Source organism: Ectothiorhodospira shaposhnikovii (assembly GCF_016584105.1).
Taxonomy (GTDB): domain Bacteria; phylum Pseudomonadota; class Gammaproteobacteria; order Ectothiorhodospirales; family Ectothiorhodospiraceae; genus Ectothiorhodospira; species Ectothiorhodospira shaposhnikovii.
On sequence record NZ_NRSM01000023.1, the window covers coordinates 1 to 56,468 of the forward strand.

Annotated in this window: 47 protein-coding genes and 1 tRNA gene; 25 read left to right on the plus strand and 23 right to left on the minus strand. The window is 62.8% G+C overall.

Annotated features, from left to right (window positions below):
- The 3 genes from selA to selD form a co-directional block, all read left to right on the plus strand.
- A partial coding sequence (gene selA, locus CKO35_RS12645; RefSeq protein ID WP_200176507.1) for an L-seryl-tRNA(Sec) selenium transferase occupies positions 1–1,251 on the plus strand: 1,251 nt, incomplete at its 5' end.
- Complete coding sequence (selB, locus tag CKO35_RS12650; protein ID WP_200176508.1) at positions 1,248–3,164, plus strand: selenocysteine-specific translation elongation factor; 1,917 nt, start codon at positions 1,248–1,250, stop codon at positions 3,162–3,164. The genes selA and selB, both read left to right, overlap by 4 nt.
- 45 nt (positions 3,165–3,209) lie before the next feature.
- Positions 3,210–4,259, plus strand: coding sequence for a selenide, water dikinase SelD (gene selD / locus CKO35_RS12655; protein ID WP_200176509.1), 1,050 nt, complete (start codon positions 3,210–3,212; stop codon positions 4,257–4,259).
- Between the two features lie 38 nt (positions 4,260–4,297).
- Here selD and CKO35_RS12660 read toward each other — a convergent pair.
- Positions 4,298–4,393: transfer RNA gene (locus CKO35_RS12660), tRNA-Sec, on the minus strand.
- 138 nt (positions 4,394–4,531) lie between these two features.
- Positions 4,532–6,097: a penicillin-binding protein activator gene (locus CKO35_RS12665; RefSeq protein WP_200176510.1), complete on the minus strand. Its 1,566-nt coding sequence runs from the start codon at positions 6,095–6,097 to the stop codon at positions 4,532–4,534.
- Positions 6,098–6,529: 432 nt separating this feature from the next.
- Here CKO35_RS12665 and CKO35_RS12670 point away from each other — a divergent pair, with 432 nt between their 5' ends.
- From CKO35_RS12670 to CKO35_RS12685, 4 genes are all read left to right on the plus strand, one after another.
- On the plus strand, positions 6,530–7,108 hold the full coding sequence (locus CKO35_RS12670) for an LPP20 family lipoprotein (protein ID WP_200176511.1): 579 nt from the start codon (positions 6,530–6,532) through the stop codon (positions 7,106–7,108).
- A gap of 14 nt (positions 7,109–7,122) precedes the next feature.
- Positions 7,123–8,010, plus strand: a complete 888-nt coding sequence (locus CKO35_RS18370; RefSeq protein ID WP_200176512.1) for a flagella assembly protein FlgT middle domain-containing protein — start codon at positions 7,123–7,125, stop codon at positions 8,008–8,010.
- A gap of 261 nt (positions 8,011–8,271) precedes the next feature.
- Entirely contained in the window at positions 8,272–9,885 is a 1,614-nt protein-coding gene (locus CKO35_RS12680; protein ID WP_200176513.1) for an ABC-F family ATP-binding cassette domain-containing protein, read from the plus strand.
- A gap of 511 nt (positions 9,886–10,396) precedes the next feature.
- Entirely contained in the window at positions 10,397–11,650 is a 1,254-nt protein-coding gene (locus CKO35_RS12685) for an MFS transporter (protein WP_200176514.1), read from the plus strand.
- An 18-nt stretch (positions 11,651–11,668) separates the two neighbouring features.
- On the opposite strand, the gene CKO35_RS12690 is transcribed toward CKO35_RS12685, so the two are convergent.
- The 4 genes from CKO35_RS12690 to ahpC form a co-directional block, all read right to left on the minus strand.
- Positions 11,669–14,431 (minus strand): hypothetical protein, encoded by a 2,763-nt coding sequence (locus tag CKO35_RS12690; protein ID WP_200176515.1) that lies wholly within the window; start codon positions 14,429–14,431, stop codon positions 11,669–11,671.
- A 318-nt stretch (positions 14,432–14,749) separates the two neighbouring features.
- Positions 14,750–15,130 (minus strand): hypothetical protein, encoded by a 381-nt coding sequence (locus CKO35_RS12695; protein WP_200176516.1) that lies wholly within the window; start codon positions 15,128–15,130, stop codon positions 14,750–14,752.
- Positions 15,131–15,403: 273 nt separating this feature from the next.
- On the minus strand, positions 15,404–16,960 hold the full coding sequence (gene ahpF, locus CKO35_RS12700; RefSeq protein ID WP_200176517.1) for an alkyl hydroperoxide reductase subunit F: 1,557 nt from the start codon (positions 16,958–16,960) through the stop codon (positions 15,404–15,406).
- Between the two features lie 89 nt (positions 16,961–17,049).
- The gene (gene ahpC, locus CKO35_RS12705) at positions 17,050–17,613 is read right to left on the minus strand and encodes an alkyl hydroperoxide reductase subunit C (RefSeq protein ID WP_200176518.1); all 564 of its coding nucleotides are present in this window, start codon (positions 17,611–17,613) and stop codon (positions 17,050–17,052) included.
- Positions 17,614–17,843: 230 nt separating this feature from the next.
- On the opposite strand from ahpC, the gene CKO35_RS12710 reads away from it, so the two are divergent.
- Positions 17,844–19,610: an SLC13 family permease gene (locus CKO35_RS12710; RefSeq protein ID WP_200176519.1), complete on the plus strand. Its 1,767-nt coding sequence runs from the start codon at positions 17,844–17,846 to the stop codon at positions 19,608–19,610.
- Between the two features lie 8 nt (positions 19,611–19,618).
- On the opposite strand, the gene CKO35_RS12715 is transcribed toward CKO35_RS12710, so the two are convergent.
- Positions 19,619–21,745 carry a SulP family inorganic anion transporter gene (locus CKO35_RS12715; RefSeq protein ID WP_200176520.1) on the minus strand — a complete coding sequence of 709 codons (2,127 nt, stop codon included), beginning with the start codon at positions 21,743–21,745 and terminating at the stop codon, positions 19,619–19,621.
- Between the two features lie 429 nt (positions 21,746–22,174).
- Here CKO35_RS12715 and CKO35_RS12720 point away from each other — a divergent pair, with 429 nt between their 5' ends.
- The 5 genes from CKO35_RS12720 to CKO35_RS12740 all read left to right on the plus strand — a co-directional run bounded on the left by CKO35_RS12720 (position 22,175) and on the right by CKO35_RS12740 (position 28,018).
- A complete protein-coding gene (locus CKO35_RS12720; RefSeq protein WP_200176521.1) occupies positions 22,175–23,596 on the plus strand; it encodes a form I ribulose bisphosphate carboxylase large subunit in 1,422 nt (473 codons plus the stop codon).
- A 64-nt stretch (positions 23,597–23,660) separates the two neighbouring features.
- Positions 23,661–23,993: a ribulose bisphosphate carboxylase small subunit gene (locus CKO35_RS12725; RefSeq protein WP_200176522.1), complete on the plus strand. Its 333-nt coding sequence runs from the start codon at positions 23,661–23,663 to the stop codon at positions 23,991–23,993.
- Between the two features lie 191 nt (positions 23,994–24,184).
- Complete coding sequence (locus CKO35_RS12730; protein ID WP_200176523.1) at positions 24,185–24,988, plus strand: CbbQ/NirQ/NorQ/GpvN family protein; 804 nt, start codon at positions 24,185–24,187, stop codon at positions 24,986–24,988.
- Positions 24,989–25,017: 29 nt separating this feature from the next.
- Positions 25,018–27,336, plus strand: a complete 2,319-nt coding sequence (locus tag CKO35_RS12735; RefSeq protein ID WP_200176524.1) for a nitric oxide reductase activation protein NorD — start codon at positions 25,018–25,020, stop codon at positions 27,334–27,336.
- A 16-nt stretch (positions 27,337–27,352) separates the two neighbouring features.
- The gene (locus tag CKO35_RS12740; RefSeq protein ID WP_200176525.1) at positions 27,353–28,018 is read left to right on the plus strand and encodes a trimeric intracellular cation channel family protein; all 666 of its coding nucleotides are present in this window, start codon (positions 27,353–27,355) and stop codon (positions 28,016–28,018) included.
- Here CKO35_RS12740 and CKO35_RS12745 read toward each other — a convergent pair.
- The 3 genes from CKO35_RS12745 to CKO35_RS12755 are packed head-to-tail and all read right to left on the minus strand — an operon-like array spanning position 28,015 to position 32,480.
- Positions 28,015–29,352: a replication-associated recombination protein A gene (locus tag CKO35_RS12745; RefSeq protein WP_200176526.1), complete on the minus strand. Its 1,338-nt coding sequence runs from the start codon at positions 29,350–29,352 to the stop codon at positions 28,015–28,017. The two genes, CKO35_RS12740 and CKO35_RS12745, sit on opposite strands and share 4 nt — an antisense overlap.
- A gap of 22 nt (positions 29,353–29,374) precedes the next feature.
- The gene (gene lolA / locus CKO35_RS12750; RefSeq protein ID WP_242467186.1) at positions 29,375–30,004 is read right to left on the minus strand and encodes an outer membrane lipoprotein periplasmic chaperone LolA; all 630 of its coding nucleotides are present in this window, start codon (positions 30,002–30,004) and stop codon (positions 29,375–29,377) included.
- A gap of 7 nt (positions 30,005–30,011) precedes the next feature.
- On the minus strand, positions 30,012–32,480 hold the full coding sequence (locus tag CKO35_RS12755; protein ID WP_200176527.1) for a DNA translocase FtsK: 2,469 nt from the start codon (positions 32,478–32,480) through the stop codon (positions 30,012–30,014).
- Between the two features lie 282 nt (positions 32,481–32,762).
- Here CKO35_RS12755 and trxB point away from each other — a divergent pair, with 282 nt between their 5' ends.
- From trxB to aat, 3 genes are all read left to right on the plus strand, one after another.
- Positions 32,763–33,710, plus strand: a complete 948-nt coding sequence (trxB, locus tag CKO35_RS12760; protein ID WP_200176528.1) for a thioredoxin-disulfide reductase — start codon at positions 32,763–32,765, stop codon at positions 33,708–33,710.
- A gap of 64 nt (positions 33,711–33,774) precedes the next feature.
- Positions 33,775–34,947: a GNAT family N-acetyltransferase gene (locus CKO35_RS12765; protein WP_200176529.1), complete on the plus strand. Its 1,173-nt coding sequence runs from the start codon at positions 33,775–33,777 to the stop codon at positions 34,945–34,947.
- Positions 34,948–34,982: 35 nt separating this feature from the next.
- Entirely contained in the window at positions 34,983–35,726 is a 744-nt protein-coding gene (gene aat / locus CKO35_RS12770; protein ID WP_200176530.1) for a leucyl/phenylalanyl-tRNA--protein transferase, read from the plus strand.
- 43 nt (positions 35,727–35,769) lie between these two features.
- Here the strand turns inward: aat and minE are convergent, their stop codons facing one another.
- From minE to minC, 3 genes are read right to left on the minus strand one after another with little or no spacing between them, the layout of a single operon-like run.
- On the minus strand, positions 35,770–36,042 hold the full coding sequence (gene minE, locus CKO35_RS12775; RefSeq protein ID WP_200176531.1) for a cell division topological specificity factor MinE: 273 nt from the start codon (positions 36,040–36,042) through the stop codon (positions 35,770–35,772).
- A complete protein-coding gene (gene minD / locus CKO35_RS12780; RefSeq protein WP_200176532.1) occupies positions 36,042–36,851 on the minus strand; it encodes a septum site-determining protein MinD in 810 nt (269 codons plus the stop codon). The genes minE and minD overlap by 1 nt, the downstream gene beginning before the upstream one ends.
- A 29-nt stretch (positions 36,852–36,880) precedes the next feature.
- On the minus strand, positions 36,881–37,639 hold the full coding sequence (minC, locus tag CKO35_RS12785; protein ID WP_200176533.1) for a septum site-determining protein MinC: 759 nt from the start codon (positions 37,637–37,639) through the stop codon (positions 36,881–36,883).
- 228 nt (positions 37,640–37,867) lie between these two features.
- Between minC and CKO35_RS12790 the strand changes: the two genes are divergently transcribed.
- The 4 genes from CKO35_RS12790 to CKO35_RS12805 all read left to right on the plus strand — a co-directional run bounded on the left by CKO35_RS12790 (position 37,868) and on the right by CKO35_RS12805 (position 41,542).
- Complete coding sequence (locus CKO35_RS12790; RefSeq protein WP_200176534.1) at positions 37,868–39,238, plus strand: NAD(P)/FAD-dependent oxidoreductase; 1,371 nt, start codon at positions 37,868–37,870, stop codon at positions 39,236–39,238.
- A 46-nt stretch (positions 39,239–39,284) separates the two neighbouring features.
- A complete protein-coding gene (locus CKO35_RS12795; protein WP_200176535.1) occupies positions 39,285–39,734 on the plus strand; it encodes a hypothetical protein in 450 nt (149 codons plus the stop codon).
- Positions 39,735–39,806: 72 nt separating this feature from the next.
- On the plus strand, positions 39,807–40,235 hold the full coding sequence (locus CKO35_RS12800; RefSeq protein WP_200176536.1) for a secondary thiamine-phosphate synthase enzyme YjbQ: 429 nt from the start codon (positions 39,807–39,809) through the stop codon (positions 40,233–40,235).
- Positions 40,236–40,240: 5 nt separating this feature from the next.
- Positions 40,241–41,542 (plus strand): RuBisCO large subunit C-terminal-like domain-containing protein, encoded by a 1,302-nt coding sequence (locus CKO35_RS12805; RefSeq protein WP_200176537.1) that lies wholly within the window; start codon positions 40,241–40,243, stop codon positions 41,540–41,542.
- Here the strand turns inward: CKO35_RS12805 and CKO35_RS12810 are convergent.
- The 10 genes from CKO35_RS12810 to CKO35_RS12855 all read right to left on the minus strand — a co-directional run bounded on the left by CKO35_RS12810 (position 41,527) and on the right by CKO35_RS12855 (position 51,400).
- On the minus strand, positions 41,527–43,119 hold the full coding sequence (locus CKO35_RS12810) for a methyl-accepting chemotaxis protein (protein ID WP_200176538.1): 1,593 nt from the start codon (positions 43,117–43,119) through the stop codon (positions 41,527–41,529). The two genes, CKO35_RS12805 and CKO35_RS12810, sit on opposite strands and share 16 nt — an antisense overlap.
- Positions 43,120–43,168: 49 nt before the next feature.
- Complete coding sequence (locus CKO35_RS12815) at positions 43,169–44,758, minus strand: methyl-accepting chemotaxis protein (RefSeq protein ID WP_200176539.1); 1,590 nt, start codon at positions 44,756–44,758, stop codon at positions 43,169–43,171.
- Positions 44,759–44,869: 111 nt separating this feature from the next.
- The gene (locus CKO35_RS12820; protein WP_200176540.1) at positions 44,870–45,445 is read right to left on the minus strand and encodes an NnrU family protein; all 576 of its coding nucleotides are present in this window, start codon (positions 45,443–45,445) and stop codon (positions 44,870–44,872) included.
- A 116-nt stretch (positions 45,446–45,561) separates the two neighbouring features.
- Positions 45,562–47,157, minus strand: a complete 1,596-nt coding sequence (locus CKO35_RS12825; RefSeq protein WP_200176541.1) for a FapA family protein — start codon at positions 47,155–47,157, stop codon at positions 45,562–45,564.
- A gap of 150 nt (positions 47,158–47,307) precedes the next feature.
- Positions 47,308–47,685: a CZB domain-containing protein gene (locus CKO35_RS12830; RefSeq protein WP_200176542.1), complete on the minus strand. Its 378-nt coding sequence runs from the start codon at positions 47,683–47,685 to the stop codon at positions 47,308–47,310.
- 40 nt (positions 47,686–47,725) lie between these two features.
- Positions 47,726–48,088 carry a roadblock/LC7 domain-containing protein gene (locus CKO35_RS12835; protein WP_200176543.1) on the minus strand — a complete coding sequence of 121 codons (363 nt, stop codon included), beginning with the start codon at positions 48,086–48,088 and terminating at the stop codon, positions 47,726–47,728.
- An 83-nt stretch (positions 48,089–48,171) separates the two neighbouring features.
- The gene (locus CKO35_RS12840) at positions 48,172–48,804 is read right to left on the minus strand and encodes a hypothetical protein (RefSeq protein ID WP_200176544.1); all 633 of its coding nucleotides are present in this window, start codon (positions 48,802–48,804) and stop codon (positions 48,172–48,174) included.
- A gap of 4 nt (positions 48,805–48,808) precedes the next feature.
- Positions 48,809–49,354, minus strand: coding sequence for a GTP-binding protein (locus CKO35_RS12845; RefSeq protein ID WP_200176545.1), 546 nt, complete (start codon positions 49,352–49,354; stop codon positions 48,809–48,811).
- Between the two features lie 40 nt (positions 49,355–49,394).
- Positions 49,395–50,525 carry a hypothetical protein gene (locus CKO35_RS12850; protein ID WP_200176546.1) on the minus strand — a complete coding sequence of 377 codons (1,131 nt, stop codon included), beginning with the start codon at positions 50,523–50,525 and terminating at the stop codon, positions 49,395–49,397.
- A gap of 119 nt (positions 50,526–50,644) precedes the next feature.
- Positions 50,645–51,400: a type IV pilus assembly protein FimV gene (locus CKO35_RS12855; protein ID WP_200176547.1), complete on the minus strand. Its 756-nt coding sequence runs from the start codon at positions 51,398–51,400 to the stop codon at positions 50,645–50,647.
- 543 nt (positions 51,401–51,943) lie between these two features.
- Between CKO35_RS12855 and CKO35_RS12860 the strand changes: the two genes are divergently transcribed.
- The 5 genes from CKO35_RS12860 to CKO35_RS12880 all read left to right on the plus strand — a co-directional run bounded on the left by CKO35_RS12860 (position 51,944) and on the right by CKO35_RS12880 (position 56,394).
- Positions 51,944–52,192 (plus strand): type II toxin-antitoxin system Phd/YefM family antitoxin, encoded by a 249-nt coding sequence (locus CKO35_RS12860; RefSeq protein WP_200176548.1) that lies wholly within the window; start codon positions 51,944–51,946, stop codon positions 52,190–52,192.
- Complete coding sequence (locus CKO35_RS12865; RefSeq protein WP_200176549.1) at positions 52,189–52,650, plus strand: type II toxin-antitoxin system VapC family toxin; 462 nt, start codon at positions 52,189–52,191, stop codon at positions 52,648–52,650. Before CKO35_RS12860 ends, CKO35_RS12865 begins: the two co-directional genes overlap by 4 nt.
- Before the next feature lie 409 nt (positions 52,651–53,059).
- Positions 53,060–54,343, plus strand: coding sequence for a tyrosine-type recombinase/integrase (locus CKO35_RS12870; protein WP_200176550.1), 1,284 nt, complete (start codon positions 53,060–53,062; stop codon positions 54,341–54,343).
- A gap of 244 nt (positions 54,344–54,587) precedes the next feature.
- Entirely contained in the window at positions 54,588–54,857 is a 270-nt protein-coding gene (locus CKO35_RS12875; RefSeq protein WP_200176553.1) for a helix-turn-helix transcriptional regulator, read from the plus strand.
- A 157-nt stretch (positions 54,858–55,014) separates the two neighbouring features.
- Entirely contained in the window at positions 55,015–56,394 is a 1,380-nt protein-coding gene (locus CKO35_RS12880; protein WP_200176551.1) for a phage NrS-1 polymerase family protein, read from the plus strand.
- Positions 56,395–56,468 lie beyond the last annotated feature (74 nt).

Here is a 56,468-nt window from a genome sequence, read left to right on the forward strand (position 1 = left end):
CCCTCACCCACCCCCGACCACTTCCTCGATCGTGCCGAAGCCGTGCTGGAGGCCGCCGCCACCCCGCACCTGCGCCCTGTGTTCAACCTCACGGGTACCGTCCTGCACACCAATCTGGGCCGCGCCCTGCTGCCGGAGGAGGCCATGACCGCCGTGATCCAGGCCGCCACCCGTCCCGGCAATCTGGAGTTCGACCTGGCCACCGGCAAGCGCGGCGACCGGGACAACCTCATTAACGGCCTGATCCGGGAACTCACCGGTGCCGAGGCCGCCACCGTGGTCAACAACAATGCCGCCGCCGTGCTGCTGGCCCTCAACACCCTGGCCCTGCGCAAGGAAGTGATCATCTCCCGGGGGGAACTGGTGGAGATCGGCGGCGCCTTCCGCATCCCCGAGGTGATGAGCCGGGCCGGTTGCAAGCTGGTGGAGGTGGGCGCCACCAACCGCACCCACGCCCGTGACTTCCAGCACGCCCTCACCGAACGCACCCGCCTCATCCTCAAGGCCCATACCAGCAACTATGCCATCGAGGGCTTCACCCACACGGTTCCCGAACCGGAACTGGCCGCCCTGGCCCACGCCCACGCACTGCCCTTCATGGTGGACCTGGGCAGCGGCACCCTCACCGACCTGAGTCGCCACGGGCTGCCCCGGGAACCCACGGTGCAGGACACCCTGGCCCATGGCGCCGACGTGGTCACCTTCAGCGGCGACAAGCTGTTGGGCGGTCCCCAGGCGGGGCTGATCGTGGGCCGGGCCGACCTCATCGACCGCATCAAGAAAAATCCCCTCAAGCGCGCCCTGCGGGTGGACAAGATGACCCTGGCCGCCCTGGAGGCCGTGCTTCGTCTCTACCGGGACCCGGACCGATTGGGAGAACGACTCACCACCCTGCGCCTGCTCAGCCGCCCCGTCGAACGGATCCGCACCCAGGCCGAACGCCTGCTGCCGGCCCTGCAGGCGGCCCTGGGGGACGGCATGACGGTCACCAGCCGTCCCTGCCGAAGCCAGATCGGCAGCGGCGCCCTGCCGGTGGACCGACTACCCAGCCAGGCCCTGGTCATCCAGCCCACCCAACGGGGACGGGGCGCCGGCACCGCCCTCAGAGGCCTGGAACAGCGGCTGCGGGACCTGCCCGTGCCGGTGATCGGCCGGCTGCACGACGGTGCCCTGTGGCTGGACCTTCGCTGCCTGGAGGATGAAGCTGATTTCGTGTCCCAGCTGCCTCGCCTGCGGGAGATCGCACCATGATCATCGGTACCGCCGGCCATATCGACCACGGCAAGACCGCCCTGGTGAAGGCCCTCACCGGTGTTGACGCCGACCGCTGGAAGGAGGAACAGGCACGGGGCATCACCCTGGACCTGGGCTATGCCTACCAGACCCTGGATGACGACCTCAGCCTGGGCTTCGTGGATGTGCCCGGGCATGAAAGGCTCATCCACAACATGCTGGCCGGGGCCACCGGCATCGACCATGTCCTGCTGGTGATTGCCGCCGACGACGGTCCCATGCCCCAGACCCTGGAACACCTGCAAATCCTCTCCCTGCTGGGACTGGAGCGGGGCACGGTGGCCCTGAACAAATGCGACCGGGTGGACGAGGACCGGCTGGCCCAGGTCACCGCCGGGACTCAGGCCCTGCTGCGGGATTCCGCCCTGGCCGATGCCCCTATCCTGCCGGTTTCCGCCATCACCGGCCAGGGTCTGGCGGCCCTCAAGGATCATCTGCACAGGCAGGCCCGCCTTCAGGGCGAACGGCGGCATGAGGGCCGTTTCCGGCTGGCGGTGGATCGCTGTTTCACCCTCGGCGGGACCGGCACCGTGGTCACCGGCACCGTCCACGCCGGACAGGTCAGGGTCGGCGATCACCTGTGCCTGAGTCCTTCCGGCCTGAACGTGCGGGTCCGCGGCCTGCATGCCCAGAACCAGCCGGCGGAACGGGGCCTGACCGGCCAGCGCTGCGCCCTCAACCTCACCGGCCCCCACCTGACCCGGGAGGCCGTCAGCCGGGGCGACTGGGTGGTGGACCCGGACCTTCACCACCCCGCCGTGCGCCTGGATGCCCGACTGCGGGTGCTGGCGGACGCGCCCGGCCCGCTGACCCACTGGACACCGGTCCACCTGCACCTGGGGGCCGCCCGGCTCATGGCCCGGGTGGCGGTCCTGGAGGGAGAGGCCATCCCACCGGGAGCCGACGGTCTGGTGCAACTGGTCCTGTCCCAGGAGACCCACGCCCTGCGGGGGGACCGTTTCGTGCTGCGGAACGTCTCCGCCCGCCGCAATCTGGGGGGCGGCCTGATCCTGGATCCCTGGGGACCCGCCCGGGGCAGGCGCACGGCCTCGCGTCTGGCCCTGCTGCGGGCCTGGGAACAGAACGATCCCCTGGCGGCATTACGCCAGGCCCTGCCCCAGGCGCCGGGCGGCCTGAATCTGGAAACACTGTCCCGCCAGTGGAACCTGGACCCGACCGAGCAGACACGACTGGCGGACACGCCGGATCTGCTGACCCTCGAAAGCCCGGCGGGTCCGGTGGCCTTTGATCCCGGAGTCTGGCAGGACCTGAAGACACGGACACTCAAGCAACTGGGGGAAGAGCATGCCCATCACCCCGACCGCCTGGGTCCCGACCGGGAACGTCTGCGGCGCCGGGTGGCCCCTGCCCTGGCCCGCCCCGTATTCGCCGCCCTGGTGGATGAACTGCTGGCGGCGGGTGCCGTACGGCAACAGGCCCCCTGGCTGCACCTGCCCGACCATTGTCTGCACCTGTCCCCGGATCAGGAAACACTCTGGCAGAACCAAATCCTGCCCCTGGTCCAGGCCGACCCCTTCAATCCCCCCCGGGTGCGGGACATTGCCCGCGCCCTGTCCCGGGATGAGACCCACATCCGGGCCCTGATGCAGCGGCTCACCGCCATGGGGCAGGTCTGCCGCATCGCCCATGATCACTATTTCCACCGGGAGGCAGTGGCCGAACTGGAAGCCATCGTCCGCGAGCTGTCCGACACCGAGGGGGCGGCCCTGGCGGCCCCGTTCCGGGACCGTATCGGCACCGGCCGCAAGGTGGCCATCCAGATCCTGGAGTATTTCGATCGCATCGGCTACTGCCGCCGGGTAGGCGATGAACACCGGGTATTCCGGGACTCCCTGTGGCGCATGCGCTGAACACCCGTTCCGTATCCATCGGCACCCTTTGCGAGGAATCCAATCATGTCCACCACCGACCACATCCCCCTCACCACCCTCTCCCACGGCGGCGGCTGCGGCTGCAAGATCGCCCCGGCCGTCCTTCAGGAGGCCCTGCGGGGACTGACCCAGGGGGTGTTTCAGCCGGACCTGCTGGTGGGCAATGCCGGCAGCGACGATGCCGCCGTCTACCGGCTCAACGACCAGCAGGCCCTGGTGGCCACCACCGATTTCTTCATGCCCATCGTGGATGATCCCTTCGACTTCGGCCGCATCGCCGCCACCAACGCCCTGTCCGACGTCTATGCCATGGGCGCCACCCCCATCCTGGCCCTGGCCATCCTGGGCATGCCCCTGGACAAACTGCCGGTGTCCACCATCCGCCGGATCATGGCGGGGGGGGCGGCAATCTGCGCCGAGGCGGGCATCAACGTGGCGGGCGGTCATTCCATCGACAGTCCGGAACCCATCTATGGCCTCGCCGCCCTGGGGCTGGTCCACCCGGACAGGGTCAAACGCAACGATCGGGCCCGGGACGGAGACGTGCTGATCCTGGGCAAGCCCCTGGGCATCGGTGTGCTGAGCAGTGCCCTGAAGAAAGGCCTGCTGGAGGCCGCCGGCTACCAGGCCATGCTGAGCACTACCACCCGTCTCAATCGGGTGGGCATCCCCCTGGGGGAACTGCCCGGCGTCCATGCCATGACCGATGTCACGGGCTTCGGCCTGCTGGGGCACCTGCTGGAGATCTGTCGGGGATCGGGCCTCGCGGCCCGGGTGGAGTTCTCCCGGCTGCCCATCCTGGACGCGGCCCGTCCCCTGGCGGAACAGGGCCGGGGGCCGGGGGCCATGGAGCGCAACTGGGAGAGTTATGGGGCCGCGGTGAGGCTGGCGGACCATCTGCCGGACTGGGCCTGGCGCATCGGCACCGACCCGCAGACCAGTGGCGGCCTGCTGGTGGCCTGCGACGAACAGGCGGCGGCCACGGTCCTGGCCCTGTTCAGAAGTCATGGTTTTGAAGCAGCGGCAACCATCGGCAGGCTGGAGGCAGGCACCCCGACGGTGGATCTGGGCTGAACGCCACCCCCTTTGCGGCCAAGGGCCGCTACGGACAATGGCGGAAGGGCGTGGGAGTCGAACCCACCCGGGACCGCCTGACGGCCCCAACCGGTTTTGAAGACCGGCCGCACCACCGGGCACGAAGCCCTTCCCATGTCCTTTCCTTGGGAGAACACTCCCACCTCTGCCCCTGTTCGGGCCACCAGTAACATATCACCCGTCCAACACAACCGAAACCCATCTCTCCCAGGACTGCAAACCAGAGTCACCAAAAAACCGGGCCCGATCCCTCACTGCCGCCAGCCCGAAATCACCCGGGGGCTACCATCCACAAACCGGGCCCACTCCAACGTCCGGTGTACCCGCCCCTGATCATCCACGGTCAGGGTGCCCGTCAGGCCATGGAGACGCTCACCGCCCCCCTGCTGCAAGGTGCCCAGCCGCATCCCCAGCCGATAGGCGTCATAACCAAAGGCCGCCATGCGCGGCCAACGCTTCAGGGAGGCATCCAGCGATGTCTCCAGGCCGGCCCGGGGACCGGTCTGACCAAGCAGCCAGGGCATGTCGGCCACCAGCACACCCTCCATATCCCGGTCCACGCCGGGATCCATACGCCCGGAAAAGACATGGGAGGTGGCAAATACCGGCAGATCTCCCGCCTGATGGAGCCGCAGCTGGGACACGATCAGTCTTGCATGGCGGGGCTCACCGGAGATGAACACCATGTCCACATCCCGGCGCCCGCGCCCTTGTCCGCCCCCCATCACACCGACAGGGATCGCATCACCAAAGTCCGTGGCCTGGTGGGGAAAGGTCTGCACCGATCGCACTTCCCCCCCCAGGGCCTCGAACCGGGCACGAAAGGCAACCTGCAATCGCTCACCCAGAGCCGTGCGCGGCACTATCACCACCGCCCGGCGGTACCCCTGGGCAAAGGCTCGTTGGGCCACCTCGACCGCCTCATCCTCGGGATTGAGGCCGAAACGGAAAAAATGCGCCGGATAATGCCCGCCTCCTTCACTATGATTCAGGGCCAGTACCGGTACCGGCAGCGCACCGGGACGGGCGGCCAGCCGGTCCACGGCCTCCCGGGACAAGGGGCCGATGACCAGATCCGCCCCCTCGCGCACGGCTTCCTCGTAATGACGCAGTACATTACCGGCATCCTCACCCATGTCATGGAGACGCAACACGACGGACGAGGCGAGCCCGGCATCCTCGTGGGCCGCCTCGATCCCCTGCAGGATGCCGCGGGCAACACTGCCGTAACGTCCGGTCAGGGGCAGGATGACAGCAATACGGCGCGGCGGCGAAACCCTGCCCGCAACGCCCGTCCGCTGCAAAACCGATGTCCCCATATCGGCGACCGTGGCAGGCAAGGGCACGGCCGAAATCGGAACAGCCGGCCGTGCAGGTGCCACTGCCACCCGCGCCGCGGAGGGCGGCTCGATCCCCCGCAAGCGCAAGGCCTCATCCAGCCACTGTACCGTATCCGGGCTGGACGCACGGCTCCTCAAGGCCCGTAATTCAGCGGTACCCAGCCCCTCCAGCCAGCGCATCAGTTGCTGCCGTGCCCACGACCTTGAGGCGGCATCCTCCGCCAGGGCATGGGCGCGGTTCCAGGTGGTGATCGCATCCAGATGACGCCCCAGCGCCGCCTCGGCCTGGGCACGAATGTCCAATGACTGCAGCACCAGGGGTGGGGACAGTCGGTGGGATTCCAGCGGCAGATGACGCAATGCCTCCAGGGGATCATGCTGCTCCAGCGCCGTTCGGGCCGCCTGGAGCCGGTCATCATCACCGGCCAGCACCGGCATGACCGCCGGCAACAGCAACAGGCAAAGACCGAGGAGCAAACCATGCAACCCTGGCCGATGATCGCATCGCCCCGAAACAACGCCACTGCGCATCATGACCTGATCCTTCGATGATCGAGTTTCCATGGTGGACCCATGAGCGGATATCCCCCTGTGTCGGCTTCCCCCTCATTTCCTTGACCCCGCCATGGATGTCCCGAACCCGTCATTCCCGCGCAGGCGGGAATCCAGCCACGGAGCATCCCCGTGGGCTCCCGCCTTCGCGGGAACAACGGAAAGTACAGGTTCAGAATATTCCTAAAGAGTTCCATGCCACCGGCCGATACGTTCGAGCAAGGGGGAAAATTCAACGAATCTCCCACGAATTGCCCAGATACAGGCTGAGGCGTGGATAAAGCACGTCCATGCCGGCAGATCGATGGGACACTGCAGGAATGACTCAGGCTGGTCCCATCCCAAGGAGACAACATAATGAAAATGGTGAGTCTGCTGTTAATGGTGTTCATGCTCACGTTCGCCACTTCCGCCTGCGCCCAGAACCAGACCTATCCTGCCGTCGTCAACCAGGATAATTTTGAAACCCGGGTCATCCGGGTCAGTGGTTACGGGGCCGTGATACCCAACATTCATCAGACCCAGGCGCAGCTCAAGCTCCACGCCATGCGTGCCAGCCGACTGGATGCCTATCGCAACCTGGCCGAGAGCGTCTACGGCATCAATCTGGAAGGCAGTTCCACCGTCAGGGACATGGCGGCACGCCATGACCAGATCCTCGCCCATATCAACGCAAGGATCGCGGGTGCCCGGGTGATGGATGTCATTCTGGTGGATGACGACATCTACGAAACCATCCTGGAACTTACCGTCGACCGCCACTTCCATAGCTGCATCACCCAGCCGCAGACCTGCATGGCGCCGGTGGACGCACAGGTGGGAAACCCCGCGGGCTTGGCCAGCACCCAACAACCCAACTGGCAGCACTGCACCGGCCCAGACTGTGATTACGGTCCCGGCGGTTACAACGCGCCTTACCACTACTATCCCCGCTGATCAGGAGGTGCGCCGTGAAGGTGCTATTGCTGCTGGCCCTGCTCTGGTTGCCCGGCGTGGCGCTGGCTGATGTGATCTTTGCCGAGGGCATGGCGCCCACGGCCGGGAAATCGATCACCGAAGCCCGGCGTGATGCCCTTGAAGATGCCCTCTGGAACGCCTCCAGCCGCCTGGGCATCACAGTGAGGGGGATCTCCCGGGTAAGCGAGGCTGCGGTAACCCAGAATGAAATCCACCTGGAAACCGCAGCTCGCATCTCACGGTATGACATCGTCGGAGAATGGCAGGAAGGCGATATCTATCACATCCGCATCCGGGTGGATGCCGCACAGGCCTTGTGCGGCGACCCGGATGCCCGGATGGGCGCGGTCCACTTCCCGCTGTTGCAGCCCCATCAGCAACTCACCAGCAGTCTCAACGGCATCGAAGCGGGGATCCCCAATGAAATACTTCACCGCGTCTCGCTCAATGCGGGCACGCCATCACGGCGGGCGGAACACCGTCGGTTGCTGGAACCTCTGAACGGAATGCCCAACCCCCATGCGCCGGAAATTCGCGAGCGGGTACGACGTCTCGCCCAGGAGATGGAGGTCAACTACCTGCTGGCCGGGGTCATCATCGACATCGGCTATGAAAACATCGGTCTCATCCGCAACACCTACCTCCGCCGCAGTGAGGTGGAGATCTATGTGTTTGCCGGTGACACTGGTGAGCTGATCCTGCAACGCCGGGCGGCCCGTGAAGCCAGGGGCGATGTGCTCTACCCCACGCCGGTGGCCTTCGGCAGCAAACGCTTCTATGAATCACGCTACGGAGAAGCCTTCAGCTGGGTGCTGGACCGGCTCAGTCAGGAAATCAGCGGCCTGCTGGCCTGCCCGCCGGGAGATCGGGCTTTCCGCTGAAGGTATCCGCTTCAGCTCAAGATCCGGGGGTTCATCAGGTGCTCTCGGCGGCCCTATCCACCCACGCAATGCACCCGGATATGGAAAACCATGCCCGTAGCAGGTATGGTAAGTCGCTCCGGAAGGAATTCGCCTGCCGTCGCTCCTGATACATCAAAGAGGTATTCATCCCATGCGCCATTGATGCCGCCGTCTATCTGACGGCCAGTCTCCACCCGCCCCCGCAAGCAGGGGGAGTCCTTGGCATCCCTGGAATAAAGCATGATGAACCCCTATCTCGCGCTGGAAGGCGTGTCCTATGTTTTGCCTGACGGCAGAACACTTTTCACCGATATCAATGGAACCTTCGACCAGCGCCGCACCGGTCTGGTCGGACGCAACGGCGTGGGCAAATCCCTGCTGGCACGCATCCTGGCGGGACGGGTGCAACCCAGCATCGGCCGCTGCCTGCGCTCCGGCGGCGTGTATTACCTGGCCCAGCAGGTCGCTCCCCCCGCAAACGCCACGGTCGCCAGTCTGGCGGGCGTGCGGCAAACGCTGGATGCCCTGGCCCGCATAGAAGCAGGCAGCAGCGCTCCACAAGACTTCGATGCCGTGGGCGATCGCTGGGATATCCGGCAACAACTGCGGGGCGCACTGGAACACCATGGCCTGGGGCATCTCGACGCTGATACCCCCGCCGACAGGCTGAGCGGTGGTGAAGCGATGGGTGTGGCCCTGACCGGTGCCTTGCTGTCGGATGCCGACTTTCTGATCCTGGATGAACCCAGCAACCATCTGGACCGCCCTCATCGGCGGGCACTGATCGCCCAGTTGAAAAACTGGTCACGTGGTCTGTTGGTCGTCAGCCACGACCGGCAACTGCTGGAAGCCATGGAACATATCGTGGAATTGTCATCGCTTGGACTGCGCAGCTATGGCGGCAATTACACGTTCTACGCCACCAGCAAGACCCATGAACGACAAAACGCCCTCCAAGAATTCGAACGACGCAAGCTTGAACGACGGCGCGAAGAGCAAGCCATGGTCAAGCAACGGGAACGCCAGACACGCAGGCAAGCCCGTGGCAACCGGCGCGGCAAAGAAACCAACCAGGCCAAAATCCTGCTGGATCGTCAGAAGGAACGCAGCCAGGGATCGGTTGGCAGGCTGCATCAGCAGCAGGTCATCGCGCGGCAGCGGCTCGACCAACAGGTTCGGGAGGCGGCGCAGCACATGCAAAATGATGCGCCTATCACTTTACACAGCTTTTCCGTGGCACAGGCCGCCCAACGGCGCGTCGTGGAACTGGATGGAGTGGAACTGCCTTTCGTGCCGAAAGCAATGCGCCACATCAGCATCTGCCTGAACGGGCAGCAGCGCGTGGGCATGACCGGCCCCAACGGCTGCGGCAAATCCACACTGCTCAAGGTGCTGGCGGGCCGGCTTCATCCCCTGGCAGGGGTTTGCAAGATCATGGCGGAAGCCATCTATCTGGATCAGCGGCTGGCCAACCTGGCCCCGGAACGGACCGCGCTCGACCAGATGCAAACCGCCAATTCCACGGCAACCGAGGGCGATCTGCGCATGCGTCTGGCCCAATTGGACCTTGACGCACAGAAGATCACAATGCCCAGCGGCTCACTCAGTGGCGGCGAGCGCCTGAAGGCCGCACTGGCCTGCGTGCTCTATGCCGATCCACCTCCGCAACTGCTGTTGCTGGATGAGCCCAGCAACCATTTGGACTTGCCTTCGACGCAGGCACTGGAAGCCATGTTGCGCGGTTATCAAGGCACCCTGGTTGTGGTGTCCCATGACGATGTATTCATGGACAATCTGGGGTTGACGGAACGTCTTCTGGCCACCGGGCAGGGATGGTGCCTGGAACCCTGGTGATACATGTCGGATTGCAGGCGATGGGCATTGGAACAGACCCGGCACCCCGAAGCCAAAAAAGCCACCCCTGCGGAAACAGAAGCAGCTTCGGATGTTGGATGGTGCCCGAGGCCGGACTCGAACCGGCACGCCTTTCGGCGAGGGATTTTCTTACCACTTCGACTTTCGCCGCCAGCACACGGGGGCTGTTCGTGGTCTGGAGCACGCCTTCACCATAGCCTTGCGGCCGTAGGTGCCCGCCGTCTGCTCTCTACACCTTCCCGGGCGCCGGGCCTGGGCTTGGCTCGGCGTTGGCTCGGATACCGGGGCATCCAGGGCATTCGCCGAATTTGACGGGTTCCACCCCCGGGGTTTCCCTCGGAGGGCTCAAATTTTTCAAGTCCCTTGTGTCTACCAATTTCACCACTCGGGCGTGGCATGATGGGCTGGCAGTATACCTGAAACAGGCACTGGAAGAATGTGCCCGAAACGCTAAGATTCGGGATTGACCTATTTCACATCGACGCCGCCCGTGTTTCCGACCCTCACATCCGTATCCACCCTGCTCCTGGGCATGGGCATCCTGCTCTGCGGCTCCGGCATGCTGGGTACCCTGCTGGGCCTGAGCGCCGCCCAGGAAGGCCTGCCGAGCTGGCTGATCGGCCTGGTCATGTCCGGCTTCTTCATGGGCTTCATCATCGGCTCGTTCCTCTGCCCCCGCCTGATCCGACGGGTGGGACACATCCGTGCCTTCGCCGCCCTGGCCGCCGTGTCGGCCATCGCCGCCCTGCTCCACGGTCTGATCTTCGATCCCTGGGTGTGGTGGGTGTTGCGCATCTTCAACGGCATCTCGGTGGTGGGGCTTTACATGGTCATCGAAAGCTGGCTCAACGAACGGGCACGACAGAACCGGGGCCAGATCTTCGCCTTCTACATGACCGTCTGCCTGGTGATGCTGGGCGTGGGACAGTTTCTGGTACTGATCTACGGACCGGGACATCTGGCCAGCTATGCCCTGGTGGCCATCCTGTTCGCCCTGGGACTGATCCCCATCGCCCTGACACCGGCACTGCAGCCCACCCCCATCAAGGCCCAGGCCCTGCCGCTGAAGACCCTCTACGGCAGGACGCCGGTGGGTGTGATCGGGGCAGTGGTGGCGGGGATCGCCTCGGGCGGGTTCTGGGGATTCGGGGCCATCTATGCCCAGCAGTCCGGCATCGAACCCTTGGGGGTGGCCGCCTTCGTCAGCGCCGTGATCCTGGGCGGCGCCCTGCTGCAGTGGCCCATCGGCTTTTTCTCCGACCATCGGGACCGGCGCTGGGTGCTGGTCTTTGCCTGTGCCGGCGCGGCCCTGGCGGCCCTGGGCATCTTCATGACCGTGGATCAGTCACTGCTGGTACTGCTGGTGGCGGCCCTGTTCTACGGCGGGTTTGCTTTCAGTCTCTACGCCCTGGCGGTGGCCCATACCCATGACCGACTGGATGTCACCCAGGTGCTGGAAGGCACCCAGGGGCTGCTGTTGCTCAACGGCATCGGTGCCACCCTGGGGCCGTTGCTGGCCGGGATTGCGGTGAGTGTCGCATCCATCAGCGTGCTGCCCCTGCTGTTCGGGAGCATCATCCTGCTGCTGTCCCTGTTCGCGCTATGGCGAATCCTGCGGGAACCTCCGGTGGCGCCCGAGGAGAAGGCCGGCTTCGTGCCGGTCACCCGTACCTCGGCGGTGGCGGCCGAACTGGACCCCCGCACCGAACTGCAACCGGAGCTGGACCTGGAACACAAGCCCTGACCGTTCTTCCCTACCCCCTCACCCGGTGACCACCGACCGCCCGCGGGTGCGCAGGCCGATCAGGGCGGCATGCCGGATACTCTGGAGCAGGGCCTGGCGGCCGGTGCCGGTGCAGGGGATCCAGGGCCGGGGCGGGTCATTGAGGGCCTCGCGCAGGACCCGGCCCAGGGTGGTCCGCATCATGGTCATGAGAACCACCGCGTCGGCCTCCGACGCCTGACGCTTGAGGTGATTGACATCACGCCCCCAGTTGGAAGACCAGCCGGTGTGACGAAACTCCACCCGGACTCCCGGCCACTGGTCGGTGATTTCCCGGATCAGGTCATCACTGTACCGGGCCTGGATCTCGTTACCACCCACGAACAAGACGGTCAGCTCGGCCCCACCCTCCAGTTGCTCCAGCAGCTCGCTGTCCCCGTCGTGTTCCGCCTCGGCGCCGGGCAAGACCAGATCTTCATACTGGGCCGGGGCCGCGCCGCACTCGCGGAACAGCGCCAGGGTCTGGGCGGCCTCCAAGGGCCGGGCATCGCGCAGGGCAAAGAACAGGGCCCTGAGCTGGGCAAAGGCTTCCGGATCTCGGCCCAATCGGCGATACAGGCGGAACCGGGCGCGCAGGATATCCGTCTCCGACCAGGCCGGATCCAGCCGGGCCGGGGCCTCCAGCAGGTCAAGCATGGGTTCGCAGAATCGGGAATCCTCATGGGCCAGATGCTCCAGCCCGTCCAGCCCCTCCTGAGCCGACTCCACACGCCCCGCCGACAGGGCCGCCGCCACCAGCAGCGACAGACGTTCCCAGCGTGCCTGCAGCGGTTGATCGGTGCCATCCCGGCACAGGATCTGCAGATCGTCCAGCAGCAGGGACGAGCGGGCAAACCATTCCGGCCGGTGGATCAGCGGCAGGACGGCCTGTCCGTGCCGACACCACAGGGATTCGGCAATCTCTCCCGCTAGGGCCGGATCCACCAGATCCGCGCATTCCAGCAGACGCTGCATCCCCCACTCCGGCCACGGGGCCGCGGACGGGTCCTGCGCCATCAGCATCCGCCAGGTCTCCATGGCAGCCTGGGCCGAGGCGGCATCCAGCCGGGCCATCATGAGCACGGCCTGCATGAAACGGCAGCAATCCACCAGCAGCGGACGCTCCGGGTCCTGGGCATCGGTTTCCGTCATCATCCCGATCAGGGCGGCATTCACATGCATCAGGGCCTGCTCCCGGGCTTCGTCACCGCTGTCGGTCTCCATCCAGCGCAGAAAATCCCGCACCCCCAGGGCATAGTGAGCCCCCAGGGCCGCCGACCCGAATCGTTCCACCGCCTCGGTGAAATACCGCTCCCCCTGTCGGAGCTGGGTCAGGATCGCGCGCACCCGATCCAGGCCCGGCGGCAACACCAACTCGGCCAGGGAACGAAAGCCCCCCAGCACCAGCCCCATGTCCGCGTGCAGCCGGGGCGATGTCAGCCGTCCCTCGGCAATCAGCCCGGCAAAGGCCTCCTTCGCCGCTGAGAAATTACCCTGCAACTGCAGGGCCTGGCCCAGACGGCGCCCCACCCCGGCCTCAAGAGAGGCCCGCTCGGCGATGTCCAATGCCACATGGGGCAGCCCCTCCCGCAGCTCCACCAGCAACACGTTGGCAATGGCTGCATCACCCCGACGGATGGCGTCGGTGGCGGACTGGAGGATCAGCGTGGCGGTCGCCGGGGTCAGATGCCGGCGCTGGCCGCGCAACAGGCGGGTGGCCTCGTTCTGGAATCCGTGGGTGAGCAAATAGGGGTGCACCTCGGTGAGCATGCCGGCCCCGGCCCCGCCGGGGGTGGATGAAGCGGCCCGGAAGATGGCGCCATACCGGTGCAGGGCATCCCTGACCGAGGCATGATTCTGCTGCCGCACGTAGCCGCTGAGCAGTCCCGCCAGATACCACTGGCGTCGTTCGTCATTCATCTCGGGGCGTCCCATGTCGGGACGTCGCCCGGGCAACAGGGCATCGAGAAAACCCAGGTGAAAATAGCTGCGCTTGCGACTGGTATCCAGGGCATGCACCGATTCCACCAGATCCACCAATTCGTCAGGCTTGAGGGCCCGGTCTTCCTCGGCCAGGGTGGCGATGATCTGTTCCATCACCACCCGGTCCAACTGGGTGAACTCCTCCGAGACATCCAGTACCGCCCGCTCGTCGATCTCCTCCACCACGATCGACTGTTCTTTCTGTCGGGCCGCTTCCGCCGCCGCCATGGCCTGGTCCAGGGCCGGCAGCGCCGGATCCAGAAACCGCCACAGATCCGGGTCCATCAGCTTGAGCACATGGAAATAGACGCCCACCTCCATGGCCCCGAACTCCTCCACCAGGGCGTCCTTGGCCTTGACCATGTCGGCGGGGGGATGGATCTTGTCGTCCCCGCCCACCACGAAGCCCCGTTCATCGTGGGGGACACCGCACAGATCCAGGAATCGGCACATGATGGCCGACTTGTAGTCGGCGAAGTACCCCAGAAACAGCAGGGTCCATTCCCGCGCCCCCAGGACCACCGGCACATGGGGCAGCAGGACATCGGCCAGCTGATGGTTGTTCATGCGCTTGAGGGTTTCGACGCGAAATCCCTTGCGTCGTGCCAGGGTCTTGAGGGTGGCGTCGCACACCAGCTCAAGCCGGGAAGCCGGTTCCCGCAGGCGTTCCAGAAAGGAGATCACCGCCCGGTGTCGATCCAGGGGCAGCAGCCGGTTCCAGACCGCCTTCCAGTCGTTGAGTCCCGCCTGCGGCATCGGTGCCGCCACGCCCCGGGCCATGGTCACTCTCCCCTTGCCGGGCCGCCGAGCGGCGTCCGGACAACTCGGAAAGAAAGGCCCACAAGGGCCTGAAGCATAAGCAGATGTGCTGAAGGGTTTCTCGACATCCCCCGATCATAGATGGGTCCTGGTGGCTCAACAATGGCCTCGGAGGCTGAATTCCCTCTTCGACTCCATGGCCTGCCCGGCCAAACTCGGGGGCAGGCCCGTCCCCCAGAGGTTTTCCAATCAGGGGCCTGCCGCCGTCATTCCCGCGAAAGCGGGAATCCGGGGGAGAGACTGCCGAATGCCTCGGACTCCCGCTTTCGCGGGAGTGACTCAAATATCAAAAAAGTCATCTCCGAAGCCGTCAAGGAAACCGCCTTCGTCTGCGCCCATCTCACCGGGATCCAGATCCAGATGGGCGGTGTCCAGACCGATGTCCAGCGGAGAGACGCCCAGGTCCATGGCCACATCGGCAAAGGCCTGCTGCATCTGCGAACTCATGACCATGCCGGCGAACAGCGTCCCCAGATAGGCCCCGCCAGCGGCGGCCAGGCCGGTGCCCAGCAACCCGGGTCCGCCCCGGCGACCGCGGGCGGCGATCTGGGGATTGCCCTGGGTGGCCTCCAGGAAATGCAGCCGGTCGATCAGTTCCTTGTTGCCCGACTGCAGGATCTTCTGCCGGGCCTCTTCCGCGCGCTTGCGTCGTGAATCCATGGGGAGATCCTCCAGGTGAATGGGGGTGTCTGGTGGGATTGGACAAGGGAAATGTTGAGAAATCCCGTTCCATCACCAAAAATTTTGCCGTCCTCACTCCCTCATGGGAACCCGTCACCTCCACAAAAAACCTCGTCACTCCCGCGAAAGCGGGAATCCAGGAACACCGGCGACACTGGATTCCCGCCTGCGCGGGAATGACGGAAGTTCGATCCGACAAACCGACGTGACTGCACCGGATGCCCGTCAGCGGGGGAATGTTCTGATCCGGAATCAACTCCGGATCAGATGGTCAAACGCGCCCAGCGCCGCCTTCGCACCCTCGCCCACCGCAATCACGATCTGCTTGTAGGGCACCGTGGTCACATCCCCGGCCGCAAACACCCCGGGCACCGAAGTCATGCCATGGGCATCCACCACGATCTCACCACGGGCGGACAACGCCACCGGCGACTCCTTGAGCCATTCGGAATTGGGCACCAGACCGATCTGCACGAAGATCCCCTCCAGATCCAGACGCTTGATCTCGTCCGTGTCCCGATCCTTATAGGTCAGACCGGTCACCTTGCTGCCGTCCCCGTTCACCTCCATGGTCTGGGCATGGGTGATGACATCCACGTTGGGCAGACTGCGCAGCTTCTTCTGCAACACCGCATCGGCCCGCAGCTCGGTCATGAACTCGATCAACGTGACGTGGGCCACCACGCCCGCCAGGTCGATGGCCGCCTCCACACCGGAGTTGCCACCACCGATCACCGCCACCCGCTTGCCCTTGTACAAGGGACCGTCGCAATGGGGGCAATAGGCCACGCCACGGGTCCGATACTTTTGTTCACCGGGCACGTTCATCTCCCGCCAGCGGGCACCGGTGGCCAGGATCACCGTCTTGCTGCGCAGCACCGCGCCGGAGGCGAAATGCACCTCGTGCAGCCCGCCCTCACCCTGGGCGGGTACCAGCTTCGCGGCCCGTTGCAGGTTCATGATGTCCACTTCATATTCCCTGACGTGGTTTTCCAGCGCCGCCGCCAGCTTGGGGCCTTCCGTATGGGGCACGGAGATGAAGTTCTCGATGGCCATGGTATCGAGCACCTGACCACCGAAACGCTCCGCCGCCACCCCGGTGCGGATGCCCTTGCGGGCCGCATAGATGGCCGCCGCGGCGCCGGCGGGACCACCGCCCACCACCAGCACGTCGAAGGCGGCCTTTTCATTGAGCTTTTTCGCCTCCCGCTCCGCCGCCCCCGTGTCGATCCTGGCCAGGATCTGCTCCAGGCTCATGCGGCCCTGATCAAAGGGCTGACCGTTGAGGAAGATGCTGGGCACGGACATCACTTCCCGTGCTTCCACCTCGTCCTGGAACAGGGCACCGTCGATGGCCACGTGACGCACGTTGGGGTTGAGCACCGCCATCAGGTTCAGGGCCTGCACCACGTCGGGGCAGTTCTGGCACGACAGGGAATAATAGGTTTCGAACAGGAATTCCCCCTCCAGGGAACGGATCTGCTCGATCACTTCGGGGGCGGCCTTGGAAGGATGCCCCCCCACCTGCAGCAGGGCCAGCACCAGGGAGGTGAACTCATGACCCATGGGCAGACCAGCAAACACCACCCGTCCGCTCTCGCCGGGACGCACCAGGGCAAAGGAGGGACGGCGGCTATCCCGACCGTCGGTGCACAGGGAGATCTTGTCGCTCAGGGCGGTGATCTCCCGCAGCATCTCCAGCAGTTCATTGGATTTTGGGCGTTCATCCAGGGTGGCCACGATCTCGAAAGGCTGGGTGACCTTTTCCAGATAGGCCTTCAATTGGTTCTGCAGATTGGCGTCCAGCATGCCGAATGACCTCATAAAAAAATGCCCGGGACTCGGCCCGGGCAAGGAATAGGAGATTTGGGCAATTCAATGGGCGTGAGCGGACCTGCTCAGATCTTGCCGACCAGATCCAGAGACGGGGCCAGGGTCTTCTCACCTTCCTTCCACTTGGCCGGGCACACTTCGTTAGGATGGGCCGCCACATACTGGGCTGCCTTCACCTTGCGCAGCAGCTCCTCGGCGTTACGACCGATGTTGCCGGCATTGATCTCGACGATCTGGATCACGCCCTGGGGATCCACCACGAAGGTTCCGCGCTCGGCCAGACCGGCCTCCTCGATCAACACTTCGAAGTTGCGGGAAATGTTCAGGGTCGGATCCGCAATCATCGGGAACTGCAGCTTGTTGATGGTTTCGGAGCTGTCGTGCCAGGCCTTGTGGGTGAAGTGGGTGTCGGTGGACACGCTGTAGATCTCCACGCCCAGCTTCTGGAACTCGGCATAGTTGTCGGCCAGATCGCCCAGTTCGGTGGGGCAGACGAAGGTGAAGTCGGCCGGGTAGAAGAAGAACACCGACCACTTGCCCTTGATGCTCTCGTCGGTGACCTCGACGAACTCGCCATTGTGAAAGGCGGTGGCTTTGAAGGGCTTGACTGCGGTATTGATCAGGGACATGACAGGCTTCTCCAATGGTTGTGACTTAGACGCATTCCAAATGCTGTGGTGCAATAGTACCCAGCCCATCGAATAGATGCAATTGAAGATTTCAATCGTACTCACAGATATCTTCTATCATGAGCAGGTTGCCCGATCCGGCCCCGGCAAGGCGCTGTTCCCACACACCCTCCCCTCTTCCTGTATATTCCGGTGCCAGGACATTCACCATTCTCATCAAAAGAATCCCCATGCCACTGGAAGCCTGGTTCACCGCCGCCATCGTAGTCGGCATGTTATCGGTGCTCACCCTCACCCGGGCGGCACCGGATCTCGTCTTTTTCGGGGCGGTGGTCCTGTTGCTGCTGACCGGCATCATCTCCCCCGGCGAGGCCTTTGCAGGGTTGTCCAACCAGGGAGTGATCACGGTGGCCGCCCTGTATATCGTGGTTGCCGGCCTGCGGGAGACGGGGGGAATACAGTGGATCGTCAATCGCCTTCTGGGACGTCCCAAAAACCTGATGCGTGCCCAGGTACGCCTGACGGGGCCGGTCGCCTTCATGAGCGCCTTTTTGAACAACACCCCGGTGGTGGGCATGCTGATCCCGGCGGTGAGCGAGTGGGCACGTAAATTCCATTTACCGGTCTCCCGGCTGATGATGCCGCTGTCCTTCGCCGCCATCCTGGGCGGGACCGTGACGGTGATCGGCACCAGCACCAACCTGGTGGTGAACGGTTTGTTGCTGGAACAGACCGGTGAAGGACTGGGGCTGTTCGACATCGCCTGGGTGGGGGTGCCGGTGGCCCTGGCCGGACTGGCGTTCATGATCCTGTGCAACCGCTGGCTGTTCGTGGACCGCAAGCCGGCCATCAGCGAAATCGATGACCCCAGGGAATACACCCTGGAGATGATCGTTGAAGCCGGCGGCCCCCTGGTGGGCCAGACCATCGAGGCCGCCGGTCTCAGGCACCTGCCCGGCGGCTTTCTCATGGAACTGGACCGGGACGGCACCCTGATCCCGGCGGTGTCACCCCAGGAAGTCTTGCGGGCCGGGGACCGGCTGATCTTCGTGGGGGTGGTGGAATCCATGGCGGACCTGCAGCGGATTCGCGGGCTGACACCGGCCACCCATCAGGTATTCAAACTGGACGGCCGGCGCTCGGATCGAGCATTGCTGGAGGTGGTGGTGTCCAATACCTGCCCGGTGGTGGGAATGACCATCCGCGACGGGAAGTTTCGCAACCGCTACAACGCGGTGGTGATCGCGGCGGCCCGCAATGGCCAGCGGCTCCGGGGCAAACTGGGAAACGTGGTGCTTCGGCCGGGGGATACCCTGCTGGTGGAGGCGGGACCGAGTTTTCTGGCCCAGAACCGCAATCGGCGGGATTTCTTCCTGATGACCCAGGTACAGGATTCGGTGGCGCCTCGCCATGACCGGGCGCTGGTGGCGGTGGGAATCCTGGCGGTCATGGTGGGCAGCGCCACCCTGGGGCTTTTGAGCATGCTGGAAGCAGCGCTGGCGGCGGCGGGGCTGATGGTGCTGACCGGCTGCGTGAGCATATTCTCCGCCCGCAGCAGCCTGGACTGGTCGGTACTGTTGACCATCGCGGCGGCCTTCGGGGTGGCGGCGGCAATGGAGAACACCGGCCTGGCCCGCTCGATCGCCCTGACCCTGACGGGGCTGGCGGGGACGGACCCGTGGGTGAATCTGTTGATGGTGTATCTGGTGACGGCCCTGTTCACCTCGCTGATCACCAACAATGCGGCGGCGGTCCTGATGTTTCCCATCGCATTCGCAGTGGCGGTGGACCTGGGGGTGAGCGTGCTGCCGTTTGCTGTGATCATCATGTTCGCGGCATCGGCCAGTTTTGCCACGCCGTTCGGCTATCAGACCAATCTGATGGTTTATGGTCCCGGGGGCTATCGGTTCAGCGATTATCTGCGAGCGGGTATTCCTATGACGGTGGTGACCGGGGCACTGGCGCTGCTGCTGGTACCCATGGTGTGGAAGTGGTAGGAATCAGCTCACCCTCCTTGTGAGCTATACCCCTTTTCTTCCCGTCCAGCTTCAGGAAGTTCGCCGCTACCCTGTTCCGCCAGGCGCCCCTCCAGAGCCCGGATGGCCGCATCGGCGGACGGGAACATGAATCCCTCTCCCACCTGCTCATACAGGCCGGTGCGCTTCATCACCTCCATCACCTGGGGCTTGAGCCCGGCAAACACCAGACTGATGTCCCGGTTGCGCAGCCGCCAGATCAGGTTGCGCACCACTTCCTCCCCCGAAGCATCCAGTTCATTGATCCCGGAGGCAATGATGATCACGTAACGGGCCTTGGGGTGACGCGCCAGCAGGCCCAGCATGGCGTCCTCGAAATAAGGCACGTTGGCAAAGTACAACGAACCATCGAAACGGATGATGCAGATGCGCTCTTCCTCGCCCTTGCCGTGGATGCGGGCATCCGCCAGAGTGCCATCCGGAGTGCGGGCCAGTTCATACACCCGGGGGTGCATGGTCCGATACAGATACATCACCAGGGCCAGACCGGCGCCGATGAGGATGCCCTTGTCCAGGCTCGGTGCCAGGGCCAGAGTGGCGGCAAAGGTAACCAGTGCCGCCATGCCGTCATGCCAGTGGGCCGCCCAGGACTGACGCAGGCCCCGCAGGTTGAGCAGGCTGGCCACGGCCATGATGATGATGCCCGCCAGCACCGCCTGAGGTAGATGGTAAAGCCAGGGAGTGAAGAACAGGATCACCAGCAGTACCAGAAGGGCAGTGAAGATGGAGGACATGCCGGTACGTGCCCCCGAGGCCAGATTGATGGCCGAACGTGAGAAAGAGCCACTCACCGGATAGGCCTGGCTGAAACTGCCCACCACCTTGGCCAGCCCCTGGCCGATGAGTTCCTGGTTGGGGTCGATGCGCTGGCCGGTGCGGGTGGCCATGGCCTTGGCGATGGCGATGGCCTCGGTAAACCCCACCAGGGCGATGACGAAGGCCGTGCTCAGCAGCGCCCTCACCATGTCCCAACTGAGCTGGGGCAGGGTCAGGGGCGGCAGGCCGGCGGCCACCTGCCCCACCACATGACCGCCCCCATTGAGATGAATGACATTGTCGCGTACGGCGGTGATGCGCCAGACGGGACCTTCCGGTTCCAGCCCAGGCGGCAACTGATCGGCCAGGTAGAAACCCGGGTGCTCGCCCCCGGCCTGGCGCAAGGGCAGGCCATGGAGCTCCCGCTGCAGGCGACTGATGGTCTCGGCCCGACGCTGACTGTCGTAGATAAGGATATCCACCTGATGGCGATGATTCAGGGCCTCCATGGGCGGCAGTTCATCCAGGGTCTTCTTCAGGATGCGGATCCGTGCATCCTCGGTCCTGAGCACCGTCTTCTGGGTATCGAGCTGGATCACCAGTTCCTGCACTTGGCCGGAACGTATGTCCTGCAGGGTGATCACCCGGGTCTTTTCAAAACCGACGGCCCAACTGATGACCGTGGCCACGATCACCACCACCAGCACCCCGGGCACCCTGGGAAAGCGCTGGCGCAATACCCACATGGTCAGCATGGCCCCCAGACCCATGGCCAGGGTGGGCAGATGGGTCTGGGGGATCTGCATCAGCATGGATCCGATATCCTGCAGGAACATCCCGCCGGAAACCATGGGCACGCCGAGGATCTGGTTGACCTGGGAGAGCACGATGATGATGGCGGCGGCGTTGGTGAAACCGACGATGACCGGATGGGAGATGAAGCTCACCAGGACTCCCAGTCGCAGCAGCCCCATACCCAGTTGCAACAGCCCCACCAGCAGGGCCAGGCTGATGGCCAGGGTGATGTATTCCATGGAGTCAGGGGCGGCCAGGGGGATGAGGGCCGATGCTGTGAGCAGGGAGACGATGGCCGCCGGGCCGGTGGCCAATTGCCGGGAAGAGCCCCACAGGGCGGCCACCATCACCGGCAGGAAGGCGGCGTAGAGTCCGTAGACGGCGGGCAGCCCCGCCAGCTGGGCATAGGCCATGGACTGGGGAATGAGCACCATGGCCACGGCCAGGCCCGCCATCAGGTCCGCCCGCAGACTGCCTAAGGTCATGGGAAACCAGGTCAGGAAGGGGAACAGGCGCTTGATGAGGGGCGTGGGGCTAGGGGGCATGGTCCTGAGGAGGTTGGGTGCTCAACTCATGCCAAAAAGTTTAACACTTATAACCTGAAATTTACCGATAAACAGCCCGGGGTTGTTCTGCGTCAGTCATTATCCCGCTTCGCCCCTCACACCCGGGTCCCCCTCCGGCCTGGCTCGTCATTCCCGCCCCCATAGAAGTCATTCCCGCGAAAGCGGGAACCCAGGCCACGGAACGAAAACCCCGGACTCCCGCTTTCGCGGGAGTGACGGGCATGGACTCCACTCTGATCCTCATTCAATAAACAATAAGTTATAACTTATACATACAATCATCATAATTGATTATCTATTATACCTATAGATCATGTAGTCTCTTCCCATCGAGTTTCGGTACGCTTTACCCACGACCCGGCTTGATCCGGGACGTGGTTCAAAACATCAAGTCCAAAGGAGTCGATGATGGCAGTCAAGACCTACAGTGCCGGTGTGAAAGAATACCGCCAGACCTACTGGACCCCGGAATACACCCCCCGGGATACCGACATCCTCGCCTGCTTCAAGGTGACCCCGCAGCCGGGGGTGGACCGCGAGGAAGCCGCCGCCGCAGTGGCCGCCGAGTCCTCCACCGGCACCTGGACCACCGTCTGGACCGACCTGCTCACCGATCTGGACTACTATAAGGGCCGCGCTTACCACATCGAGGACGTACCCGGCGACGACGAGTGCTTCTATGCCTTCATCGCCTACCCCATCGACCTGTTCGAGGAAGGCTCGGTGGTGAACGTGTTCACCTCTCTGGTGGGCAACGTATTCGGGTTCAAGGCCGTGCGCGCCCTGCGCCTGGAAGACGTGCGCTTCCCCATCGCCTACGTCAAGACCTGCGGCGGTCCTCCCCATGGCATCCAGGTGGAGCGGGACATCATGAACAAGTACGGCCGTCCCCTGCTGGGCTGCACCATCAAGCCCAAGCTGGGCCTGTCGGCCAAGAATTACGGCCGCGCCGTCTATGAATGTCTGCGCGGCGGCCTGGACTTCACCAAGGACGACGAGAACGTCAATTCCCAGCCCTTCATGCGCTGGCGCCAACGGTTCGACTTCGTCATGGAGGCCATCAACAAGGCCGAGATGGAGACCGGTGAGCGCAAGGGCCATTATCTGAACGTGACCGCCCCCACCCCGGAAGAGATGTACAAGCGGGCCGAGTACGCCAAGGAAATCGGTGCCCCCATCATCATGCACGACTACATCACCGGCGGCTTCTGCGCCAACACGGGCCTGGCCAACTGGTGCCGCGAGAACGGCATGCTGCTGCACATCCACCGCGCCATGCACGCGGTCATGGACCGTCATCCGCGTCACGGCATCCACTTCCGGGTACTGGCCAAGATCCTTCGCCTGTCCGGTGGTGACCACCTGCACACCGGCACCGTGGTGGGCAAGCTGGAAGGCGACCGCGCCGCCACCATGGGCTGGATCGACCTGCTGCGTGAGTCCTATGTGAAGGAAGACCGTTCCCGCGGCATCTTCTTCGATCAGGACTGGGGCTCCATGCCCGGGGTGTTCGCGGTGGCTTCCGGCGGCATCCATGTCTGGCACATGCCGGCCCTGGTCACCATCTTCGGCGACGACTCGGTGCTGCAGTTCGGTGGCGGCACCCTGGGTCATCCCTGGGGCAACGCCGCCGGTGCCTCCGCCAACCGCGTGGCCCTGGAAGCCTGCGTGCAGGCCCGCAACGAAGGACGTGAACTGGAGAAGGAAGGCAAGGACATCCTCACCGCCGCCGCCCAGCACAGCCCCGAACTCAAGATCGCCATGGAAACCTGGAAAGAGATCAAGTTCGAGTTCGATACCGTGGACAAGCTGGACGTGCAGCACCGCTAAGCGGCCTTGCCGGGGGCGGCCGTCGGGCCGCCCCGCCCCCAGACACTGAAAAGAGGATAAGACCATGTCCGAGATCCAGAGCTTCAAGCAATCCGAAAAGTACGAGACCTTCTCCTATCTGCCGCAGATGACCGCCGACCAGGTGCGCAAGCAGGTGGAATACATGATCAGCAAGGGCTGGAACCCGGCCATCGAGCACAGCGAACCGGAAAATGCCTTCGGCTCCTTCTGGTACATGTGGAAGCTGCCCATGTTCGGCGAGCAGTCCGTGGATACGGTGCTGGCCGAAGTGGAGGCCTGCAAGAAGGAGCATCCCGATCACCTGGTGCGTGTGATCGGTTATGACAACTTCGCCCAGTGCCAGGGAACGTCCTTCGTCGTCCATCGCGGCGAGTAAGCTTTCCCCTCACCCCAACCCCTCTCACCCCAGGGGAGAGGGGTCTTGGCTCCCCCTTCTCCCCCTGGGAGAAGGGCCGGGGATGAGGGACCGGAATATCTCCACCACTCCCTCATCCCAATCCCCCCGCGGGGATCCCATTCGAAACGATGGCACCACCGGTAATGTCCGGAGGTCCGAGGGAGTGACTCATGCACGAAACCATCCGCGATTATCAGATCAAGGAAGAACCCTACTACCGCGCCGTCGGCGATGAGGTGGCCCTGTACGAAGCCGCCTATGCCGTGCGCATGCCCATGATGCTCAAGGGGCCCACCGGCTGCGGCAAGACCCGCTTCGTGGAATACATGGCCTGGAAGCTGGGCAAGCCCCTGATCACCGTGGCCTGCAACGAGGACATGACCGCCTCGGACCTGGTGGGCCGCTATCTGCTGGATGCCGACGGCACCCGCTGGCAGGACGGTCCCCTCACCCTGGCCGCCCGCCATGGCGCCATCTGTTACCTGGATGAGGTGGTGGAAGCCCGTCAGGACACCGTGGTGGTGATCCATCCCCTTACCGACAACCGCCGGGTACTGCCGCTGGAAAAGAAGGGCGAACTGGTACGCGCTCATCCCGACTTCCAGCTGGTCATCTCCTACAACCCCGGCTACCAGAGCCTGATGAAGGATCTCAAGCAGTCCACCAAGCAGCGCTTCGGCGCCCTGGACTTCGATTACCCGGAGGCGGGCCTGGAAGCGGAGATCGTTGCCCACGAAACCGGCATCTCCAGCGACACGGCGAAGAAACTGGTGAGCGTGGCGGAACGGGCCAGGAACCTGAAGGGTCACGGCCTGGATGAAGGCATCTCCACCCGCATGCTGGTCCATGCCGGCTCCCTGATCGCCCGCGACGTGGAACCCCTGGCCGCCTGCCGCATGGCCCTGGTGCGTCCCCTCACCGATGATCCGGACATGCGCGACGCCCTGGACGCGGCGGTCACCACCTTTTTCTGATGCCCCACGCGGCAGGAGAAATCAGGCCCATGAGCATCCATCTGGAAGACTACCCCGAGCTGCTGGAAGACCTGGGCGGCCATGCCGTCGAGGTCCTGGAATCGGCCTGGCAGGAAGCGGTGCGCAGCTTCAGCTCCGCGGGCCTGAAAAACTACTATATGGAAGGCGCCCGCGCCCTCCACGCCCTGGGCAAGGGCAACGAACCCGTGGCGGCCTTCATCCAGGAGAGCCCCGTGGTGGCTCGGGAACTGGGGGAAGACGCGGTGATGGACCTGATCGAGAGCGTCATCAAGCTCTCATCCAAGACCAGCGGCGCGGTCATCAGCCTGGTGATCGCCACCAGTCCGGTGGCCTCCCGGCGACTGGCGGACCCTACCCTGTTCAAGGGTTATCTGCGTCTGCTGGACAACCTGGTGGCCCAGGTGCCCCGAGGGGTGCGGCCCATGCTGGAACACCTGGACCAGCTGCTCACCCATCTCACCCTGGGGGGACTGCGGCGCTGGGCCCTGTGGGGGGCCAAGGTCCATGGTCGGGACTTCAAGGCCCAGACCGCCTATTTCGGGCTGGAGACACCCGAATCCCGCTCGGTGTTCCAGAACGAGCGGCGCGGCACCCTGTTCGTGGACGTGCAGCGACGGATCAACATGTACCTGCGCGCCCTCTGGGCCCGGGACTTCTTCCTGCGCCCCACCAGCGGCGATTTCGAATCCCGCGAGGGGGTGCGCCCCTTCATCGACGGCTTCACCCTCTATGTACCTGATGCCTATGACGACGGGTTCGGCATCGGCGGCCTGCAGATCTATCGGGCCACGGCGGCCCACGGGGCGGCCCATCTGGTCCACAGCCGCAGCCCCTTGCCGGCAGACGATCCCGGCGGTCTCACCGGCATGCTGGTGGGACTGTTCGAAGATGCCCGGGTGGAGTCCCTGGCCCTGACCGCCTTTCCCGGCCTGCGCCAGCTCTGGCTGCCCATGCATGTGACCGGACCAAAAGACGGCGACGGCACCACCGCCCTACTGGGCCGCACCGCCCGTGCCCTGCTGGATCCGGACTACGAGGATCCACACCCCTTCGTGCAGCTGGCACGGACTCGGTTCGACGAAGCCGCGGCGGATTTGACCCGTCACGACCTGGCCTGGGAACTGGCCCACCAGCTGGCCCCGATCTTCCCCGGAGACGAGCCCTTCAGTACTCGCCATCACCATATCCCGGTGCTGTACCGGGATGACAATCGGTATATATGGACCCTGGGGGGACAGGAGGATGTGGATCTGATCCGCCTCCGGGAACAACCCCAGGTACGGCGCAACGTCAGCCTCATGGAAATGGTCAACGGACTGGACGTGCCCTTTGCCGGGGATGACGCCCAGGAGATCTGGACCCTGAGCACGGAGTTCTTCTGCGACGAGGAAGACATCAGCCTCAACGAAAAGGAAGGCAAGCCGCCGGTGTCGGCCCCGTTCCATTATCCGGAATGGGATTACCAGATGCAGCTGGAGCGCCCCCACTGGTGCACCCTGCTGGAACGCCGTCCCCGGACCGGGGACCCGGCCGAGATCGACGCGGTGGCGCAGCGCCACAAGCCGCTGATCAGCCGCCTGAAATACCTGATCGAGGCAATGCAGCCCCAGGGCGTGCAGCGCTATCGGCGCCAGCCGGAGGGGGACGAACTGGATCTGAACGCGGTGGTGGAGTCCCTGGTGGATCTGCGCATGGGACGGCAACCGGACACCCGGGTGCATATCCGCACCGAGCGCAAGGTGCGGGACCTGTCGGTACTGGTGCTGATCGACCTGTCCGAGTCCACCAACGACAAGGTGCGCGGCACCGACAGCACGGTGCTGGATCTGGCCCGGGAGGCCACGGCGTTGCTGGCGGGTGCCTTGTCGAAGATCGGTGATCCCTTCGCCATTCACGGCTTTGATTCCGATGGCCGTCATGACGTGGAGTATTACCGGTTCAAGGATTTCGATGCCCCCTATGACGACACCGTGAAGGCCCGTCTGGCGGGGATGACGGGGCAGATGTCCACCCGCATGGGCGCGGCGATCCGCCATGCCGGCGAGCATCTGCGGCGGCGACCCTCGCGGCGCAAGCTGCTACTGATCGTGACGGACGGGGAGCCGGCGGATACGGACGTGCGGGATCCCCAGTACCTGCGCCAGGACGCCAAGCATGCGGTGGAGGAAGTGGCCAAACACGGGGTCTACAGTTTCTGCATGAGCCTGGACCCCCACGCGGATGACTATGTGGAGCGGATCTTCGGGGCGCGGCGCTACATGGTGGTGGATCATGTGGCCCGACTGCCGGAAACCCTGCCGATGCTCTATGCCGGACTGACCCGATAAGGATTATACTCCGGGCATGACTCCCGAAAGCTTCGCTCTTCCCGCCTACTTCGATCTGGGCGCCGTCTTCGTTTTTGCCCTGTCCGGCGTGGTGGTGGCCATGCGCAAGGGCTATGACCTGATCGGCATGTTCTTCCTTGCCCTGGTCACCGGGGCGGGCGGGGGACTGCTGCGGGACGGCCTGTTCCTGCAACAGGGACTGCCGGTGCTGCTCACCGATCCGGGCTACCTGGCCGCCATCGGCGCCGCCACCCTGGTGGGGCTGGTGTTCGGCGAACGGCCCTGGTACACCCGTCGCGGGGTGGCCATCATCGACGCCGCCGGGATCGGCGGCTTTGCCGTGGTAGGCATCGAACGCTCCCTGGAAGCCGGACTGGGACTGCCCGCCGCCCTGCTGGTGGGGGTGCTCAACGGGGTGGGCGGCAGCCTGATCCGGGACGTGATCGCCGGTGATCCGCCCCTGATCCTCAAGCCCGGTCAGTTCTATGCCCTGGCGGTCCTGGTGGGCGGCACCGCCTACCTGGCCATGACCCAGTGGCTGTCGGTGCCGGTGGTGGCGGCGGCCTGGGTGACGATCCTGATCACCTTTGCCCTGCGCATGGCCTCCATCGAATTCAACTGGAGCACCCGGGCGGTGAACCGGGAAGGGCTGATACGCTATCTGAAGCGGCAGCGGCCCTAATCCCTGCCGCCGCGTCGGCTTGCCTCGTTGCGACGGCGCAGATCCAGCAACTTCTCCCGGATCCGGATCTCCAGCCCCCGCTCCACCGGCTGGTAATAGCGGGGCTCCCCCATGCCGTCCGGAAAATAGCACTCCCCGGCGGCAAAACCGTCCACCTCGTCATGGGCGTACCGGTAACCCTTGCCGTAGTCCAGTGACTTCATCAGCCGGGTGGGTGCGTTGCGCAGATGCAGGGGCACCTCCAGGGTGCCCCGCTGCCGCGCATCGGCCATGGCGGCCCCGTAGGCCGCATAGACCGCGTTGCTCTTGGCGGCGCAGGCCAGATAGATCACAGCCTGAGCCAGGGTCAGTTCCCCTTCCGGACTACCCAGGCGCTCGTACACGTCCCAGGCCTCCAGGGCCAGGGTCAGCGCCCTTGGATCAGCGTTGCCGATGTCCTCGCTGGCCATGCGCACGATCCGTCGGGCCAGATAGACGGGGTCGCAGCCGCCATCGAGCATGCGGCAGAACCAGTACAGCGCCGCGTCCGGATCACTGCCCCGCACCGATTTGTGCAGGGCGGAGATCTGGTCGTAGAACAACTCCCCGCCCTTGTCGAAGCGACGCAGGCCCTGACTGGTCACCTCCTTGAGAATGTCTTCGGTGATCACGGCACCCTCCCCCCCTTCCGGGGCCAGGTCGGCGGCGATCTCCAGCAGGTTCAGGGCGCGCCGGGCGTCGCCGTCGGCCAGCTCCGCCAGCAGGTCGCGCAGGGGCGGCGCCATGGTCAGGTGGCGCCGCCCCAGGCCGTGGGTCTCATCGTCCAGGGCCCGGTCGATGATGGCACGGATATCCGCCGCCTCCAGCCCCTTGAGCACGTAGGTCCGCACCCGGGACAGCAGGGCGTTGTTGAGTTCGAAGGAGGGATTTTCCGTGGTGGCACCGATGAAGGCGATGGTGCCGTCTTCCACGTGGGGCAGGAAGGCATCCTGCTGGGACTTGTTGAAGCGATGGACCTCGTCCACGAACAACAGCGTGGCCCGGCCCTCGACCTGGCGGGTCTCCCGGGCCTGATCCACGGCGGCCCGGATGTCCTTGACCCCGGAAAGCACGGCGGACAGGGTGATGAATCTCGCGCCGCAGTAGTTGGCGATGAGCCGGGCCAGCGTGGTCTTGCCGGTGCCGGGTGGCCCCCAGAAGACCATGGAATGCAGCCGGTCCTCCTCGATGGCCCGGCGCAGGGGCTTACCCGGGGCCAGCAGATGCTGCTGGCCCATGTACTCCTCCAGCCGCCGGGGACGCATTCGATCCGCCAGAGGACGATCGGGTTCCGGGGTGGAAAAAAGATCCGTCATGGAGGCCGGGCAGCCGCGGTATTCAGTTCCTCATCACGTCCACCCCGGCCGGCGGCTCGAAGCGGAAACGGGCATCGGGAATGCGGGTATTGAGCTGCATGTCTTCAAAGCGGATGCGGGTCTGCTGTCCGAACTGGTCATAGAGCACCATCATCCGCACGGTGCGTTCGTCCAGACCGATGAGGATGCGCTGGAAATCGGTGTCGCCTGAACGGGGGGTCAGGGCCAGCCAGCTCAACCCCTGATGGGTGCCCTCGGAGGCCACCCTGAAATCATTTTCCAGGGCGCGGGGTTCGGACAACAGCATGATGGGGGTACGCCCCAGAACGGCGTCCATCTCCTGCACCGTGGCCTGGGCCAGGTCTTCGTCGTAGGTCCACAGATACTGGCCATCGGCCACGATCTGCTGGTTGTAGGGGGTCTGGTAGTCCCAGCGGAACTGGCCGGGGCGCTTGAGATAGACCTTGCCCTGGGCATGCTGCAGGACCTCGTCCCGCTCGTTGATGACCATCTGTTCGAACACCGCCTCGAAGCTGGTCATCTCCTGGAAGAAATGATCCAGTCGGGCACGGGCATCATCCGCCAGCACCGGCGACAGGCTCAGGCAGGCGGTCAGCATCAGGGCAAACAGGGCTCGCATGGGTGTTGGCATCTCGTTTTCAGTCCTGGGGTGCCGGCGCCAGCACTTCCCGGTTGCCGTTGGATTGCAGCGCGCTCACCACGCCGGCGGCCTCCATGTCCTCGATCATCCGGGCGGCCCGGTTGTAACCGATCTTGAGGCGGCGCTGTACATAGGAAATGGACGCCTTGCGGGATTCCAGCACGATGGCCACCGCCTGGTCGTAAAGGGGGTCGCTCTCCTCGCCGGAATCCACCGGCTCCAGTCCTGGTACGACCGCGGCGCCGGATTCCGGTTCCTCCAGCACATCGTCCAGGTAGTCCGGCTCGCCCTGGGCCTTGAGGAAGTCCACCACGTGATGGACCTCGTGGTCCGCCACGAAAGCCCCGTGCAGACGCACCGGATGCCCGCTGCCCGGAGGCAGGTAGAGCATGTCGCCGTGACCCAGCAGCTGCTCCGCGCCCATCTGATCCAGAATGGTGCGGGAATCCACCCGGGAGGAGACCTGGAAGGCGATGCGGGTGGGGATGTTGGCCTTGATGAGGCCGGTGATCACGTCCACCGAGGGGCGCTGGGTGGCCAGGATCAGGTGAATCCCCGCCGCCCGTGCCTTCTGGGCCAGACGGGCGATGAGTTCCTCCACCTTCTTGCCCACCACCATCATCATGTCGGCAAACTCGTCCACCACGATGACAATGAACGGTAGCGGCTTGAGCTCCGGCGGCGGTGCCTCCGGATCGAAGGCGGTCTGTGGATTGTAGAACGGATCCGGGATGGGCTCGCCGGCGGCGATGGCGTCCTTGATCTTGCGGTTGAAACCGGCCAGGTTGCGCACACCCATCCGGGACATGAGCTTGTAGCGACGCTCCATTTCCGCCACCCCCCAGCGCAGGGCGTTGGAGGCATCCTTCATGTCGGTGACCACGGGGGCCAGCAGATGAGGGATGCCCTCGTACACCGACAGCTCCAGCATCTTCGGGTCAATGAGGATCAGACGGACCTCGTCGGGATGGGCCTTGAACAGCAGTGAGAGCAGCATGGCATTGATGCCCACGGACTTGCCCGAGCCGGTGGTGCCGGCCACCAGCAGATGGGGCATCTTGGCCAGATCGGCCACCACCGCGTGGCCGCTGATGTCCTTGCCCAGGGCCAGGGTCAGGGCGGAACCGGCCTTTTCGAACACCGGTGCCCGGAAGATCTCCGACAGGCTCACCAGCTCCCGTTTCTGGTTGGGTATTTCCAGACCCACGGTGGACTTGCCCGGGATGACCTCCACGATGCGAACGCTGATCACCGACAGGGCCCGGGCCAGGTCCTTGGAAAGCCCGGAGATCCGGCTCACCTTCAGGCCCGGTGCCGGCTGCAGTTCAAAACGGGTGATCACCGGCCCGGGATGCACTTCCACCACGTCCACCTGGACTCCGAAATCACGCAGCTTCTCCTCCACCTGCCGTGACATGTGATGCAGGTCTTCCTCGGTATACCCACCTTCATGGGGCTTGGGGACATCCAGCAGGTCCAGGGTCGGGAAAGCATCCGGGGAGATCTCGCCGGTGCTGAACAGGGAAGACTGCTTCCTGGGCGCGGGGGGCTTGGGCGGGGTGGAGGGGGTGGGAGTGGGAGTGGGAGTGGGCAACACCGCTTCCAGAACGGGTTCCACTCTGGCCTTGATCCTGGGTGCCGGCTTTTCCACCTCGCGGGGTTCCTGGGCTTCCTGCAGGGTGGCAATCCGGGGTTCCACCTTGGGCTGGGATCTTGGACGAGGTGCTTCCAGGTCCGGGGCTGATGCCCTGACGGCGCTTTCCCTTGCCTCCCGTTCCTTGCGGGCCTTGCGCCCGGCATGGCGTTCGCGGGCCGTGGCGATCCGTTCCAGGGCCCAGTCCACGCCCAGGAGGGTGTAGCGCCCCAACCGGTCCATCAGGGACAACCAGGACAATCCGGTGAGCAGGGTTACCCCGGTGAAAAACAGGGCCAAAAGAAACAGGGTGACGCCCAGGAGGTCAAAGATCGGCAACAACCCCTCCCCAACCAGCTCGCCCAGGATACCGCCGGCATTCATGGGCAGCGAGCCCGGCAAAAAGTGCAGGGTTGCCAGACCGCAGCCAGCGGCCAGGGTGATGACGAACCCCAACCAGCGCACCCCCAGGGCATGCAGGTCCAATTCACCGGTGTCCTTGCGGCCGCGAAAGATCAACCAGCCACTGTAGGCCACCACCACCGGAGCCAGATAGGCCAGATAGCCGAAGAGGTGGAAAAACACATCGGCAAACCAGGCGCCGGCCCTGCCCCCCAGGTTGGTGACCTTCATGCCGGTCCCGGTCTGGGACCAACCGGGGTCGGTAGGGCTGTAACTGGCCAGGGCGATGAACAGGTAGACGGCTGCCGCCGTCAGCACCAGCAGAGCACCCTCGCGCAGGGCACGGCGCAGGTGGGCACTGATGGGTCGCGGTGCGGAAGCAGGCTTGCGGGCGGTTTTATCCGCCGTTTTCTTGGAATTTGCTCTGGCCAATGGTCAGGTTGTATCAGGGATCTTGAGTGTGAGGTTCGAAATAAGGTATGCAGTTTAACCCCTTGAAGGGCTTCAAGTCTCTTTTTTGGAACTTTGCGCCCGGTATTTTACATTCTTGGCGCAGGACGATCCGGGGCCATCCGCAACGCTCCCGCCGACACGCCTGACCAGACCCATGCCCGGTATTATCACCATGCTACTGAATGCTTGGCGCGACCGGGGCTTCAAAGTAGATTATGCGGCTCGGATTTTACCGCATCATTCCCAGGAGAACCGATTACCATGACTGCCCCCAGACACTGCCGCCTGCTCATTCTCGGCTCCGGCCCCGCCGGATACACCGCCGCAGTGTACGCTGCCCGTGCCAATCTCAAGCCGGTCATGATCACCGGTCTGCAGCAGGGCGGCCAGCTCACCACCACCACGGAAGTGGACAACTGGCCCGGGGACGATCAGGGGATACAGGGGCCGGAGCTCATGGAGCGCATGAAGCGTCACGCGGAACGCTTCAACACCGAGATCATCTTCGATCACATCCACACCGCCGACCTGAAGCAACGCCCTTTCACCCTCACCGGCGACACCGGAACCTATACCTGTGATGCCCTCATCATCGCCACCGGGGCCTCGGCCATGTACCTGGGGCTGCCTTCCGAAGAGGCCTTCAAGGGCCGCGGCGTCTCCGCTTGCGCCACCTGCGACGGTTTCTTCTACCGCGGCCAGAAGGTGGCGGTGATCGGCGGCGGTAATACCGCCGTGGAAGAGGCCCTGTACCTCTCCAACATCGCCGAGCATGTCACCCTGGTGCATCGCCGGGACAAGCTGCGGGCGGAGAAGATCATGCAGGATCACCTGTTCGAGAAGGAACGCCAGGGCAAGGTGAGTATCGAGTGGAACCATGTGCTGGACGAGGTCCTGGGGGACAATCTTGGCGTGACCGGCATGCGGATCAAGGATGTACACTCCGGACAGACACGGGACGTGGAACTGCAGGGGGTCTTCATCGCCATCGGCCACAAGCCCAATACCGACCTGTTCCAGGGTCAGCTGGAGATGAACAATGGATACATTCGGGTGAAAAGTGGTCTGGATGGTAATGCCACGGCCACCAGTGTGCCGGGCGTGTTTGCCGCCGGGGATGTGATGGACCATGTGTATCGTCAGGCGGTGACCTCGGCCGGTTCCGGCTGCATGGCGGCCCTGGACGCGGAGCGTTTTCTGGAAAGCTGAGGGTTTTCTCGGGCCGTCCCGTTCATATGCAAGGCAGTCCCACATCGCGCTCGGAGTCTTCATCATGGATAACCCGGGGTTGCTGGAATGCCGCATCATCGATGACCTGTCCGCCCTGCCCAGCCATCAGTGGGACGCCCTGGGCGGACGGGACGAGCCCTTTCTCAGCCACGCCTTCCTCTGCGCCCTGGAACGCCATGACTGCCTGGGCAGCCGCTTCGGCTGGTATCCCCGCCATGTCACCCTGCGCAAACCCGGGGGCGAGCTGGTCGGTGCCCTGCCCCTCTACATCAAGACCAACAACTACGGCGAGTTCGTCTTTGACTGGGCCTGGGAGCAGGCCTGGCGACAGTCGGGACTGCACTACTACCCCAAACTGGTCTGTGCGGTCCCCTACACCCCGGCCACCGGTACCCGCCTGCTGACCCACCCCGACCATGACCGGAAGGCCCTGCAACAGGCCCTGATCCAGCAGGCCATTGAGCTGACCCATGCCGGCGAACTGTCCGGCCTGCATGTACTGTTTCCCGGAGATGAGGACATGCAGGCACTGCAGGGCCGTGGCCTCATCCCGCGCATGGGTTGCCAATATCACTGGCATAATGAGAATTATCGGGATTTCGACGATTTTATTGATCGTTTCAGCGCCAAAAAGCGCAAGAACGTCCGCCGTGAACGGCGCCGGGTGCGGGAACAGGGACTGGATATACGGGTACTGCACGGTGACGAGGTGAGCCAGGATCTATGGGCCGTGTTTCACCACTTTTATGTGAGCACCTTCGAACGCAAGATGGGGATTCCGACCCTGACCCTGGGATTTTTTCAGGAAACCGCTCGCACCCTGGGACGGCGGGTGGTCATGTTCCTGGCGGAAGAAGACGACACGCCGGTGGCGGCGGCCCTGTGCTATCGGGGCGGGGACACCCTCTACGGCCGCTATTGGGGATGTATCCGGGATTACGATGCCCTGCATTTTGAGACCTGTTACTACCAAGGCATCGACTACTGCATACAACAGGGTCTGACGCGGTTTGAGCCGGGCGCCCAGGGAGAACACAAGATCAGCCGGGGTTTTCTACCCACCCGGACCTGGTCGGGGCACTGGATCACCCATCCGGGACTGAGAAGCGCCGTTGCCGAGTTCTGCCGGCGTGAACAGGCGGCCATGGAAGCCCAGTGCAAACAGCTGATGCAGCTGTCCCCCTTCCGGGTAGAAGACGGCCACCACTCAGGTTAGTCTGTGATGCAGATACCTCAAGGGATGACGGGACCATGTCCGGCAATAATGAGCTGTATTCACTCACCTGGCTCCATCCAGGACAGACGAATGAACCCTTTCCTCCGGTGGCAAGCGCCCTGCGAGAGCCCAACGGCCTGTTGGCAGCAGGCGGTGACTTGAGCCTGCCCAGACTGCTGAATGCCTATCGCCATGGTATTTTCCCCTGGTATGAAGCGGGCCAGCCCATTCTCTGGTGGTCACCGGACCCCCGCACCATCCTCTACCCGTCGAAGGTCAAGATCAGCAGGAGTCTGGGCAAGATCCTGCGCCAGCAGCAATTTCAGGTGACGTTCGACCATGCCTTCACCGACGTCATCAAGGGGTGTGCGGGACCACGCCGGGGAGTCCACGGTACATGGATCACCTTCGGGATGCAGCAGGCCTTCATACAAATGCACCATACGGGACACGCCCATTCCGTGGAGGTGTGGAAACACGGCACCTTGGTGGGTGGACTTTACGGCGTCAGCATGGGCCGGGTCTTCTTCGGGGAATCCATGTTCAGCCGGGTGCCGGATGCCTCGAAAGTGGCCCTGGTGGCCCTCTGCCGCCACCTTGATTTCTGGGGCTACCCGTTGCTGGACTGCCAGACGCCGTCAGACCACCTGACCCGCATGGGGGCCGAACCCATGTCACGCCAACGCTTCGCCACGCGACTGGAGCAACTGTGTTCCGTACCAAGCCGCCCAGGTCCCTGGGAGGTGGAACCAAGCCTTGGGTTCCGCGATCCTCCATAAAGCGGCATCCGACGGGCACAGGCATCCAGGGCGGCGCTGGCCATCAGACCTGCCGCTCGGGCTCCGAGAGAGTGATGTTGACCTCCAGAATCTCGCAGTCACCCTGATTTTCCAGACTCATCTGCACCGCCTCGTCTCCCACCTGGACATACTTGCGGATGACTTCCAGCAGTTCCCGGTGCAGGGCCGGCAGATAGTCAGGACCGGAGCGGTGGCTCCGTTCCCGTGCCACGATCACCTGCAGGCGTTCCTTGGCCACTTTGGCACTACCCTGTCGAGGTGAACGAAAATAATTGAAAATGCCTTTCATGGCCATTAACCCTTGAACAGGCGTCCGAAGAGCCCCTTCTTCTGCGTGGTAAGGAAACGGTGCGGGCGGTCTTCTCCCAGGAAACGGGCCACCGCGTCACGATAGGCCTGCCCGGCATCGGACTCTGCGTCCAGGATCACAGGCATGCCCGCATTGGAGGCATTGAGCACCGACTGGGATTCAGGGATCACCCCCAGCATTTCGATGGAGAGGATCTCGGTCACATCATCCACACTGAGCATCTCGCCTTTTTCCACCCGTTCCGGTGAATAGCGGGTGAGCAGCAGTTTAGCGGGCAGAGGACCCTCCCCCCGTTCCGCCACGCGGGTCTTGCTGGACAGGATGCCGAGCATGCGATCCGAATCACGCACGCTGGATACCTCCGGGTTGGTCACCACAATCGCTGCATCGGCAAAATAGGCAGCCATCAGCGCGCCACGCTCAATCCCCGCAGGACTGTCACAGATGATGTAATCAAACTCCTGACTCAATTCATCCAGCACCTTTTCCACACCCTCTTCGGTCAGGGCATCCTTGTCACGGGTCTGCGAGGCGGGCAGGATGAACAGGTTCTCCGTGCGCTTGTCCTTGATCAAGGCTTGGCGCAGATTGGCATCACCATTGATTACATTGACAAAATCATAGACCACCCGCCGTTCACACCCCATGATAAGGTCCAGGTTGCGAAGGCCCACATCAAAGTCGATCACAGCGGTCCTGTGCCCCTCCATGGCCAGGCCGGTGGCCAGGGCCGCGGACGTGGTGGTCTTGCCGACGCCACCCTTGCCTGAGGTAATTACTACAATGCGTGCCATATAGCCTGCATCTCCTAAAAGATTCTGCGCTAGATTTCCGAAATAACGATGGTCTCGCCGGCCAGGGTCACCAGCCTGTTCTCACCCCGTTCGGCGTCGAGGATATCCTCTGCAATCCGATAATGCCCGGCAATGGATACCAGTTCCGCATCCAGACGCCGACAGAATATCCTGGCCCCGGTCATGCCCCGGACCCCGGCCAGGGCCTTGCCGCGCAAGGTGCCGTAAACATGGATATGCCCGTCGGACAGCAGTTCGGCCCCCGCCGACACCGTCCCAAGGACGATGAGGTCCCCCCCCCGGGCATAGACCTGCTGACCGGATCTTACCGGCTGATTCACCACCAGCGAGGCCGTATGCAGTGCCTGCACCGCCGATGCCGACTCCTTGTGTACCGAAGGGGAAGGCTCATTTGCTGGTTCGGCCTGAGGGGAAGGAGCGGCACGGAGCGGAACCTCGGTGCCCTTGCCGCCCAGGACGATCAGTGGCAAACCGATCCCGGAGGCGACGGACTGGGCCACCGCGCCCTGCTGTAACCCGATCAGCTTGAAACCCCGCCCCCGTATGGCTTCGATCACCTGCGTCAGGGTCTCCGCCGGGGTATTCGCCAAGTGCTCCACATCCACCAGCAGAGGCATGTCCCGCATCAACTCGGGAGCCTCCCGCATGCGCGCATCCAGCGCCTCGTTCAGTTGATCGGTATCCGCATCGTGCAACCGAAGAATGGATACCAGGATCATGCGTCCCTTGAGTTCAATGGGCTGAATGGGACTGGGATGGGCATTCATAGAGGTCGTTCCGTGAACCCGGGCCACAGGGCCTGCCGGTTCTGAAAATGTGGATTTGGGATCTGGCGCACCATTGTAACGGTTCAGAGGATTCAACGCGCCGACAACATGTTAATATACTTATAATCTATCCAATAAAGCATCGACCCAGTCGAGCAAACCGCCCTGTCGGCATGCACGGAAGTCCGTTGCGGCCTTCCACCAAGCAGGAATGGAGATGAAGCAAAGATGAGCAGCCAAGACGAAAAGCACGCAAAAGATGCGGTTACGCGTGCCCTGAAGCACTCCGGTCTCTCGCGCCGGGATTTCCTCAAACTTTCCAGCGGTGGCGCCCTGCTGGCGGGAGCCGCCGCAGGCACCGGCGGCATGCTGTATCCGGCCGCTGCCCGGGCCGTCCCCACCAACGCCCGCATCGTCATCGTCGGTGCCGGCGCCGCCGGTCTCTCCTGCGCCACCCGGCTGGCCCGGGAACTGGATGGTGCGGACATCACCCTGATCGATCGCCGCCAGGATCACTATTACCAGCCCGGTCTGACCCTGGTGGGTACCGGAGTCTGGCAGACGGAAAAGCTCCTGGACAGGAACCGGCGCTACGTCCCTTCCAACGTCAACTGGATTCACGACATGGTCGCCGAGTATGACCCGGACAACAACCGGGTGGTAACCGAAACCGGCCGCGCCGTCGATTATGACTTCCTCATGGTGGCCACCGGTCTGCAAGTGAACTACACCGCCATTGACGGCATGTCGGAGAATCTGATCGGTCATCGGGGCGTGGGCTGTGTCTATGACAAGCCGGAACTGGCCGAGCGCACCTGGCAACTCATCGACCAGTTCGTAAATGAAGGCGGCGTCGGCCTGTTTACCCGCCCCAGGGGCGACATGAAATGCGCCGGTGCCCCGCTCAAGGTCACCATGCTCGTGGAAAGCCGGATGAAGGAACGGGGCACCCGGGATCGCGCCGAGATGCACTATCTGCCACCCGGTACCGGCCTGTTCTCCCAGCCCCACACCGACGACTTCCTGCGCAAGAACTTCCCCGAACGGAGTATCCATATCCACTGGGATCACCCTCTGAAGGCCATCGATCCCGAACGCAAGACCGCCACCTTTGCCACCCCTTTGGGCGATGAAACCCTGGATTACGATTTTATCCATGTGGTTCCGCCCATGAGCGCCCCCGATTCCCTGCGCAACAGCGAGCTGGCAGCCCGTGAGATCCCCTTCACCGGCTGGCTGGAAGTGGACCGATTCACCCTGCAGCACAAGCGCTATCCCAACGTCTTCGGCGCCGGTGACATCAACGGTGTCCCCATCGGCAAAACCGCCGCCAGCGTCAAGGCCCAGGTACCGGTAGCGGTGGAGAACATGATCCGGACCATCCAGGGCAATCAGCTCAATCCGGGCTATGACGGCTATACCTCCTGCCCCCTGATCACCGAACTGGGTCAGGCCATCCTGGTGGAATTCGACTATGACCTGAAGATGAAGCCGTCCTTCCCCTTCATCAGCCCCTACCAGGAACACTGGGTGCCCTGGGTCATGAAGGACCGTCTGCTGCTGGCCGCCTACCGGGCCATGCTCCGGGGCCGTATCTGAGGCGCCGTCATGACTTTTTCAGAACATTTTTAGAGAGGAATCGGCAATGGCATTTTCAATCCTGGGGTTATTGGCAGTGGTCCTGGAGTTCTTCCGGGGCTGGCTGTGGTTTATCGGGCTGTTTCTGCTGCTGGACTTTGCACTGACCTTCTATTTCCTCAAGCGCTCCGCAGGCTGCAAGACCTGCTGGGTCCTGCCGGCCTATGTGACCGTCGGCTTCGGAGTCTTCATCTTCGTGCTGGCCATGATCACCCTGCCGACCATCACCAAGTCCAGCTGGGCGGCCCTGTCGGGCATCGACTATCTGGCCCTGATCGGTGCCAGCATCGGCTTCGGCACCCTGTTTGCGATCCTGGCCTTTCCCTTCATGTTGAACCTGCTGGGGATTCGCTCCAGGCCCAGACCCACCAGCCAGGCAACACGCACCGAAACGCCACCACAGCCCCAAACGTCGCCTCAGCCCCAGCCTGCCATGGCGGAAAAGATTGCGGACTGACTCGCTGGATATCTCGCCTCGGTCGGGTTACGCTTCGGCATCCCGACCGAGACCGAGAGCCGTCTGCCGACGATGAAGATCTCACACCACGACATCCGCCTTGGCACCGAGGCCCCCATCCAGATCATTGATGTCACCCAGCAGGTGAAGGATCTGTTTGCAGACAGCGGCATTCGCAACGGCATCTGCACCGTGATCTCCCGTCACACCACCGCCTGCGTGAATCTCAACGAGCAGGAGCCCATGCTGCAGCGGGACATGCTTACCCACCTCAAGCGCCTGGTGCCCCGTGACGGCGACTACCTTCACAACGAAAACCCCGTGGACGGCCGGGACAACGCCCATTCCCATCTCATGGGACTTTTCATGAACGCCTCCGAAACCATCCCCATCGTGGACGGCGCACTGGTCCTGGGCACCTGGCAATCCATCTTCTTCATCGAACTGGACGGTCCTCGCCCGGAGCGCCGTCTGACCGTACATTTCATGGGAACCGACTAAAGCCGATGCAGCCCGCCGACATTGAAGGTTTCTTCGCCGATCCCGCCGATCTGGATCTGGACCGCTACCTGATCCTGGACTACGAACTGGAATGTGTGGGTGACCCGCGCCTGGCAGTGGCCCACCTGTGCAGCGAACAGTCCACCGCCCAGTGGAAGCGGGTGGATGTGGACGAGGATCTGCGTCCCCGGTTCGCGGCCAAGGCGATCAAGATGGAGGTGCTGGAAGAGCGGGAAGCCCTGAGCTATCCGGTCACCCATGCCGCCGACGGGCGCATCTTCGCCTGCCGGGTACGCATCGCCCATCCCCACGAGAACTTCGGCCCCCGCATTCCCAACCTGCTGTCGGCGGTCTGTGGCGAAGGTCCGTTCTTTACCCCGGGCATCCCACTGATCAAATTGATGGATATCCACTTTCCCGAGGTGTTCCTAAAGGCCTTCCAGGGCCCGAAGTTCGGGGTGCAGGGTCTACGCGAACTGCTTAATGCCCATGACCGCCCCATCTTCCTGGGTGTGATCAAACCCAACATCGGTCTGCCGCCGGAGGCCTTCTCGGCGATTGCCCACGAGGCCTGGCTGGGCGGCCTGGACATTGCCAAGGACGACGAGATGCTGGCCGATCCGGATTGGTCCCCCCTGGATGAGCGCTGCCGCCACCTGGGCGAAGCCCGACGCCGGGCCGAGCAGGAAACCGGCACCCCCAAGATGTACATGGCCAATATCACCGACGAAGTGGATCGTCTGACCGAACTCCACGACATCGCCGTGGCGCGGGGAGCCAACGCCCTGCTGGTGAACGCCATGCCGGTGGGCCTGTCCGCGGTGCGGATGCTGCGCAAACACACCCAGGTGCCCCTGTTCGGGCATTTCCCCTTCATTGCCGCCTTCAGTCGCCTACCCCACTACGGCATCCACTCCCGGGTGATCACCCGGCTGCAGCGCCTGGCCGGCTATGACTCGGTGATCATGCCGGGCTTCGGGCCACGAATGATGACCAGCGACGAGGAAGTCATGGCCAATGTGCGCGCCTGCCTGGAAGACATGGGCCCCATCAAGCCCTGCCTGCCGGTGCCCGGCGGCAGCGATTCCGCCGCCACCCTGCAGCGGGTGTACGAGAAGATGGGCAGCGTGGATTTCGGCTTCGTGCCGGGACGCGGGGTATTCGGCCATACCATGGGTCCCCGCGGTGGTGCCGCCAGCATCCGGCAGGCCTGGGATGCCCTGGCCCTGGGTGTGCCGGTGCCGGAACAGGCCCGGCAACATCCGGAACTGGCGGCGGCACTCAAGCAGTTTCAGGAGGTTTTGTAATGTATCCGATCCCAGAACTGAACTGCCAGTAACTCCAGGTTATGTGCCAGTTCCGCCAGCGCTGTGGCGGACTGTTCGATCCTGAGGATGGCTTCCGCATTGTCTTCGGAACTATGCCGGATACTGGTCACGCTGCGGTTGATCTGCTCACTGACGGCGCTCTGCTGATCGACCGCTGCCGCAATCTGAACACTCATCTCCGAAATGGCACCAACACTCCGGGTGATCGCCTCCAGAGATCCCCCGGCCTCTCCCGCTTGGACAACACACTGCTCGGCCTGCCGCCGACTGTCTCCCATCACTTGGACGGAGGACTCGGCACCCGCCTGCAACTTCTCGATCATGGACTGGATTTCCTTGGTGGAATTCTGGGTCCTTGAGGCCAGGCTACGCACCTCATCCGCCACCACGGCAAAGCCTCGCCCTCCTTCTCCTGCCCTGGCCGCCTCGATGGCCGCATTCAGGGCCAGCAAGTTGGTCTGCTCCGCAATGCCGCGAATCACCTCCACGACGGTATTGATCTCGTTACTGCGCACCTGCAACTCATGAATTACCTGAGTCGCCCGGTCCACTTCACTGGAAAGATGGCGGATGGCATCCCCCGTCTCCACCACCACCCGGCGACCGGAAGCCGCACCCTCATCGGCATGTTCCGCCAATTCAGCGGTGTGACGCGCATTTCTCGCCACCTCCTGCACACTGGCCGACATCTGGTTCACCGCAGTGGCAACCTGCTCGGTTTCGGATTGCTGGGTCATGATGGACATGCGTGACTTCTCCACGCTGGCCGACATCTCCCGTGTCTGCTCGGCCAGCCGTTTGGCTGCCTCGGCCACACGCCCCACGGCGGCACCGGTCTCGGCTGACAACATGCGCAAGGCAAAGTCAATCTCACCGTACTCGTCCATGCGCCCGGTATAGACATACTGGCACAGGGGATTATGAACCACTGCCCGGGCCTGCTGCCGCAGACGGGCCAGAGGTGCCAATGTGGCCCAGCACCAGCCGCCCGCGAGCAGACCGAAACCGGCCAGGGGCACCAGCACCTGCATCCAGGCCCCTCCCATGGAAATACCCAGGACAATGCCTGCCATCGCAGTGACAAGAGTTGCTGCCAAAAGCCGTACTCTCATCCCGGGGAAGGGAAATCTCAGGGCGAGAGGGAGCTTGCCGGCCATCACCCTGCCATAGATGGTATCCGCCCGCGCCACCAGATCCCGGCTCGGTTTGGTCCGTACCGATTGATATTCAACCACACGCCCATCCTTCAGGATCGGTGTGACATAGGCATTCACCCAGTAATGATCGCCGTTTTTGCAACGATTCTTGACCAACCCCATCCAGGGCCTGCCGGCCTTGAGCGCGTCCCAAAGATTCTGAAACGCCGCCGGTGGCATGTCCGGATGGCGAAGAATATTGTGGTTCTTGTTCAGCAGTTCGGCTTCGGTATAACCGCTGATCTCAACAAAATCGGCATTAACATCCTTGATAATACCCTTGAGATCCGTAGTGGATAGGATATTGATTTTGCTGGAATAAGTCCTTTCCTTCCCCGTAACCGGCAGATTCTTCTTCATGGAATTCTCGATTGTCAGATCAGCCTGAGCAGGAATACCCGGATTTCACTCACTGCCAATTCTTTTTCTTGATCCAGAATTGATCCGCCAGCAGTCTCAGCTCCCCGGACAGGCCAGCCACACCAACGGCCAGTGCCTCGATACTGCGGCTGTCACGGGCATTACTGTCAGCGGACTCCCGGATGCGGGTGATACTGCGATTGATCTCTTCACTGACCATGCTCTGCTGATTCACCGCGGTAGCAATCTGAGTACTCATGTCCGTGATCAGACTCACGTCACTCGTGATGGCATCCAGCGAAGCCGCCGCTTCCTGGGCCTGGGATACGCTTTTTTCCGCCTGCTCCAGGCTCTGCTTCATCACCCCCACCGAAGAACGGGCACCCGCCTGCAGCTTCTGGATCATGGCCTGGATCTCCTGGGTGGAGTTCTGAGTCCGGTTGGCAAGGCTGCGTACCTCATCGGCCACCACGGCAAACCCCCGCCCCTGCTCACCTGCCCTGGCCGCCTCGATGGCCGCATTCAGCGCCAGAAGATTGGTCTGCTCCGCGATGCCGCGGATCACATCCAGAACAGCGCTGATCTCGTTGCTGCTGTGCTCCAGTTCCCGAATCACGCCGGTGGCATGCTCCACGCCTTTGGCCAGTTGCTGGATGGAGTGTCCCGTGGAGGCCACCACCGTACGCCCCTGCGTGGAGCTGGCATCAGCCACATCCGCAGCTTCCGCCGTATTCCGGGCATTCCGGGCTACCTCCTGTACGCTGGCAGCCATTTCATTCACTGCCGTAGCTACCTGGTCAGTCTCCACTTGCTGCTGCATGATCTGCTCCGTGGAAGCCTGGACAGTGCGGACCATCTCCGCCGCCTGACTGGCCAGCGCCCCGGCGGCATCCGACACGCGACCAATGGCGGCGCCACCTTCAGACTCCAGCATGCGCATGGCAAACTGGATTTCTCCAAATACATCCCGACGCCCGGTATAGACATACTGCCCCAAGGGATTGACGGCAATGTCGCGGGCCCGCCGCCGAAGCACCGACAGAGGCCGGCTCAACCACCAGGCCAGAAACATACCCAGGAAGGAGGCCAGCCCCAGGGAAGGTAACGCCACCCCCAGAGGTGTACCAAGCCAAAGCGCCAGCCCCAGGGCCGATATACCGGACAAGGCCACGCCCAGCACCAGCCGGTGCCGAACACACAACACCGGCAGTTTCATAGCAAGGGGGGGATTTCCCGCCAGGATACGGGCATAGAGCGTGGTGGCCTGTTCCACCAAGTCGCGGCCCGGCTTGGTTCTGACCGACTGATACTCCTGAACCTGCCCTTTATGGCTGATCGGCATGACAAAGGCACTGACCCAGTAGTGATCACCGTTCTTGCAGCGGTTTTTCACCATACCCATCCAAGGGCGGCCGGCCTTGAGATTCGACCAAAGATCGGCAAAGGCCTGAGGAGGCATCTCTGGGTGACGCACGATGTTATGGTTCTTGCGTAACAACTCATCTTCGGTGAATCCGCTGATGCGAATGAAATCATCATTCACATAGGTAATCGCACCCTTGAGGTCGGTGGTGGAGAGGATATTGGCTGTGTCCGCGTAGGACTGCTCCCTGCCGGTAATCGGGTAATTCTTTTTCATGGCGTGGTTGAGCCCCCGGCGGAAAAACGGATCATGCTGGAAAGCATTCAATACCGCCCCGGTGCGGAAGACTGCTCCACACCGGACGCGGCCCCTCTCCTGGAAGGAAAATCACTTGACGGGCACGCCAATCAGCCATTCATGGAGGAAGAAAGCGAATACCAGGTATCCGGCCAGACCCGCCCCAAGCGTGATGAAGGTGCCCTTGATGTTAGCGGCAGGTATCGCGGCAACCTGAGCCTGATCCCGCTGACGCAGGGAACGGAAGCAGAGTACAGACCACACCAGGAAGGCGCCGAACAACAGGATATCGGCCAGCATGCCATTGGCCAGGAGATGCCCGAAGGACCAGGCCTTTACCGAAATCACCATGGGATGTTTCACGGCGGACTTGATATGGTTACCCGGCACGAAGGCCGCGGCCATGATGATGAATGCCAGCAGCGACAGCAGGGCCGTGACATGAGTCAACCATGCAGGCGGGTACCAGACGACGATGGGAGCCATGCGCGCCATTCCATAGCCCCAGATGATGAGAATGAAGCCGACCAATGAAACGGCGCCCGCGGCAGCCATCCAGCCCTTTTCCCCCCATTGACGAATACGGGCGGCCCGCCACTCATCCGCGAAAATTCGCAGGGAATGTACGCCCAGAAACATCAAAAGACCCAGAATGAGTACGATCACGGAATATCCTTCCTATATTTTGGTGGTGACAGGAACAGCGCGAGGGATTTTAACCGAGGAGGCAGGCGTGAATAAGGCGATATTCCGGAATCGACTCGAATGATCGGGCCAGGTGCTCATGAAGCGGCGTGATCAAGGATCAGTTCCCCCCCACTCAACCGGAACAGACCACCCATCACTTCCGTTTCGATACGGCGTGACCGGTCTCCGACAAAGACTTCAACACCATGGAAGATCCGTTGCCGCACCAGGACACAGGCACTCTGACACCGCCCCTGCTGAGCCACAAGGGCCTCTTTTTCCATTTCCAACTCCCGAATATGGGCTTGAGCCTCGGCCAGGGTATTTGCCGCACGCCGCAGAAAATCCGCCGCCACCCGTTCCGGATGCTGCTTTGCAAAATGCACGGTTCGGGTTAATTCGTCAGCCAGACGGTTCTGTTCCTGAATGCGTTGATCCAGCTCACTGATCCGGTCCCGCAAGCCCGGGTCGATTCCCGCCACCACCTGGGTATGGGGCCCGGAGGGAGACCCCAGCAGAAGACATTCGATCAACTCCCGGGCACGCACCAAACCACCGACGATCTGCCCCTTGCGTGCACCCTGACCACCCACGATGACCGCATGGGAAGCACTGACCTGGGAATGAAACACCTGCTCATGGATCACTACGTCCCGGGCCTGAACCCAGGCATTCTCCAGAAAATGGGCACTGACCGTGCCGGCGGCCTTGAGACGCGCCGTCGGTCGAACTTTATGATGGGACCCATCTTCATGATGCTGCAACTGCCCGACTACGCCGTGCCTCACCTGAATGTCGCCACCCGCCTCAAGAATGGCGCCTTCCACCATGCCGTTGACAATGATGTCCCCGCTGGCAACCACCTTCATGCCCGCAATCACATCATCACGGATGACCACGCTGCCCTCGAAATTGAGATTGCCTGAGGACAGATCCACCCTGTCCACCCTCAGCGACTCCTCGACAAGCACACCCCGGGGCACCACAACGGGCGCACCCGAGATGGTGGACAGCAGAACATTCGGGTCATCGGGGCTAAGACGAACATTGCGCAACGAACTGGAGAAGGCCAGTTCGCGTCCAGGACGGGCTGGAATCACCTGCCCCAGCAGGTTTGTTCCCGGGGTACCTGGCGTGGCGGGATGCCGACGCATCACCGGCGTGTCGACACTGACCTGGGGAACATCCCCAAGATTCCGGTAGTCGGCACGCCCATGTTCGTCGATATACGGCATCCTTTGCCGGGCCTGGGGCACCAGAGATTCGAATACCGTATCATTACCGTGCACGGGCAACGTGGCAACAGCAATCACGGCCTCTGTTCTGGCACGGGCACCGGCCTGCACCACCTGGCGCATACTGTCCTCATCCAGACCATGAACGATCCCTTGAGCGGCGACGGCCTGAAGCACCTGTTCCGAGCTGACTTCCCGCCCCCCCTGAGGCGGACAAACCGAAAGGGTCGCCGCCTGCTTGCCTGCGTCCAGAGCGAGACTGAAGCTGCCGTCAAGACGCCGTGCCAGCAGAAATTCCCTGTCCGAAAGGGCCGGATCACCGGTTCCCAGCGCATCAAGAAAAACCGCCAGGTCCTTCTCCGATACAGCCCAGTCACCAAATCCGGCCTTTGCCAGAGCAGCCGTGACATCATCGGCACTGGCCCCGGGCCAATCATGGGGGTCGTCAATATGCACGAAAAGAGTACCGGTATCCTCTTCCACGCGACATGTCAGTCCAGGCTGCTTAGACTCCCGCTCTTTCGGGTCCATCATAATGGCCATGCCCTCATCCAAAACAGTATCCCCCACATGTTACGCCATGTGGGGGATACTGTGGGACGGGGCTTACCTTTTCCCCGCCATGCCCGTGGCAATCTTGTCCAGTTCCAGCAGGGTATTCACCAGATTTGCGGACAGTGACATCATCTCCGTCACCGCACGCTCGGAACCCTGGACATCCCCCGCCTCCCGCTTGAGGATTGCGACATGGCTGGCTTCGTGAAAGCGCTGGTGGGGTTCAATGAGACTTTCAAACAGCGCCTCGGCCTCCGATCCCACGGCGGCGGCCTCCCTGGAGCCGGCCCCATAAAGCCACTGACCCAGCTTGCAGTCATGAAAATCCGTACCCCGGAAATCCCCCTTGCCGGCCAGCGTCGACTGGATCTTCCGCAGGTACTGGATATGCTCATTCATGCGCAATAAAAAAAAAGCCCTGACTTCCATCGCTCATCTCCTGTCATGTGCTGTAATCCGGCCAAACCGTTCAGAGCAGCTTGGTGATCTGGGCCGCGGCACGTTTGACATCAAGGAATATGAGGCCAAGTTTGGCGTTGGATTTCACCAGGACGGTAACAACCGCATCCTGCCCGGCATGGGTCATGAGCACATACCCCTTGTCCCCCTTGATCAGAACCTGCTCAAGGTCACCACGGGCCAGTTCATTGGAGGTACGATCCCCCAGCGACAGCATGGCGGCACTCATGGCCCCCACCCGATCCTCATCCAGGCCGGCGGGGAGTTGAGAAGCCATCATAAGTCCGTCCGTGGAGATCACGGCCGAGGCCTCAATGTCCGCGGAGGTGCCGTTGAGTTCTCCAAGCACGGAATTCAGCATGTCGGCAAGCATAAAAAGTCCCCTTCAGTATCAGACGTCGTTGTTCGGAATAAATGGAGATGACGATTTCCGGGAAAACACGTCACACCCGGGCTTCACCGGGCATAGCGCTTGAGCAAGGCCCAGACCAGTTCCGTCAGGGCCTGCTGATTGAGTCGCGGCACCCCGACAATCACCAGCACGAAGCGCTGGTCGGCAATGTGAAGAGGCCAGAACCCGACCCGGCTGTTGCCCGCGGCATCCACCAGCGCCCAAGCGCCGGTCCCCAGTCCCATGTTGTGCCGAAGCAGTCCGCTATGGCGTTCATACAGCGTGGCCAGATCCGCGCTGGCGGCGGAGAGTTCGACGGTGGTTTCATGATTGAAGCCCACCGAGGCCACATGAAATCCCTGTGGATCGGCCAGCAACACCTTGCCATTGTCGGAAAGCGGTGCCAGCAGACCGGGCAGAACGGATTCCAGCGCCCCCTGGGGGGCCTGCCGGGCGGTGGCAAATCCCTCAACCCAACCCAGTGACTGCACGTAGTAAAGCATCTCCAGCGCCTCTTCGGCGGTCCCGGTGCCAGTCCATCGCATGAGTTCCGGCAGTGAAAGCCGGGGGCTCATTTCCCCGCTCAGCATCCGCCGCAATAAAAGACGTGGCGCATCCTGCTCCGGACCGGCGACACTGTAGAAGGCCCCCGCGGGGGTAGGCAGGATGTAATGGTGATCTAGCAGGCGATAACCCATGGGATCAGTCCATCTCCAGGTCGGGATCCAGCGAAAAGAACAGCGCCTCCAGCAGCAGCAGGATGTCACTCCGCTTGCGGGCATCCACCTCGAATACCGGGACCACGAGTCCGGCGCGTTGCAAGGGTTCCTGATAGTGGTCGATGCGTGATGATGACCCGGGTCGCAGATCGGTCTTGGTGATACCGATGGCCAGGTGGGTTTCACGGATGAAGCCCTCGAACGCCGCGAGAAAGAACTCCATGTCACCCCGGGGATTGGGACGGGAATCGTCGATCAGCAACACAAGCCCAAGCCCGCCTTGGGTCAGGATTTTCCACATGAAATCGAACCGTTCCTGCCCCGGAGTGCCGTACAGATGGACCTTATCCCCTCCCTCCAGCACCATGACGCCGTAATCCATCGCCACGGTGGTGGTGGCCTTCATCTCCCGCGTCATGTCACTGGCACGGACATCCGTGGACAAGGCGGGCGAATCACTGATGGCGGTGATGGCCGTGGTCTTGCCCGCCCCTACCGGGCCGGTAAAGATGATCTTGTGGTCTGGCATACCGGGTCCAATCTCGTGATGATGAGCATCCAGGTCGGCTTCAGCGGCGCAGATGCGCCAGAATTCTTTGCAGAAGATTACGTTTGGCAGCCCCGGAGGCGGGGCTTGCCGGCTGTGTGGCATCACCAGCCCCGCCCCCTTCACTGAAACCTTCACGCTGCACCAATCCCAGGGTGTCCGCCGCGGTGAAGAATGCAAAGACATACCGCTGCGGAATCCTGAGCCGGCGTGCCGCCTCCGGCAGAGACAACGCCTCCCGGGTGAGCAGGGCGGTGATGCGCACTGCGTGAGGGAACGCCGACAACCGCGTCAGATTGGGCCATTGCCTGAGCCGGATCGGGCTGTCCAGATCCGTTCCCGCCGGCACCCTGCCACGGGATGCAAGCAGGGCGCAGTCCCACAGCAGGGTTTCCAGGTCGGTGTGCGGGAGCCCGCCGGACTCCCGCACACCGACCTGATCCCGAGGCACAATCCTGCTGGTTGATTCGGACAGGGGAATGGTTGCCAGGGTGCGCAGTTGCACATCGATCAGATCCACATGGGCCTGATTCAGGCCGGGCACCAGGGTGATGGAGCCATGATCCAGCTCCACCCTGGCCGCCTGTCCGGCACGCAAGGCCAGCGTCATGGCCTGTCGCAACCGGCCAACCAGATAGTCATCGGGCTGGAAACGAACACTGGCTGCCTGCAGGGGGTCCCCGGGATCGATATCGGGGGCACGGCCGATGATGTCCCTGATATCCTGGGCCGCCAGCCTTGAACCGACACGCCCCGGCGACGATGGCATCACCTCCCTGGCGTCGACGGCGCCGGGCTCCGGTGATTGCGGCAAAGCCTTCTCCCGCCCCTGCCCCTGGGCGCGAAACCCGTGACGGCCATCAGAGGCGGCAACATCCGCGTTCAACCGTTCAGTAGCTGTCTGCAGTGCCGTAACGAGCATCCCGGAGGTCAGGGGCTTGCGCACGAAAACCATATTGTCGCGGACATCCACATCCTGGATGGACAACAGGATGAATGGGGAATCGGGCCTGGCGCGGGCACGCTCGATCCAGAGATCCAGCCCGTCATAACTGTCCAGATCGATCAGGTGCAGATCGGCTGTGTCCGAATCGGACAGAACAAAGCGATTCTTCAGATGCGTCCTGAACAGCAGCTCCAGCGCATTTCTCATTCGCTCATCAACGCCGAGCACTGCCACTCTGCGGACGGGAAGACGGTCATCGGACATATCATGCCGCGGCATAGTGGGGATGATTCCGTTCAGGTTCGATCAAATGGGGCGTGAACCGGTCAGTCATGGCCGCACGATGCCCTCAAGGCCAGTCGTACCTCTGTTTTACGCCATGACTCCAGACCCGGTGCCTCCATTGCGGTCAATCGCTGGAAAATGCCACGGAAATGCTCCAGATCGCCGGTGGCGCGATAGATTTCCAGCAATTCCCGATGCAACTCCAGACGGGCGGGCGTTTCCAGAACTGCCTTTTCAAGGATGAGCCGCGCTGCATCCAGCTGACCGTGCTCCAGGCAATCCCGAGCTTCGCGCAAGGGATCGGCCAGGTCGGAGGGTGATGCTTCCTCAAACCGCTCCACCAGACACCAGCTGCCAAGCAAGCCCTTGCCAAGCAGGGAGGTTGAGGCGTCCGGCATTGGCTCTCTGGCATCAAGACCCGATTCGACCCGGTTTGCGAGGAAAAGATACTGTTCCGGCGTCAACACCGGCCTGGCGGCGGCGAGCATGCGCCGCCGAAGTGCGGTGCCACCGGTGCCAAGCACAATGAAGAGGTCAAGCAACGCACCATGGGCGCCATGGCCGTCGGGGATGGAAACAAGAAGGAGGATACGTCGAACATGGACCCGAAGATCCTGGGGGGTCCGGGTCACCTGGTAACACAGGAAAGATCGCAGCGCGTCCAGAGTGGCCGGCCCCGTTTCCGGGTGAAGAGCCGAGGTAGCGTGGACCGAGAATGCCAGTTCCAGATGGCCCGCCCCCGCGGGGACAGTGATCGCGTGCTCGCCCCCCAGCGCCTCGATCACCCGCATGGACATGTTGCATCACCCTGAAGGCGGACCATGTCTGAGAAGCGGTGCCAGGTGGTCCTGATCGTAATCTTTACAACCAACGCCGTGGAGTCCATTCACAAGCTCGCAAGGGATTCAGCTTCCCGTTAATGAAGACAGCAAGGATCAGGTGCGACAGGGGTATTCCCGAGAAGCGCCATCGAAGGGAATCATGCAACTAAAACAACCGGGGATCACTTCCGCAGTATCTAGCACGGCTTCCGATCACGGGTTAAGTCACAGGGTATCAACTGCCGAATCAAGCCGACAGCCGGTTGTCCGGCCTGAACCGGGATGATCGCGAGAGGAACATCATTGCGGCCGACTGAGCGGAAGATGGCGGGCCGCGACCGATAGTGATGATCACTACGAATTCGCTATAGCCCTACGATCGCGGTGGCGTCGGCGGCCTACTTGACAGCATGGAACATAACTGGAATAGCGGACGCGACATGACGCCCCCACCCGCGTTGAAATCCGCGCCCCAAATAGATTACATGTAGTCACGCATGACTATATTCGGAGAGCGGAATGCTGACCATCAACCTAAGAGACGCCAAGGCTAGCTTTTCCAGCCTTGTTGACGAAGCCGTCAAAGGAGAGATTGTAACCATTACCCGTCATGGCAAGCCCGTTGCGGCCCTGGTCTCGGTCGAGGCGGCGGAGATCGCGCGCAAGGCGCTCGAACGCAAACGGGCGGGCCTCGTGAGCTATCTCAGGACGTTCCCAGGTGGAGAGTTCGAGCGTAATCGCACCCCGTCGCGGGATATTGAGCTTTGAGCGGCTTTCTTCTCGACACCAACGTCGTCTACATGTTGGCGCCCTTGAGTGCGGAAGCACCGGCCGGTTTCCTCGACTGGCTGGACCGCATGGACGGTGACGGCCGGTTATTCCTGTCGGTCGTCTCCGTCCACGAAATCGAGAAGGGGATTGCGCTTCTCGATCACAAGGGAGCAACGGCCAAAGCCGCGAGCCTGAAATCATGGCTCAGCGGTCTCGTCTCCACATACGAGGACAAGATCATTGGTTTCGACGCTGAGGCTGCGGCGATCGGCGGGCGACTGGAAGCGAAGGCGCTTGCTGCCGGTCACGACCCCGGTATGGCCGATGCTGTGATCGCCGGTATCGCGGCAGTGCATGAACTCATCATCGTCACCCGCAACACGAAACATTTCCTGCCGTTCGGTGCCGCCGTGTTGTCGCCCGACGAGGCCGCGGCCGAAGGAAACCGAACATGACCACTCCCGCTTCTACAATTCCGCTGCACGCCGACACGGTGCGGCTGATCTATCGCCGCGACCACCCGCGCGCGCTTGCCCAGCGTGTCGAAGTCGCCGAGGGCGAAGTCAGAATCATGGGATCGAAGTCCCGGTTGCTTCAGACGCTGATGGCGAAAAACGGAGTAAACTCAGTGCCCACTCAGGGACTGAAGTGGCGGAAGGGGTGGGATTCGAACCCACGGACGGTTTCCCGTCGCTGGTTTTCAAGTTTTGTGTGGGCTAGCTTTGTTATCCTGCAACTCGCTTGGCGCAGCTTTATAACGCCTTAAAAATCAGTCACTTGAAGTCGTTGCTTGCTTGGCGCTGATTGTCGTAACTTAGCCTAGATTGCTAAACATACGCTAAAAACAGCATCTAGGAGATGACAATGCCGAAGCTCACCAAGACGTACATCGACAAAGCACAAGCCCCCGCCAGCAACTACGCCATGCACTGGGACGACTCCGTCAAGGGGTATGGTCTGCGGGTCACCGCGAAGGGAAAGAAGGTTTTCGTCGCTATGGGGCGGGTCAGTGGCAAGGCTGTGTGCTACACCCTTGGCCCCTACGGCGAACTGACCGAGTACGAGGCGCGGGAGAAGGCGCGGAAGGTGCTGCAAGCGATGCGCGACGGCATTGACCCTCGGGAGGTGAAGAAGCAGCAGGAGGAAGCCCGCAGGCTTGAGGAAATAGCACAGGTCACGCTCCGCGAGGTTGCCGACGCATACATGGGACGACCGGGCAAGCTGAAGGACAGTAGCAAGAAGGAGATCGAGCGCCACGTATCCGTCACCTTCAAGGAGTGGGAGCACAAGCCCATCACCAGTATCACCGAGGACATGTGCCGCCAGCGTTACGGCGAGATTCTGACCAAGGGCACCACGGGGAAGGGTACGGGCTCACCAGCTCAGGGGAACCAATCATTCTCGGTGCTCCGCGCCTTAATCCACTACGCCGGTCGCCGGTACAAGAAGGCGGACGGTACGCCGCTCATCATTAACAACCCTGTCGGCGCACTGAAAGACGACTGGCAGGAATTGATGCCCCGTAACACACGCATCCCCGAATCGAAGATCGGTGCCGTGTGGTATGCGCTGGAGCAGTGGCGGGAAACTGCATACACACGTGACGCACTCGCCAGCATTGACCTGATTATGTTCCTCATTCTCACCGGGGCGAGAAGCGGCGAAGCTATGCCACTAACGTGGGACAGGGTGAATCTTGAGGAAGGCTGGTTCCACCTGCCCGACACGAAGAACAAGAACCCGGTCTGGATGCCGTTATCCACACAGGCGGTAGAACTGCTCGAGACACGCCAGCGGGTCAAGGGTAGCCCGTTCGTGTTCACGACCTGGAGCAAGTCAGGCCATATCACCAGCCCGCGAGACATGATGAAGAAGGTTAGCGCGATTGCAGGGCTACACCTGACCCCACACGATCTGCGGCGCACCTTTACCACCTTCGGCGTGGCCAAGTGCGGCATTGATCCTCTCAAGATCGAGCTGCTCACGAACCACGTTCCCAAGGGTGTTACCGCCAAGCATTACCTTGAGACGAATCACCTGCAATACCTGAAACCCGAGGTGCAGCGCATGGCCGACTGGATCACCGGCGAGGCAAAGATTGCCGAGGCTATGGCCAAGGGTGACAACGTGGTGGCGCTCCGTGCGTAAAACCGGGCTAGCCCCTAAATATCAATGAAAACATCACGTTGCAAAGGCGCTGCAATCGTCGTACAGTAATTCCCAACAACCTCGCTTCCCAGTCCGAGCGTGACGCGGAACCCTCAACGGGTTCGGACTGGTAACGAAAAGTCTGCATGGCAGGCGGCGGGCAACTGGCACCCCAACACGGTGCAGTTCGCCTACCGCCTGCTTTCGTTTGTGCAGTCGGTGGGCTTGCTGAGAGCAACCGCCCATGAACCTTGATGAAATGACCTTCGAGCAGCTTTGCGAGCTGTTCAACTACACCCCCAAAGGCCGCCCCCTGACCAACGAAGAAGCCGCCGAGCTTCTGAGCTTCGCTCCCAACACGCTGGAGCAGCACCGCCACAAGGGAACCGGCCCCAACTTCTTCAGCCCACCCGGCACCCGCCGCGTCTGGTACTCCGAGCGCGTCCTACTTGAATGGCTGGCATCCGGTGCGCGTAGCAGCACCAGCGAAGCGACCGTTAAGGCGTGCGCCTGACGAACGCCAAACCCCATAACTGGCGTTCACTCGCTGGCAAATGGAATAACGCTGCGGCTAGCGCGACCGGCGACACGTCGCTTTCTAGCCCACTTGCAGCCCATCAAGAAAAAAGCGGCAGGGTTGGGCCGACCCTGCCGCCTTAAAGGTACTGTCTATGAACGGTAACAGCGAAAACAGCGTAGGACAGCCCTCGCTGGCAATGCAAGATGAAACGCAGGGCGAACAGCAGCCGCTACAAGCCCCGGCACAGGGTGGCCAATACCCTAACGGCGGTGACACTGCGAACGTGGCCCCAGCCGCCCCACAGCCCGAGCGCTGGGCGAACATACCGGCGGCGCTACGCAAACGCCCGCAATGGGTGCTGGCTGATCCCGACAAGCGCCCCCTGACTGCCGACGGTCACGCTGCGAGCAGCACCGACCCGGCGACATGGTGCGACTTTGATACGGCAAGCCGTGCAGCGCAGGCGAAGGGTCTGCATATCGGGTACATGCTGCACGAGGGAGACCCCTTCACCTGCATCGACCTTGATGTGAAGGACGAGACTGCGCCGCAAGTTGTGGAGGGATACCACAATGCCATCCGCAACTTCGACAGCTACACCGAACGGTCACGCAGCGGCAAAGGCTTTCACATCTGGATAGAGGGCAACATTGGTGCAGGTCGCCGCAAGGACGGCGTGGAGGTGTATTCGCAGGAGCGATTCATCATCTGCACCGGCGATGTGGTGCTTGACCGTCCCATTGCTGCACGCCCGGCACAGCTCGCCTCGCTGCTGGACTCCCTTGGACAGCAGCAGACCACGGTGTCAGAGATGGTAGAGCTACCGGCAGACGCCGACGACTGGCATGTCTTGCATCGGGCAGTAAGCGCCCGCAATACGGAGAAGTTCTGCAAGCTGTGGCAGGGTGACTGGCAAGAGGACTACACATCGCAGAGCGAAGCCGACTTCGCGTTACTGAGCATCCTTGCGTTCTACAGCGAGAGCAATGAACAGGTAAGGCGGTGCTTCCGTGAGTCGCGCCTTGGCAAGCGCGACAAGGCACAGAAGGACGATCGCTACCTGAACTTCTCCCTGAGCAGGATACGAGGTAGGCAGGCCATCGAGCAGCAACAGGCCGAAGCGATCAGGGCGCAAATTCCTGCGCTTGACGCTGCCATCGATGCGGCACTTGCGGAGAGCAGGGAGAAGCAGCGGTTTCGCTTCAAGCAAATTGGCGAAGGCGAGATTGACCTGAGCGCCACGCGTGCTCCGTCAATGGAGCTGGACATGATGCTTCAATCGCTGGTGTTTGTGGCTGCGGAGAAGCCCCTTGTCACCTTCCGCGACATGCCCGCCATACGCGTTCCCCCGAATGTCATGGGCACGCTGCTAGCGCACAACAAGACGGAGGTGGAAGATCAGAAGACGGGAAAAATGAAGTGGGTGCCGACGTTCAACATCTGGCAGCAGCACGAACGACGCATCGTTGTCTATACGCTGACGTTGTTCTGGTCAAGTCGCAGCGGACACGGATTAAGCAGCAACCGCTAAAAAATGTTGCTGAGGGGTGATGTACCCCAGGGACGAGTGGAGCCGGTCGCTGTTGTACTCCATCTCGATGTACT

Coding starts and splice junctions, on each gene's coding strand:
- CKO35_RS12810 (WP_200176538.1), bottom strand. CDS start 43,119: ATGAAGAAGAATCTGCCGGTTACGGGGAAGGAAAGGACTTATTCCAGC.
- CKO35_RS12790 (WP_200176534.1), top strand. CDS start 37,868: ATGAGCAGCCAAGACGAAAAGCACGCAAAAGATGCGGTTACGCGTGCC.
- CKO35_RS12765 (WP_200176529.1), top strand. CDS start 33,775: ATGGATAACCCGGGGTTGCTGGAATGCCGCATCATCGATGACCTGTCC.
- CKO35_RS12850 (WP_200176546.1), bottom strand. CDS start 50,525: ATGAGAAATGCGCTGGAGCTGCTGTTCAGGACGCATCTGAAGAATCGC.
- trxB (WP_200176528.1), top strand. CDS start 32,763: ATGACTGCCCCCAGACACTGCCGCCTGCTCATTCTCGGCTCCGGCCCC.
- CKO35_RS12740 (WP_200176525.1), top strand. CDS start 27,353: ATGACTCCCGAAAGCTTCGCTCTTCCCGCCTACTTCGATCTGGGCGCC.
- CKO35_RS12855 (WP_200176547.1), bottom strand. CDS start 51,400: ATGTCCATGCGGGTGATCGAGGCGCTGGGGGGCGAGCACGCGATCACT.
- minC (WP_200176533.1), bottom strand. CDS start 37,639: ATGAATGCCCATCCCAGTCCCATTCAGCCCATTGAACTCAAGGGACGC.
- minD (WP_200176532.1), bottom strand. CDS start 36,851: ATGGCACGCATTGTAGTAATTACCTCAGGCAAGGGTGGCGTCGGCAAG.
- CKO35_RS12680 (WP_200176513.1), top strand. CDS start 8,272: ATGATGAACCCCTATCTCGCGCTGGAAGGCGTGTCCTATGTTTTGCCT.
- CKO35_RS12805 (WP_200176537.1), top strand. CDS start 40,241: ATGCAGCCCGCCGACATTGAAGGTTTCTTCGCCGATCCCGCCGATCTG.
- CKO35_RS12880 (WP_200176551.1), top strand. CDS start 55,015: ATGAACGGTAACAGCGAAAACAGCGTAGGACAGCCCTCGCTGGCAATG.
- CKO35_RS12840 (WP_200176544.1), bottom strand. CDS start 48,804: ATGGGTTATCGCCTGCTAGATCACCATTACATCCTGCCTACCCCCGCG.
- CKO35_RS12875 (WP_200176553.1), top strand. CDS start 54,588: ATGAACCTTGATGAAATGACCTTCGAGCAGCTTTGCGAGCTGTTCAAC.
- CKO35_RS12670 (WP_200176511.1), top strand. CDS start 6,530: ATGAAAATGGTGAGTCTGCTGTTAATGGTGTTCATGCTCACGTTCGCC.
- selD (WP_200176509.1), top strand. CDS start 3,210: ATGTCCACCACCGACCACATCCCCCTCACCACCCTCTCCCACGGCGGC.
- CKO35_RS12815 (WP_200176539.1), bottom strand. CDS start 44,758: ATGAAAAAGAATTACCCGATTACCGGCAGGGAGCAGTCCTACGCGGAC.
- CKO35_RS12725 (WP_200176522.1), top strand. CDS start 23,661: ATGTCCGAGATCCAGAGCTTCAAGCAATCCGAAAAGTACGAGACCTTC.
- lolA (WP_242467186.1), bottom strand. CDS start 30,004: ATGCCAACACCCATGCGAGCCCTGTTTGCCCTGATGCTGACCGCCTGC.
- CKO35_RS12695 (WP_200176516.1), bottom strand. CDS start 15,130: ATGGATTCACGACGCAAGCGCGCGGAAGAGGCCCGGCAGAAGATCCTG.
- aat (WP_200176530.1), top strand. CDS start 34,983: ATGTCCGGCAATAATGAGCTGTATTCACTCACCTGGCTCCATCCAGGA.
- CKO35_RS12860 (WP_200176548.1), top strand. CDS start 51,944: ATGCTGACCATCAACCTAAGAGACGCCAAGGCTAGCTTTTCCAGCCTT.
- CKO35_RS12730 (WP_200176523.1), top strand. CDS start 24,185: ATGCACGAAACCATCCGCGATTATCAGATCAAGGAAGAACCCTACTAC.
- CKO35_RS12795 (WP_200176535.1), top strand. CDS start 39,285: ATGGCATTTTCAATCCTGGGGTTATTGGCAGTGGTCCTGGAGTTCTTC.
- CKO35_RS12870 (WP_200176550.1), top strand. CDS start 53,060: ATGCCGAAGCTCACCAAGACGTACATCGACAAAGCACAAGCCCCCGCC.
- CKO35_RS12720 (WP_200176521.1), top strand. CDS start 22,175: ATGGCAGTCAAGACCTACAGTGCCGGTGTGAAAGAATACCGCCAGACC.
- ahpF (WP_200176517.1), bottom strand. CDS start 16,960: ATGCTGGACGCCAATCTGCAGAACCAATTGAAGGCCTATCTGGAAAAG.
- CKO35_RS12715 (WP_200176520.1), bottom strand. CDS start 21,745: ATGCCCCCTAGCCCCACGCCCCTCATCAAGCGCCTGTTCCCCTTCCTG.
- CKO35_RS12735 (WP_200176524.1), top strand. CDS start 25,018: ATGAGCATCCATCTGGAAGACTACCCCGAGCTGCTGGAAGACCTGGGC.
- CKO35_RS12835 (WP_200176543.1), bottom strand. CDS start 48,088: ATGCTTGCCGACATGCTGAATTCCGTGCTTGGAGAACTCAACGGCACC.
- CKO35_RS12800 (WP_200176536.1), top strand. CDS start 39,807: ATGAAGATCTCACACCACGACATCCGCCTTGGCACCGAGGCCCCCATC.
- CKO35_RS12830 (WP_200176542.1), bottom strand. CDS start 47,685: ATGGAAGTCAGGGCTTTTTTTTTATTGCGCATGAATGAGCATATCCAG.
- CKO35_RS12845 (WP_200176545.1), bottom strand. CDS start 49,354: ATGCCAGACCACAAGATCATCTTTACCGGCCCGGTAGGGGCGGGCAAG.
- CKO35_RS12710 (WP_200176519.1), top strand. CDS start 17,844: ATGCCACTGGAAGCCTGGTTCACCGCCGCCATCGTAGTCGGCATGTTA.
- CKO35_RS12745 (WP_200176526.1), bottom strand. CDS start 29,352: ATGACGGATCTTTTTTCCACCCCGGAACCCGATCGTCCTCTGGCGGAT.
- CKO35_RS12690 (WP_200176515.1), bottom strand. CDS start 14,431: ATGGCCCGGGGCGTGGCGGCACCGATGCCGCAGGCGGGACTCAACGAC.
- ahpC (WP_200176518.1), bottom strand. CDS start 17,613: ATGTCCCTGATCAATACCGCAGTCAAGCCCTTCAAAGCCACCGCCTTT.
- minE (WP_200176531.1), bottom strand. CDS start 36,042: ATGGCCATGAAAGGCATTTTCAATTATTTTCGTTCACCTCGACAGGGT.
- selB (WP_200176508.1), top strand. CDS start 1,248: ATGATCATCGGTACCGCCGGCCATATCGACCACGGCAAGACCGCCCTG.